60 protein-coding genes (2 of these 60 only partly in view) are annotated in these 57,671 nt (G+C 61.5%); 33 read left to right on the top strand and 27 right to left on the bottom strand.

What is annotated here, in order from left to right; genetic code table 11:
• Together VFO29_02590 and VFO29_02585 are read left to right on the top strand one after the other, a co-directional pair.
• Nucleotides 1-211, top strand: the final stretch of a protein-coding gene (locus VFO29_02590) for a hypothetical protein (GenBank protein ID HET9392403.1). It extends 521 nt beyond the left edge of the window; only the last 211 of its 732 coding nucleotides appear in the window; its start codon lies off the left edge, out of view; it ends in the stop codon at nt 209-211.
• Between the two features lie 67 nt (nt 212-278).
• Nucleotides 279-941, top strand: a complete 663-nt coding sequence (locus tag VFO29_02585) for a hypothetical protein (protein ID HET9392402.1) — start codon at nt 279-281, stop codon at nt 939-941.
• Here the strand turns inward: VFO29_02585 and VFO29_02580 are convergent, their stop codons facing one another.
• The 8 genes from VFO29_02580 to fni are packed head-to-tail and all read right to left on the bottom strand — an operon-like array spanning nt 942 to nt 9,368.
• Nucleotides 942-1,544, bottom strand: a complete 603-nt coding sequence (locus VFO29_02580; protein ID HET9392401.1) for a hypothetical protein — start codon at nt 1,542-1,544, stop codon at nt 942-944.
• Complete coding sequence (locus tag VFO29_02575) at nt 1,528-2,511, bottom strand: NAD-dependent epimerase/dehydratase family protein (protein HET9392400.1); 984 nt, start codon at nt 2,509-2,511, stop codon at nt 1,528-1,530. The genes VFO29_02580 and VFO29_02575 overlap by 17 nt, the downstream gene beginning before the upstream one ends.
• On the bottom strand, nt 2,501-3,508 hold the full coding sequence (gene hpnH / locus VFO29_02570) for an adenosyl-hopene transferase HpnH (protein HET9392399.1): 1,008 nt from the start codon (nt 3,506-3,508) through the stop codon (nt 2,501-2,503). The genes VFO29_02575 and hpnH overlap by 11 nt, the downstream gene beginning before the upstream one ends.
• Nucleotides 3,505-5,481: a squalene--hopene cyclase gene (gene shc / locus VFO29_02565; protein HET9392398.1), complete on the bottom strand. Its 1,977-nt coding sequence runs from the start codon at nt 5,479-5,481 to the stop codon at nt 3,505-3,507. The genes hpnH and shc overlap by 4 nt, the downstream gene beginning before the upstream one ends.
• A complete protein-coding gene (gene hpnE, locus VFO29_02560; GenBank protein ID HET9392397.1) occupies nt 5,376-6,659 on the bottom strand; it encodes a hydroxysqualene dehydroxylase HpnE in 1,284 nt (427 codons plus the stop codon). Before hpnE ends, shc begins: the two co-directional genes overlap by 106 nt.
• Nucleotides 6,641-7,501, bottom strand: coding sequence for a squalene/phytoene synthase family protein (locus tag VFO29_02555; protein ID HET9392396.1), 861 nt, complete (start codon nt 7,499-7,501; stop codon nt 6,641-6,643). Before VFO29_02555 ends, hpnE begins: the two co-directional genes overlap by 19 nt.
• Entirely contained in the window at nt 7,495-8,319 is an 825-nt protein-coding gene (locus VFO29_02550) for a squalene/phytoene synthase family protein (GenBank protein HET9392395.1), read from the bottom strand. The genes VFO29_02555 and VFO29_02550 overlap by 7 nt, the downstream gene beginning before the upstream one ends.
• Nucleotides 8,316-9,368: a type 2 isopentenyl-diphosphate Delta-isomerase gene (fni, locus tag VFO29_02545; GenBank protein HET9392394.1), complete on the bottom strand. Its 1,053-nt coding sequence runs from the start codon at nt 9,366-9,368 to the stop codon at nt 8,316-8,318. The genes VFO29_02550 and fni overlap by 4 nt, the downstream gene beginning before the upstream one ends.
• Before the next feature lie 26 nt (nt 9,369-9,394).
• On the opposite strand from fni, the gene hpnK reads away from it, so the two are divergent.
• Genes hpnK through VFO29_02530 form a run of 3 tightly spaced genes read left to right on the top strand, consistent with a single transcriptional unit; the run spans nt 9,395 to nt 11,613 of the window.
• A complete protein-coding gene (hpnK, locus tag VFO29_02540) occupies nt 9,395-10,282 on the top strand; it encodes a hopanoid biosynthesis-associated protein HpnK (protein HET9392393.1) in 888 nt (295 codons plus the stop codon).
• A complete protein-coding gene (gene hpnI, locus VFO29_02535; GenBank protein ID HET9392392.1) occupies nt 10,272-11,414 on the top strand; it encodes a bacteriohopanetetrol glucosamine biosynthesis glycosyltransferase HpnI in 1,143 nt (380 codons plus the stop codon). Before hpnK ends, hpnI begins: the two co-directional genes overlap by 11 nt.
• A gap of 31 nt (nt 11,415-11,445) precedes the next feature.
• On the top strand, nt 11,446-11,613 hold the full coding sequence (locus tag VFO29_02530; protein ID HET9392391.1) for a hypothetical protein: 168 nt from the start codon (nt 11,446-11,448) through the stop codon (nt 11,611-11,613).
• Nucleotide 11,614: 1 nt separating this feature from the next.
• On the opposite strand, the gene VFO29_02525 is transcribed toward VFO29_02530, so the two are convergent.
• The 4 genes from VFO29_02525 to VFO29_02510 all read right to left on the bottom strand — a co-directional run bounded on the left by VFO29_02525 (nt 11,615) and on the right by VFO29_02510 (nt 14,535).
• Nucleotides 11,615-11,986, bottom strand: a complete 372-nt coding sequence (locus tag VFO29_02525) for a VOC family protein (protein HET9392390.1) — start codon at nt 11,984-11,986, stop codon at nt 11,615-11,617.
• Nucleotides 11,987-11,996: 10 nt separating this feature from the next.
• On the bottom strand, nt 11,997-13,397 hold the full coding sequence (gene fumC, locus VFO29_02520) for a class II fumarate hydratase (protein HET9392389.1): 1,401 nt from the start codon (nt 13,395-13,397) through the stop codon (nt 11,997-11,999).
• A 62-nt stretch (nt 13,398-13,459) separates the two neighbouring features.
• Nucleotides 13,460-13,672 (bottom strand): hypothetical protein, encoded by a 213-nt coding sequence (locus VFO29_02515; GenBank protein ID HET9392388.1) that lies wholly within the window; start codon nt 13,670-13,672, stop codon nt 13,460-13,462.
• A 320-nt stretch (nt 13,673-13,992) separates the two neighbouring features.
• Complete coding sequence (locus tag VFO29_02510; GenBank protein ID HET9392387.1) at nt 13,993-14,535, bottom strand: SprT-like domain-containing protein; 543 nt, start codon at nt 14,533-14,535, stop codon at nt 13,993-13,995.
• Nucleotides 14,536-14,571: 36 nt separating this feature from the next.
• Between VFO29_02510 and VFO29_02505 the strand changes: the two genes are divergently transcribed.
• From VFO29_02505 to VFO29_02485, 5 genes are all read left to right on the top strand, one after another.
• Entirely contained in the window at nt 14,572-15,012 is a 441-nt protein-coding gene (locus VFO29_02505; GenBank protein HET9392386.1) for a tetratricopeptide repeat protein, read from the top strand.
• A complete protein-coding gene (locus VFO29_02500; protein ID HET9392385.1) occupies nt 15,012-15,845 on the top strand; it encodes a M55 family metallopeptidase in 834 nt (277 codons plus the stop codon). The genes VFO29_02505 and VFO29_02500 overlap by 1 nt, the downstream gene beginning before the upstream one ends.
• Nucleotides 15,842-16,666 carry a M55 family metallopeptidase gene (locus VFO29_02495; protein ID HET9392384.1) on the top strand — a complete coding sequence of 275 codons (825 nt, stop codon included), beginning with the start codon at nt 15,842-15,844 and terminating at the stop codon, nt 16,664-16,666. Before VFO29_02500 ends, VFO29_02495 begins: the two co-directional genes overlap by 4 nt.
• 65 nt (nt 16,667-16,731) lie before the next feature.
• Nucleotides 16,732-18,501: a hypothetical protein gene (locus tag VFO29_02490; GenBank protein ID HET9392383.1), complete on the top strand. Its 1,770-nt coding sequence runs from the start codon at nt 16,732-16,734 to the stop codon at nt 18,499-18,501.
• Nucleotides 18,485-19,552, top strand: coding sequence for a CARDB domain-containing protein (locus tag VFO29_02485; protein HET9392382.1), 1,068 nt, complete (start codon nt 18,485-18,487; stop codon nt 19,550-19,552). Before VFO29_02490 ends, VFO29_02485 begins: the two co-directional genes overlap by 17 nt.
• A 12-nt stretch (nt 19,553-19,564) precedes the next feature.
• Here the strand turns inward: VFO29_02485 and VFO29_02480 are convergent, their stop codons facing one another.
• Both VFO29_02480 and VFO29_02475 read right to left on the bottom strand, forming a co-directional pair.
• Nucleotides 19,565-20,962 (bottom strand): hypothetical protein, encoded by a 1,398-nt coding sequence (locus tag VFO29_02480; GenBank protein HET9392381.1) that lies wholly within the window; start codon nt 20,960-20,962, stop codon nt 19,565-19,567.
• 2 nt (nt 20,963-20,964) lie between these two features.
• On the bottom strand, nt 20,965-22,278 hold the full coding sequence (locus tag VFO29_02475) for an NAD(P)/FAD-dependent oxidoreductase (protein HET9392380.1): 1,314 nt from the start codon (nt 22,276-22,278) through the stop codon (nt 20,965-20,967).
• A gap of 57 nt (nt 22,279-22,335) precedes the next feature.
• Between VFO29_02475 and VFO29_02470 the strand changes: the two genes are divergently transcribed.
• Together VFO29_02470 and VFO29_02465 are read left to right on the top strand one after the other, a co-directional pair.
• Nucleotides 22,336-23,247 (top strand): site-2 protease family protein, encoded by a 912-nt coding sequence (locus VFO29_02470; protein ID HET9392379.1) that lies wholly within the window; start codon nt 22,336-22,338, stop codon nt 23,245-23,247.
• Nucleotides 23,244-24,665, top strand: a complete 1,422-nt coding sequence (locus tag VFO29_02465) for a glycosyltransferase family 87 protein (GenBank protein HET9392378.1) — start codon at nt 23,244-23,246, stop codon at nt 24,663-24,665. The genes VFO29_02470 and VFO29_02465 overlap by 4 nt, the downstream gene beginning before the upstream one ends.
• Here the strand turns inward: VFO29_02465 and VFO29_02460 are convergent.
• The 5 genes from VFO29_02460 to VFO29_02440 form a co-directional block, all read right to left on the bottom strand.
• Entirely contained in the window at nt 24,613-26,244 is a 1,632-nt protein-coding gene (locus VFO29_02460; GenBank protein HET9392377.1) for a peptide ABC transporter substrate-binding protein, read from the bottom strand. The two genes, VFO29_02465 and VFO29_02460, sit on opposite strands and share 53 nt — an antisense overlap.
• Before the next feature lie 2 nt (nt 26,245-26,246).
• Nucleotides 26,247-27,932 (bottom strand): peptide ABC transporter substrate-binding protein, encoded by a 1,686-nt coding sequence (locus VFO29_02455; GenBank protein HET9392376.1) that lies wholly within the window; start codon nt 27,930-27,932, stop codon nt 26,247-26,249.
• Nucleotides 27,929-29,053: a hypothetical protein gene (locus VFO29_02450; GenBank protein HET9392375.1), complete on the bottom strand. Its 1,125-nt coding sequence runs from the start codon at nt 29,051-29,053 to the stop codon at nt 27,929-27,931. Before VFO29_02450 ends, VFO29_02455 begins: the two co-directional genes overlap by 4 nt.
• A gap of 95 nt (nt 29,054-29,148) precedes the next feature.
• The gene (locus tag VFO29_02445; protein ID HET9392374.1) at nt 29,149-30,558 is read right to left on the bottom strand and encodes a TolC family protein; all 1,410 of its coding nucleotides are present in this window, start codon (nt 30,556-30,558) and stop codon (nt 29,149-29,151) included.
• A 3-nt stretch (nt 30,559-30,561) separates the two neighbouring features.
• Complete coding sequence (locus tag VFO29_02440) at nt 30,562-31,860, bottom strand: efflux RND transporter periplasmic adaptor subunit (GenBank protein ID HET9392373.1); 1,299 nt, start codon at nt 31,858-31,860, stop codon at nt 30,562-30,564.
• A 204-nt stretch (nt 31,861-32,064) separates the two neighbouring features.
• Here VFO29_02440 and VFO29_02435 point away from each other — a divergent pair, with 204 nt between their 5' ends.
• Nucleotides 32,065-32,400, top strand: a complete 336-nt coding sequence (locus tag VFO29_02435) for a hotdog domain-containing protein (protein HET9392372.1) — start codon at nt 32,065-32,067, stop codon at nt 32,398-32,400.
• A gap of 204 nt (nt 32,401-32,604) precedes the next feature.
• Nucleotides 32,605-33,981 (top strand): copper amine oxidase N-terminal domain-containing protein, encoded by a 1,377-nt coding sequence (locus VFO29_02430; GenBank protein HET9392371.1) that lies wholly within the window; start codon nt 32,605-32,607, stop codon nt 33,979-33,981.
• 69 nt (nt 33,982-34,050) lie between these two features.
• Here VFO29_02430 and VFO29_02425 read toward each other — a convergent pair whose 3' ends face one another.
• On the bottom strand, nt 34,051-34,905 hold the full coding sequence (locus VFO29_02425; protein HET9392370.1) for a hypothetical protein: 855 nt from the start codon (nt 34,903-34,905) through the stop codon (nt 34,051-34,053).
• Nucleotides 34,906-34,921: 16 nt separating this feature from the next.
• Complete coding sequence (locus VFO29_02420; GenBank protein HET9392369.1) at nt 34,922-35,374, bottom strand: hypothetical protein; 453 nt, start codon at nt 35,372-35,374, stop codon at nt 34,922-34,924.
• A 119-nt stretch (nt 35,375-35,493) separates the two neighbouring features.
• On the opposite strand from VFO29_02420, the gene VFO29_02415 reads away from it, so the two are divergent.
• Genes VFO29_02415 through VFO29_02395 form a run of 5 tightly spaced genes read left to right on the top strand, consistent with a single transcriptional unit; the run spans nt 35,494 to nt 42,844 of the window.
• Nucleotides 35,494-36,759, top strand: coding sequence for a carbon-nitrogen hydrolase family protein (locus VFO29_02415; protein ID HET9392368.1), 1,266 nt, complete (start codon nt 35,494-35,496; stop codon nt 36,757-36,759).
• A complete protein-coding gene (locus VFO29_02410; GenBank protein HET9392367.1) occupies nt 36,743-37,960 on the top strand; it encodes a hypothetical protein in 1,218 nt (405 codons plus the stop codon). Before VFO29_02415 ends, VFO29_02410 begins: the two co-directional genes overlap by 17 nt.
• Entirely contained in the window at nt 37,951-40,059 is a 2,109-nt protein-coding gene (locus tag VFO29_02405; protein HET9392366.1) for a phosphodiester glycosidase family protein, read from the top strand. Before VFO29_02410 ends, VFO29_02405 begins: the two co-directional genes overlap by 10 nt.
• A gap of 9 nt (nt 40,060-40,068) precedes the next feature.
• Nucleotides 40,069-41,520 (top strand): TldD/PmbA family protein, encoded by a 1,452-nt coding sequence (locus VFO29_02400; GenBank protein ID HET9392365.1) that lies wholly within the window; start codon nt 40,069-40,071, stop codon nt 41,518-41,520.
• Complete coding sequence (locus VFO29_02395; GenBank protein ID HET9392364.1) at nt 41,513-42,844, top strand: TldD/PmbA family protein; 1,332 nt, start codon at nt 41,513-41,515, stop codon at nt 42,842-42,844. The genes VFO29_02400 and VFO29_02395 overlap by 8 nt, the downstream gene beginning before the upstream one ends.
• Here the strand turns inward: VFO29_02395 and VFO29_02390 are convergent.
• Entirely contained in the window at nt 42,816-43,697 is an 882-nt protein-coding gene (locus VFO29_02390; protein ID HET9392363.1) for a hypothetical protein, read from the bottom strand. The two genes, VFO29_02395 and VFO29_02390, sit on opposite strands and share 29 nt — an antisense overlap.
• Nucleotides 43,694-44,218, bottom strand: coding sequence for a TlpA disulfide reductase family protein (locus VFO29_02385; GenBank protein HET9392362.1), 525 nt, complete (start codon nt 44,216-44,218; stop codon nt 43,694-43,696). Before VFO29_02385 ends, VFO29_02390 begins: the two co-directional genes overlap by 4 nt.
• A gap of 58 nt (nt 44,219-44,276) precedes the next feature.
• Between VFO29_02385 and VFO29_02380 the strand changes: the two genes are divergently transcribed.
• The 8 genes from VFO29_02380 to VFO29_02345 all read left to right on the top strand — a co-directional run bounded on the left by VFO29_02380 (nt 44,277) and on the right by VFO29_02345 (nt 50,092).
• Complete coding sequence (locus VFO29_02380) at nt 44,277-45,116, top strand: bifunctional 5,10-methylenetetrahydrofolate dehydrogenase/5,10-methenyltetrahydrofolate cyclohydrolase (GenBank protein ID HET9392361.1); 840 nt, start codon at nt 44,277-44,279, stop codon at nt 45,114-45,116.
• 9 nt (nt 45,117-45,125) lie between these two features.
• Complete coding sequence (locus VFO29_02375) at nt 45,126-45,671, top strand: class I SAM-dependent methyltransferase (protein ID HET9392360.1); 546 nt, start codon at nt 45,126-45,128, stop codon at nt 45,669-45,671.
• Nucleotides 45,668-46,162, top strand: a complete 495-nt coding sequence (locus VFO29_02370; protein HET9392359.1) for a flavin reductase family protein — start codon at nt 45,668-45,670, stop codon at nt 46,160-46,162. The genes VFO29_02375 and VFO29_02370 overlap by 4 nt, the downstream gene beginning before the upstream one ends.
• On the top strand, nt 46,159-46,794 hold the full coding sequence (locus VFO29_02365; GenBank protein ID HET9392358.1) for an MBL fold metallo-hydrolase: 636 nt from the start codon (nt 46,159-46,161) through the stop codon (nt 46,792-46,794). The genes VFO29_02370 and VFO29_02365 overlap by 4 nt, the downstream gene beginning before the upstream one ends.
• Before the next feature lie 139 nt (nt 46,795-46,933).
• A complete protein-coding gene (thpR, locus tag VFO29_02360) occupies nt 46,934-47,485 on the top strand; it encodes an RNA 2',3'-cyclic phosphodiesterase (GenBank protein HET9392357.1) in 552 nt (183 codons plus the stop codon).
• Complete coding sequence (locus VFO29_02355; GenBank protein ID HET9392356.1) at nt 47,482-48,396, top strand: energy transducer TonB; 915 nt, start codon at nt 47,482-47,484, stop codon at nt 48,394-48,396. The genes thpR and VFO29_02355 overlap by 4 nt, the downstream gene beginning before the upstream one ends.
• A 3-nt stretch (nt 48,397-48,399) precedes the next feature.
• Nucleotides 48,400-49,215: a TonB family protein gene (locus tag VFO29_02350; GenBank protein ID HET9392355.1), complete on the top strand. Its 816-nt coding sequence runs from the start codon at nt 48,400-48,402 to the stop codon at nt 49,213-49,215.
• Between the two features lie 166 nt (nt 49,216-49,381).
• Nucleotides 49,382-50,092, top strand: coding sequence for an energy transducer TonB (locus tag VFO29_02345; GenBank protein ID HET9392354.1), 711 nt, complete (start codon nt 49,382-49,384; stop codon nt 50,090-50,092).
• 13 nt (nt 50,093-50,105) lie between these two features.
• On the opposite strand, the gene VFO29_02340 is transcribed toward VFO29_02345, so the two are convergent.
• Nucleotides 50,106-50,600, bottom strand: a complete 495-nt coding sequence (locus VFO29_02340; protein HET9392353.1) for an iron-sulfur cluster assembly scaffold protein — start codon at nt 50,598-50,600, stop codon at nt 50,106-50,108.
• Nucleotides 50,597-51,223 carry a helix-turn-helix domain-containing protein gene (locus VFO29_02335; GenBank protein ID HET9392352.1) on the bottom strand — a complete coding sequence of 209 codons (627 nt, stop codon included), beginning with the start codon at nt 51,221-51,223 and terminating at the stop codon, nt 50,597-50,599. Before VFO29_02335 ends, VFO29_02340 begins: the two co-directional genes overlap by 4 nt.
• A 132-nt stretch (nt 51,224-51,355) precedes the next feature.
• Here VFO29_02335 and sufC point away from each other — a divergent pair, with 132 nt between their 5' ends.
• The 4 genes from sufC to VFO29_02315 are packed head-to-tail and all read left to right on the top strand — an operon-like array spanning nt 51,356 to nt 54,927.
• Complete coding sequence (gene sufC, locus VFO29_02330; protein HET9392351.1) at nt 51,356-52,126, top strand: Fe-S cluster assembly ATPase SufC; 771 nt, start codon at nt 51,356-51,358, stop codon at nt 52,124-52,126.
• Nucleotides 52,119-53,294, top strand: a complete 1,176-nt coding sequence (gene sufD / locus VFO29_02325; GenBank protein HET9392350.1) for a Fe-S cluster assembly protein SufD — start codon at nt 52,119-52,121, stop codon at nt 53,292-53,294. Before sufC ends, sufD begins: the two co-directional genes overlap by 8 nt.
• Complete coding sequence (locus VFO29_02320) at nt 53,291-54,532, top strand: SufS family cysteine desulfurase (protein ID HET9392349.1); 1,242 nt, start codon at nt 53,291-53,293, stop codon at nt 54,530-54,532. The genes sufD and VFO29_02320 overlap by 4 nt, the downstream gene beginning before the upstream one ends.
• A gap of 2 nt (nt 54,533-54,534) precedes the next feature.
• Nucleotides 54,535-54,927 (top strand): SUF system NifU family Fe-S cluster assembly protein, encoded by a 393-nt coding sequence (locus VFO29_02315; GenBank protein HET9392348.1) that lies wholly within the window; start codon nt 54,535-54,537, stop codon nt 54,925-54,927.
• Here VFO29_02315 and VFO29_02310 read toward each other — a convergent pair whose 3' ends face one another.
• Entirely contained in the window at nt 54,928-55,701 is a 774-nt protein-coding gene (locus VFO29_02310) for a hypothetical protein (GenBank protein ID HET9392347.1), read from the bottom strand.
• Nucleotides 55,702-55,760: 59 nt separating this feature from the next.
• Between VFO29_02310 and VFO29_02305 the strand changes: the two genes are divergently transcribed.
• Nucleotides 55,761-56,096, top strand: coding sequence for a hypothetical protein (locus tag VFO29_02305; GenBank protein HET9392346.1), 336 nt, complete (start codon nt 55,761-55,763; stop codon nt 56,094-56,096).
• Here VFO29_02305 and VFO29_02300 read toward each other — a convergent pair.
• On the bottom strand, nt 56,040-57,323 hold the full coding sequence (locus VFO29_02300) for a glycoside hydrolase family 125 protein (GenBank protein ID HET9392345.1): 1,284 nt from the start codon (nt 57,321-57,323) through the stop codon (nt 56,040-56,042). The two genes, VFO29_02305 and VFO29_02300, sit on opposite strands and share 57 nt — an antisense overlap.
• A gap of 101 nt (nt 57,324-57,424) precedes the next feature.
• Between VFO29_02300 and VFO29_02295 the strand changes: the two genes are divergently transcribed.
• Nucleotides 57,425-57,671 carry the start of a hypothetical protein gene (locus VFO29_02295; protein HET9392344.1) on the top strand. It continues 527 nt past the right edge of the window, so only the first 247 of its 774 coding nucleotides appear in the window; its start codon is at nt 57,425-57,427; its stop codon lies beyond the right edge, outside the window.

The raw sequence follows: 57,671 nt of genomic DNA, 5'->3' as shown, positions 1-57,671 counted from the left end.
AACGGCAACACTCGGCCCGTATGGGCTCAGCGTCCAAGATCTCAAGGCCGTCAGGCGCACGTTCGTGGGTATCTCGAGCGCTTACATTCCGACCCTCGAAATCTTTGACGCGTCGAAGAACCAACGCGGATTCCTTGGGATGTATACCGACGGAACGTCAGGCGCATTTCTAAAGAACGCCTCGGGCACGGCGACTTGGAGTGTGCCCTAGCAAATAGGACTTCCTAGGTTAGCCTTAAAAGCTTCCACAAAACTCTGTCACCAGGAGGCTTTTACTCATGGCCGATCTTTCTGTTTCGCCCGAGATCGCTGCGCGAATCGACAAATTGGAACGCGAAGGCCGCATGCTGCGGCGCGTTTCGCTTGTGACGACGCTTGCGTTGGTTGCCGTTACCGCAATAGGCGCGGCCGCCGTCTCGGGAACGACCACGTCAAAATCGTTCGCAATCGTCGACAGTGCAGGCCACGCGCGCGTGAAACTCGACGCGCTGGGGCTTCACATTTTTGACAGCAAGGGCCGGGAACGGCTGTCCGCCCTCGTCAACACGTCCAATCAGCCGACCTTCAGGTTAGCGGACAAGAACGGTCTCGTTCGTTTCCGGGCGTACATCACGCCCGACAACGATCCGAGCCTCAAATTCGAAGACAGCGCCGGTAAAGACCGGTTCTGGCTCGACCTCAACTCGATGGACTTCTACGACGCCGGCGGACACGATCGGCTCTTCGTTGGAATGGGGACCGGTGATATTCCGTTCATGCGCGTTTACGATCACACGGGCACGGAACGTCTGGTCATCGGTGGAGCGACAGGCGAAAGTCCGGTCCTGAAGATCTTCGACACGAGCCACACCGAGCGCGGATTCTTCGGCATGTACAGCGACGGTTCGAGCGGCGCGCAGTTCTGGGATTCAGCGCACACGTCCACGTGGAGCTCGCCCTAGCTAAAAGGGAAGAGCCTTCGCAATCACTCGGGCGGCGAGCGCCGCGCAGCGCGGCGCCTCGCGTGCCAAAAACGGGAGATCGAACCAAGCATCCGGCCTGAGGAAGACTCGGGCCGGATGTTCCCATGCCGGAGAGAGTTCGCGCGCGGGCGTGTCGAGAATCACTCGAACGCACGCAACGCGCGCAGCGTAGAGCGCGCCCGTCTCCATATCCGCTCCCGCATAGCCTTCGTTCGCCCATCGCGCCCGGTCCGCACCCCGGATGATCCGCGCGGCTGTTACGAGCGGCGCGTCGATGGCCGGCGCGCCCAGCTCGCGCGCCGCTTGTAAGAGATTTTCGACGAGATCCGGATCGCATGCGAGTATCGAGCCGTCGGGGCGGCGCACGCTTCGCGGTACGAGCACCGTGCCGGTGGGCAAATCGTTTCGCAGCCCACCCGCCAGGCCACAGCTGATCGCGATGGAACCAAGATCTGCGTTCAAACGGCGCAAGGCAATGCCGGCTTCGATAACACGCGCGCGACCGCCGAGCTGCGCTCGCGCGGCTCGTGCCTCAAATGCAGTCGCGGTTACGACCGTGACGCGATCAGCTGCAATAGCCATGCGCCCGATACCATTCCACCGCGCGCTCGAGCGCGGCTTTCACGGACCCGGGATGAAAATCCAATTCGCGCGCGGCTTTAGTGCTGTCCGCATACATCAACTCGCGCGAAAGGCGCACGCCCTCAAGCGGAATCAGCGGATCGGCACGAAACAGCCGGCTTCGTACTTCGTCAACAGAAGCAATCGCAATCAATAACGGATAGGGTATGCGGCCACGCGGCAACGGCCGCCCCGTAACGGCACTCAAGAGCTCCCACACACGATCGAACGTCAAATCTTCGCCGCCTAAAATATATCGCTCGCCGGGCCGTCCGCGCTCGAGCGCCGTAACGTGTGCGCGCGCGACGTCCTCAACCGGAACCATGTTCAATCCGCCATGCGGCGGCTTCACGAAGATCCGGCCACACGTAAAATCGAGCACGAGCTTTCCGGTAGGCGTGGGTTTCCAATCGCCCGGCCCGACCGGCGCGCTCGGCAACAGCGCCACCACGGGAACGCGGCCGGCAAAGGCTGCGCGCTCCTGCAATACTTTCGAGCGATGGTATGCGGAATGAGATTCGTGCAGCGTTCCCGTGCTCGACGTCAGCACCACGCGCTCGACTCCGGCAACGCGCGCCGCTTCCATCAAACCCGCAGTCCCGCGCACGTTGGTTTTTTCCATCGCGGCCCGATCGCGCGGCGCGAAAGAGTACAGCGCGGCGCAGTGTACGACGTAACGGCAGCCTTCCAACGATCGCGCAAAATCGCCGACCCGCGTTAAGTCACCCGCCACGATTTCTAGTTTATCGGAGCGCCCTTCGACAAAGCCTGTCCTGAGCTTGACGAAGGGCTCAGGGTCCTTCGATACCTCAGGATGACGATCACGCGCCAAAGCGCGCACCGAATACCCGGCGTTTAAAAGTTCGCGAAGAATGTGCGAGCCGACGAAGCCGCTCGCACCGGTCAGGAAAACGCGGTCAGTGGGCAAGTGCCGCGCGAATGCTCTCCTTCATTGAACCAGTCGTTTTGAGAACGGCGGTCGGTTCGTAACCGCAGTGCGCCATGCAGTTTGCGCACTTTGGATTCTTCCCGCGGCCGTAGAGCGACCAGTCCGTCTCCTCGATGAGTTCTTTGTACGTCTGCGCGTACGGCGCGTCGGACATCAAGTAACACGGACGCTGCCAGCCGAGAATCGAGTACGACGGAATGCCCCACGGCGTGCATTCCATGTCGAATTTGCCCTCGAGGAAATCGAGATAGAGCGGGCTGTGGTTTAGGCGCCACTTCTTGCGCTTGCCGCCGGCGAAGGCTTCCTTGAAGATCGCGCGCGTCCGATCGACGCCCAGGAAGTGTTCCTGGTCGGGCGCCTTCTCGTATGCATAGCCGGGCGAAATCTGCATCGCGTCGACGCCGATTTCGTCGTTCAGATAATCCAGCACGCCGCGGATCGCGGTGGCGTCGTCAGGGTCGAAGAACGTCGTGTTCGTTCCAACGCGAAAACCTTTCGCCTTGGCGACTTTGATGGCGGCGATGGCCTTGTCGAAGGTGCCGTCGCGGCAGACGACTTGATCGTGGCGCTCACGCATGCCGTCCAGGTGGATCATCCACGTAAAGTACGCGGACGGTTTGAACTTGTCGATCTTCTTCTCGAGCAGCAGCGCATTCGTGCAGACGATCACGACCTTCTTGCGGCGCACGAGTTCGGTCACCAGCTCGGGCAAATCTTCATAGACGAGCGGCTCGCCGCCGGCGATCGAAATGACGGGCGCGCCGCACTCGTCGATCGCGGCCAGGCATTGCTCCACACTTAACCGCTTGCGCAACGTCTCGGCCGGATGTTGAATCTTGCCGCAGCCCGCGCACGCGAGATTACACTGATAGAGCGGCTCGAGCTCCATCACGAGCGCGTATTTTTCGACGCCGGCCAGCTTTTTGCTGAGGACGTATTTGGCGATGGCGGCTTTTTGCGCGAAGGGCGTACTCATGAGACGGTTATCTGCTGGCTTTCCGGCGATATTCCCCCCTGCACGGGCCCCTTCGACCGGTCCATGGCCAGGGCCATCATCGGAAAGAGATGGCGGTACATGTGATAGTTCAGATAAAAGTCGCGCGGAAAGCCCGTGCCGCTGAAAGACGGCTCGTCCCAAGTGCCGTCGGGACGCTGACGCTCGCGCAAGAATCGCAGGCCGCCCTGCGCGGCCGGATGCTCTCCCAGGCCCGCCCACTGCAGCGTCATTACCGCCCACGCCGTCTGCGAAGGTGTGCTCGTGCCGACGCCGGCAAACGTCTCGTCGTCGTACGAGTGGCAGCTCTCGCCCCACCCGCCGTCGCTGTTGCTCACCGCGATCGTCCACTCGGTCGCGCGCTCGACCATATCGCGCCCGCTGCCCAGCTGCGCCAGCGCCGACACGACGCACCACGTTCCGTAGATGTGATTGACGCCCCAGCGTCCGAACCAGTGTCCGCGCGGCTTCTGCGTTTCACGCAGATATTTCAGGCCGCCGTAAACGTATGGATCGCGCTCGTTGCGTCCCAGCATCGCGAGCATCTCGAGCACGTGAGCGGTGACGTCCTCGGTCGGCGGATCGATCATGGCGCCGAAATCCGAAAACGGCATTTTGTAGAGAATCTCGCTGGTGTTGTCGCGATCGAAAGCCGCCCAAGCGCCGTTGTTCGATCGCATCGCCAGCGTCCAGCGAACCGCGCGGTCGATCGAAGCCTGCACCGCCGGGCCGGCACCGCCTTCGAGCAGCGAGCACACGATCACCGCCGTGTCGTCGATGTCCGGATAGATATCGTTGTCGAATTCAAAGGCCCAGCCGCCGCACGGCTCGCCTTTGCAGCGCACTTGCCAGTCGCCCCACGCGTTCGCCGGAATTTGCTCGGCCAGCATCCAGTCCACCGCACGGCGCATCGCCGGATGATCGGCGCGGAAACCGGCTTGAAAGAGCGCGCGAATCGCCCATGCGGTATCCCATACGGGCGACATGCACGCTTGGAAGCGCCAACCCGTTTCATCGGCAAAGGCAAATCTTTGCATCCCTTGCAAGCCTTTGCGCATCACCGGATGATCCAAGCCGTAACCCTCGAGGTCCAGCGCGATCAGCGAGTACACCCACGGCGGCTGAATGCCGCCCCAGCTTCCGTCGGCTTCCTGACGCTGCACGACCCAGTCGATCATCTTGGTGCAGGCCGCATTGCGGCCCGGTTTATATGGAAGGCGCTCGTACAGCTTCAAGAGTTGATCCGTCCACCACAACCAGCCCGAGCCGGGCACCGCGTGCATGCGCGTTTCGGTTCCCGGGTTGACGATCTCACGGACGTCCACGCCGAGGTCGCGCCGCGGCCGGCGCGCGATCACTATACACAGCGGCGCCACCGTTCCGCGTGCCCAGCACGAGAACGAGTACAGATTAAACGGAACGGACGGCGGAAGATACACGATCTCCGGCGGCATCGTCGGAATGCCGTCCCACGGATAGATGCCGAAGAGCGCCAACCAAATCTTCGTAAAGACGCGCGCTTCCACTAGTCCGCCGAGCGCGCGAATCGTCGCAAGCGCGCGCTGCATCTCGTCGCGCGAAGGATCGAGGCCGAGCACTTTGAGCGCGACGTAAGCTTCGATCGTCGTGCTGAGATCGGCGGGGCCGTCGAAATAGAGCGCCCACGATCCGTCCTCTCGCTGGTGGTGCAGAATGTGGCGGATTGCGCCGTCGCGGATCGGATCGACCGGAATGCCCAAGAAACGCAGCAGCAGCACGTGCTCCGCCGTCATCGTCACGTTGGTCTCGAGCTCGTCCGTCCACCAGCCCGCCGGAGATTGCCGTTCCAGCAGCCAGTTCACGGACTGAGTTAGCGCCGGGTCTTCCACGCGTTCTGTTCCATCAATAGAGTAGCGGCCGTGATGCCGCTGCGAACCGCCGACTCCATCGTATCCGGCCAGCCCGTCGCAGTCCACGACCCCGCGATCGTTACGTTCTCCCGGCGCGTGCGCGCTCCAGGGCGCACCGTGCCGGGTTTGGCTGAAAACGTTCCCTCAGGATTCCGCGTGGCAGCTCCACGAACCAAGTGCGCTCCCGCGAGCTGCGGAAGCGCCGCCGACACTTCGCCCCATGCGCGCTCGACCATTTCGGCGGTCGGATTGGCGACCAGCGCATCCGCGGCGCTCAAACTGCAGCACAGATACCCGTCAGCTTTCTGAAAGATCCACTGCACCGGCGAATCGAGCAGCGCGCAGAAATCGAAATCCAGCCGTCCGCGATCGTGCCACAAGTGCACGTCCATGATCGCGCTCGCCTCATAACCATCCAAGCTATCTACTCCAAAACCCTCGGCATCGCCGAGCACGCGCTCGAGTGCGCGCGGCGGCAGCGCCAGCACGGCGCCGTCAAAGTTCGCGCTCTCGCCGCTCACGGTGCGCAGCGTCACCGTGCCGTCGTGCGACTCGACTCCCGACACCGCCGTCGAGCGATGGAACGCATTCAGCTTTGCCGCCGCGGCTTCCATGATCCGGGCGAGCGGCACGGTCGAGTACCCAAAGCGCGCCGCGTTGCGATCGTGCAGAAACGCGGTTGAAATCACGAACGCCGCATCGGCGGCGCTCATGCGATCCAGCGGCGCGTTCAGCGCGGGGACCATGAACGGCTCCCAAAAAGCACGCAGCGTCTCCTCTGCCTGTCCGTGCGCGCGCAGCCATGCCGCGAAAGTTCCGGACGGCGCAGCCTGCTCGCGCATCAGCGCGAGAAGCGCGCGCGCCAATTGCATCTTTCCGCGAATGCTTAGGAATTTGTACGACGCCACCGGCGCAAGGAGATGCCAAGGCGCCGGCAAGTTCGCCGCCCGCAGACCGCTGCGGATCCCTTTCGAATAGACCGTGACGTCGAACCGGTCTTGGAGATAGAGCGCGTCCGCCATCCCGGCTCGCTCGACAAAGCGCTCGAACTCGGTGCAGCACGCGAGATAGACGTGCTGGCCGTTATCGACTTCGTGGCCGTCAACTTCAAATGAAGTGGCGCGGCCGCCCAACAGGCGGCTCCGTTCGAAGAGATCGACGCTGCAGCCGGCATCCTGCAATTCCATGGCGGCGGCAAGTCCGGCGAGGCCGCCGCCGGCTACCGCTATCCGGGGCGCAGCCACGAGGAGACGACGACGCGCAGCTTCTCTCCATTCGAAAGCGCCGCGCGTTCGCGCAGCGGCAGGCGCGGATCGCGTTCGATCTTCTCGAGAATGCGCTCGTAGATGCCGGCCATCGTCTGCACGCACGCCGCCGCGCGCCGCGGAATGAAACGCAGCACGCCGTAGCCGCTCTCAAACAGCTCGCGCGTGCGCCGCGTCTCGAACGCGACCAGTTCGTCCCACGATCCGCCCGGCTCGCCGCGCAGCAAATCGTCTTCGGAGACCCCGAAGCGTTGCAAATCTTCTTGCGGCAGGTAGACGCGTCCCATCCCGGCGTCTTCGCGTACGTCGCGCAGAATGTTGGTCATCTGAAGAGCAAGACCCAAATCGTCGGCACGGTCGAGCGCTTCGGGATCGTCAAACCCGAAGATGCGGACGCACATGCGGCCGACGATCGATGCGACGAGCGTGCAGTATTCGCGCAGCTCGGGCCACGTCGCGTAACGCGTGCGCGTGAAGTCCTGTTCGACTCCGTCGATCAGTGCTTGCAGTTCAGCTTGCGGAATGTTGTAGCGCTCGACCGCCCGCGACAAGACGTACATGACGGGATCGGCCTCGGGCGAATGTTCCGCAGCGCTCGCGCGTTCGCGTTGCGCCGACAAGCGTTGCGGAATCAGTTCCGGGCGCGGCGCGCTGTCGACTTCGTCGTCAACCTGGCGGGCAAAATCGTAAAGCGAATAGATCGCAATACGCTGCTCATGCGGCAGCGATATGAATCCCCAGTAAAAATTCTTGGCCTCGCGGCGCGCCATCTCGCGGCAGAAACGCTCGGCCTCCTGCTCGACTGCGAGCGCGTTCAGCACTCTGTCCTGCCGTTGCGCTGGGCCAAAGCAATCGCCGCCCGAATCAAAAGCGCCACCTTCGTCGCCTTCGATACCGACGGCCGCGTTACATCCGTGCGGAACTGGATGCGCTCGATCGCGTCGCAAATCGCCAAGCCTCCCAGGCGATAGAGCGCGAGCTGCAAGCGCAGGGCGCCGCGAGTCATCGCTTCGAGACTCTCGCCCGACGCCAAGAGCGCCCGGGCGCGTTCGACCAGCGCCCGCACCGCCCCATGCACGCCGCTTGTGTCGACGTCTTCTTGCAGCAGGTACGAGCGCCCGATCTTTACATCTCGGCTCACATCTTGCGCGTGGTTAGCCAGCTGCAAACCGATGCAGACGTCGTCGGAGAGTTTTCGCGCCGCGCCGTCGTGCAGACCGAAGATCTTCAAGACCACTCGGCCAACCGGCGCCGCCGACAGCATGCAGTATCCAAGGAGTTCCGGCCACGCCTGATACGAGTGCACGGTTTGGTCCTGCACGTTGGCCGAAATCAAATCCAAAAACGGCTGCGCCTCCAACCCATGACGCGCGATCGTTTCGCGCAACGCTATCAGTACCGGGTGCGCCGGCTCCTTGCCCGCGAATAGCGCTTCGGTCTCTTCGCGCCAACGCGCCAAACCCGCGAGCGCGGACTCCCTTGAGGGGCTTTCGTCTCCGAGATCGTCGGTCGTGCGGCAAAACGCGTAAAAGCGCATGAGATCCAAGCGCAGATCCGACGGCACAAACCACGAAGCCACCGCGAAGTTTTCGTAATGCTTGGTCGCCAGCTCGCGGCAGTACGCGTCGGCGCTCGTCACAGCTCTTCACCTGCTCGCCTCAGCCTCTTCGTCCGGCGCAAGTCGTTCAGCGTACGTTCGCCCAATCCGAACATTGCGATCCGCAGCACCTCGATGTACTCGCGAGCTAAATCGTCAACCGCTTGCGAACCTTTCGCCGCCGCGCGCAAGAATGGCCCGGCGATTCCAACGAGATCGGCGCCAAGCGCTATGGCTTTCACGACGTCGAGCCCGCTGCGAATGCCGCCGCTCGCAATCAGGATCCCCTTCGGCTGCGCCTTGCGAGCTGCGCGCAAGCATTCGGCCGTGGGAATTCCCCAGCCGGCAAACGCGCCCGCGACGCTTGCGCGCCATGGCTCTTCGATGCGGTGCCGCTCGACTTCGCTCCACGAGGTTCCACCGGCGCCCGCTAAGTCCACCGCCGCCACGCCGGCTTTAAAAAGCGCGCGCACTTCTTTGGGCGCGATGCCCCAGCCAACTTCTTTTACGATGACCGGCGCTTTCAACGCGTCGCACAGCTCTTCGATCTTTTCGAGCAATCCGCGAAAGCACGTATCGCCGGCGGGCTGCACGGCTTCCTGAATCGCGTTCAAATGCAACACCAGCGCGTCGGCCCGCAAGAGATCCAGCAAACGCCGGCAGTCGCTGGCTCCGTAGCCTTTGTTGAGTTGCACCGCTCCGAGGTTTGCGAAGAGCAAGACGTCGGGCGCAGCGGATCGCACGTCAAACGTTTCGATGAGCTCCGGCCGTTCCAGCAGTGCGCGCGCCGAACCGAGTCCCATCGCAAGGCCACGTTCCTGCGCGAGCTTTGCGAGAACATGGTTGATGGCCCGGGCTTCTTCCGTCCCGCCGGTCATGCACGAGATAAGAATCGGAGCACCGAGCTTGCGGCCGAACAGGGTGGTCGACGTATCGACCTCGGCGAGATCGATCTCCGGCAGTGCACAATTGACGAAGCGGTACTCGTCGAATCCGCTGCCGACGCCCTTGGCATTGACGTCGCCTTCCAGGTTTATACGCACGTGGTCGGCTTTGCGCGCGACCGTGCCGTCAGCGACCGTCTCCTCCATCTCTGCGGCCTTCCTTCGATGGTCGCGTGAGTTCCTTGGTGAAAGAAGCGGCGATGCGCCGCCTGATTGTGACCGCGGACGACTTCGGATTGGCGATTCCCGTGAACGAGGCCGTCGAGCGGGCGCACCTGCACGGGATCTTGTCGACCGCCAGCCTGATGGTTGCGGCGCCCGAAACGGCCGACGCCGTTGAGCGAGCTCGCCATTTGCCGAAGCTGCGCGTCGGATTGCACGTGGTGCTCGTCAACGGCCGTCCGGCGCTGGCTGCCGAGCGCGTTCCGGACTTGGTGGATTCGCAAGGCCGGTTTGCAGCCAATCTCTTTGCGGCCGGCGTTCGCTACTTTTTCAAACCAGGGGTGCGACGGCAGCTCGAAGATGAGATCCGGGAACAGTTTCGGCTATTTTCGCAAACCGGACTCCAGCTTGACCACGCCAATGCGCAAAATCACATGCATGTCCATCCGACAGTACTCTCGCTGATGATGAAAGTCGGGCGCGAGTTCGGGTTGCGCGCGATTCGCATTCCGAACGAACCGTTCGGGCCTGCCTGGCGCGCTACAGGTACACATTTCGGCTCGCGTTGCGCGCAGAGCATCTTCTTGTCACCGTGGCTGGCCCTGATGAAAAGCCGCGTGCGCGCAAACGGCTTTGCAGCCAACGACTATGTTTTTGGCATGATCGATTCCGGCCACATGGACGCGCAGCAGCTCCGCGGATTTATCGCTCAGCTGCCATCGGGAGTCTCGGAGATCTATTCGCACCCGGCGACCGCAGGATGGGCGCAGGCCGATCCGCCCGATGCCGACTACGCCGGCGAATTCGCTGCGCTGATCGACCGATCGGTGATCGCCGACCTGCAAACATCGAACATAACGCCGGCCAGCTTCAGCGATTTGGCGCACGATGGCGTTTAAACTGCGCGACGTCGCCGCTGCGACCGCTCTTGCCCTAACCGCCGCGGGGCTGGCGTATTCCGTTGCCGAGATTGCCGGCATGCGTCGCTTTCGGCGGCGCTCTCCGCCTGCGCCGCCGGCTTCACTCCCGCCGATCACGATTCTCAAGCCGCTGCATGGCGGCGAGCCGCAGCTTTATGAGAACCTGCGCTCGTTTTGCGAGCAGACCTATCCGCAATACCAGGTAATTTTCGGCGCGCGGGATCCGCTCGACCCGGCACTCGACGTGGCTCGCCGGCTCGTTCAGGAGTTTCCCGAGCGCGATCTGTGCGTTGTCGCGAGTTCCGGCGTAAGGACGCCGAACCCAAAGATCGGGAACCTGCTCGGCATGATCGGTAGCGCCAAACATGATGTGCTGGTCATCGCCGACAGCGACATTCGCGTCGGAACGGAATACTTGAGGGCCGTGGCTTCGGCTTTCCGCGACCCGTGCGTCGGCGCCGCAACGTGTTTATATGGCGGGGTGCCGCTGGACGGAATCGCGCCGCAGCTCGGCGCGACGATCGTCAACGAGCATTTTATGGCGTCAGTGTTGGTGGCTCTGATGATCGAGCCGCTGGCCTACACATTCGGGGCCACAATGGCGGTGCGCCGCGAAGCGCTCGAGCGGATCGGCGGGCTCGCGGCGCTGGGCGGATTTATCGGCGACGACTTCATGCTGGGCAAACTCGTCTCCGAGGCCGGTTACGAGATTGCGCTCTGCCCGTACGTCGTGCGCATGACGGTCGCCGACCCGGATGTTCGAACGCTCTGGCTCCACCATCTTCGCTGGCAACGGACCGTCCGCGCGTCGCGTCCCCGAGGATTCGCCGGTTCGCTCGTAACCTACGTGCTGCCGCTGGCGTGCATTTCAGCGCTGCTCAACCGCTCGCCGATCCTCGCGGGGGCGACGCTTGCGGGCGCGGTGACGCTGCGAGTCATCGTCCATGACGAGGCTCGCAAGACGTTCGCTCCCGAGACGCATCTCGCGCCCTGGCTGATTCCGGCCGCCGATGCACTCGTCTTTGCAACGTGGATTGCCGCCTTCTTCGGCTCGGACGTCACATGGCGCGGCGACCGGTACGAGATTCAGGACGGCGGCCACTTAATGTAAACTCTTAGCGCGATCTGCCGATGTTGGGGGTATGGAACCGGGTCGCGAGGTCATGGCCCTTGAGGCCGATCGCCTGTACTACAAGAACTGGGCGTTGGATCTGCTCAGCTCGGAACGGCGCGCCGGCGGAGCGTGGGACGAAGTCGATTGGCGAACCACCTTTGCCGCCTGCACGATCGTCCTGCTAAGCAACAACTAGACTAGCTCCGGATCTCCTGGCCAAAAACGATGCGGTGGCCGTCCGGAGTCACTACGCCGAATTCGCGTAATCCCCAAGGCTTGTCTTCGATCGGCGACAATATTTTGGCGCCGCGTTCGATCAGCTCGCGATAGACGTCGACTACGTTGTCGACAATAACGTGGGCATAATATGAATGGTCGCCGGTGTCGCGTGCGAGCATTTCGTCCGCACATTCGCCGAGCATGACTTTAAAATCACCGAATGAGAGAAACTCCCAGCCCGGCACCGTAAAGTCCCGATCGAAACCGAGCTTTTCGACGTAATAGTCCGCTTCCGTGCGAAGATCTTTACCGCGAGCACGTGTCGCGTTCGGAGGACCTTTCGGGCTGATTTTGTTTCCGTCATGACGGCTTCGTCATTTCGTGCGGGACGACGTACTTATCAAAATCCTCAGCCGTGACGTGCCCCAGATTCACCGCTGCTTCTTTTAAAGTCGTCTTGTGGTGATGCGCGTGCTTGGCGATCTCCGCCGCCTTGTCGTAGCCGATCTTCGGCGAGAGCGCCGTCACGGTCATCAATGACTCGCGCAGGTATTTCGCGATCGTCTCCTCGTTGGCGCTCAACCCTTCGACCGCGTGCTCGCGGAACATCGTGCACGCATCGCGCAAGAGTCTGCACGAGTGCAAGAAGTTGTAAATCATGACCGGATTGAAGACGTTGAGTTCGAAGTTGCCCTGCGATGCGCCGAAGCTGATCGCAAGATCGTTGCCGTACACCTGCGCCACGACCATTGTCATCGCTTCCGACTGCGTCGGGTTGACTTTCCCCGGCATGATCGACGAGCCCGGCTCGTTTTCGGGCAGCGTCAGCTCGCCGATGCCGGCGCGCGGCCCGGAAGCCAGCCAGCGTATATCGTTGGCGATCTTCATTAAAGCTGCACCAAGCATCTTCAGCGCACCCGAAGCGAAGACGAAGTCGTCGTGCGAGGCCAGCGCTGTAAACTTGTTCGGATGGGACCGGAACGGCAGCCCTGTAAGCTCGGCGATCTTCTTGGCAACGCGCTCGCCGAATTCGGGATGCGCGTTCATGCCGGTGCCGACGGCAGTTCCGCCAATGGCGAGGTCGTACAGCGGGTCCAGTGCCGTCTTGCATGCAGCCATGGCGCGATCGAGCTGGGTGACGTAGCCGGAGAACTCCTGACCCAGCGTCAGCGGCGTCGCATCCTGCAGATGCGTGCGTCCGACCTTGACGATCCTCGCCCATTGTTTGGACTTTGCATCGAGAGCGTCGCGCAGTTTCTTGACTGCCGGCAGCATGTCGACCATCGCTTCGGCCGCGGCCATATGCATGGCGGTCGGAAACGTATCGTTCGAGGATTGCGACATGTTGACGTCATCGTTGGGATGGATGGGCTTCTTACTGCCCATCTCGCCGCCCGCAATCTCGATCGCCCGGTTCGAGATCACTTCGTTGACGTTCATGTTGGTCTGCGTGCCCGAACCCGTCTGCCAAACGCGCAGCGGAAAGTGCGCGTAGAGGTTGCCGGCGATCACCTCATCGGCGGCCGCCGAAATCAGCTTCGCCTTCTCATCACTCAGTTTGCCGAGCTCGCGGTTCACCGACGCAGCGGCCTTCTTTAGGGTCGCCATCGCGCGAATGACCTGCCGCGGCATCACGTCGCGCGGCGACTCACCGTCGCCGATATCAAAATGAATAAGGGATCGGGCGGATTGCGCCCCATAATATTTGTCGGCGGGGACCTGAATTTGCCCCATGGAGTCGGACTCGATGCGTGTTTTCACGCCCCTATCTTCTCGCTTGGGGGCCGGGTTCTGCCTCTATAAAGGTCGGAGCCGCGTTCTTTTTAGCCGTGCGGGACGAAGCGCTGCACGAGCGGCAACAGAATGGAAACAATCACGAGCCCTATCACCCAAAGAAACTTCTGGTCCATCGCGGCAAAGCGCTGGTCGATTCGTGTTTCAAGAGAAGCCAAGCGGGAATCGATGCCGTTCAGGCGCAGGTCGATGCCGTTCAGCCGCTGGCTGACTTGCTCGTAGGCTCCCTCCAGGTGGGCCATTCTAATATCCATGGGCTGCGCGCTCAAGATCCATCCTCCCGCATAGTCTATCACGCGTTCCGGTGATTTTCACTAGGCCTCGTCACGGCCATGCGCGACGGCAGGTTCTATTTTCTGAATGTAACGCCTGGCCTTACGACACTTTCCGTGAGCCGATCCGGGTGCTCATCAATGTGCATGAAAGGCACACTCAAAGCGAACGAAACAGTCGACCTATCGGTACGATTCTTTAAGACGAGAGGCTTGCAATACCCGGGCTCGCCGGCTTATCGCTGCCTGCCCCTGCACGTGAGCGCTCGCAGCGCTGTGGAAGACTCGTTCTAGGGCTGAGACTTAAATGCGGCGCGCGGAACGGTTACGCCGAGCTCGCGCGTTTCGGTAACTTCCAGCAACGTTAAGGGAAAGCGCGGATCGTAGCCCTGCTTGCTGCAGCGGCCGCAACTCATGGCCGCGCGCGGCAACCGGCGACGAAGAATCTCGAGCGCGCACTGCTCGCAGCGTAGGATATATCGCTTGGCGGATTCGTTGAACGGCTTCATGTTGCCGAGGTCGTGATAGATCGAAGTCAAGCCGCACTCGGCCATCTTCTTGCGAAACTCCGAGCCGTGGCCGGTGTCGCCCGTCCGATCGTAAAGCCAGGCGTGAATCATCTCGTGCAGCAGCGTTTCACGCAAAGCCTCCGGGTGCTCGCGGAAGTGCTTGGTTGAGAGCTCGATCAGGACCGGCCTGGTGCTATAGGTGATGCGTCCGGCCGAGTTCGAGAAGCGCGAGTTGTAGCGAATCCGGCAGACGGGCACCTCTCCGTTGAAATAATAGTTGTTCAACTCGGCGAACAGCAGCTGCAGATCGGTTTCGCTCGGCACGAAGAGTTTGTTCGACCTTCGTCCAACGTTTTCTTGGTGGTCGACACTCCCAAGCGCGGCTTACCGCCGCGCGTCTATGTTCCCATCGTTATCGTTGTTGGCGCGCTCTTTTTGGGCATCATCGGCTATCTTGTAAAAATCGGCTTCTCTACGGGCGGATCCGTTTTCGGGACCGGCACCGGCGCGAACCGGCAAGCAAGTGCCTCGGGCGCCGCGACCGCCGGGCCCGCGTCGGTCAATGTCCAGGGAGGACCGCCCGCCGGCGTTCGCGTGCAGCTGCAAGAGTTGCGCGACCGGATCGCGCGAAGCCCTAAAGACGACGTAGCGCTGACGCAACTTGGCGATCTCTACCTTGCGGTTGGAAAGTACAGCGAAGCAATCCCTTACTACACGCGCGCACTGGCCACAAATCCTCACAACGTGGCCGCGCACGAAGGTTTGACCGAAGCGCGCGCCGATCTGAAAGATTCTCCCTAGTGCGGTTATACGTTTCATGCGATATGGAAGGCACGGCCGGCGTCTGCAGCTGGCTGCAATGCGATCCATCGAACGCGCACGAGTATCCGATCTACCGCCGCTATATGACGCAGGAAGTGCGCGCCGCGATCGACGGCGCCCGCAAGGGCGGTGCGACCGATGTCGTCGTGAACGACTCGCACTGGGATATGCGCAATCTTCTCTGGGACGAACTGCCCGCCGACGTGCGCGTGATTTCAGGCGCGCGCAAACCCTTTTCGATGACCCAAGGGATGGACGAACGTTTCAACGGCGCGATTTTCACCGGATATCACGCGCGCGCGGGCGACGAGAACGGTGTGCTCGCTCACACATACACCGGCGAGACGATTTACAACGTCCGGGTCAACGGCGTGGCATGCAGCGAGGCGCTGCTGAATGCGGCGATGGCGGGCCACTACGGCATTCCGCTGCTCATGGTTACGGGCGATCGCGTGGTTGTAGAGCACGTCGCCGAGCATATGCCGTGGGTAACCGGCGTCATCGTGAAAGACGGCATCGGTCACTACGCCGCAAATTCGCTGACCCCCAAAGCGGCGCAAGCGGCGATTCGCGAGGCGGCCACGCGGGCGGTACGCGACGCATCCAACGCTAAATTGTTTACGTTCGAACCACCGCTCGCACTCGAAATCGACACCGTTCACGCCGAACAAGCTGACTTCATCGAGTTGATGCCCGGCTATCAGCGAATCGCCGGACGGACGGTGCGTTTCGAAGCCGGCGACTACCCTTCGATCTTCCGCGCCTTCGCCGCCGCCTTCCGCCTAGGCGGAGCCGCTAACGTGCGCGCATGAAGGTCTATATTTCGGCCGACATGGAAGGCACGGCCGGCGTCTGCAGCTGGGATCAAGTCGATGCGCGCAGCTACACTGCCGATTACTTCATTTACCAAAAAATCATGACCGCCGAGGTGTGTGCCGCCATCGATGGCGGCCGTAAAGGCGGCGCGCGCGAGTTCCTGGTCAACGATTCGCATGGGCCGATGCGCAATCTGCTTCTCGACGAACTGCCCGATGACGCGCGGATCATTTTTGGAAACCGCAAGCCCTTCTCGATGGTCCAGGACCTGGACGGCACGTTCGGCGGCGTCTTCTTCACCGGTTACCACGGCGCTATCGGTGAACCCAACGCGACGCTCTGTCACACGTACACGCCGTCCGTAATCTACGACGTGCGAATCAACGGCGTGCGCTGCAGCGAAGCCACGCTCAATGCGGCGCTGGCGGGCCATCATGGCGTTCCGGTTTTGCTGATTACCGGCGACCGTGCGACCATCGAGACCGCCAAAGCGCAAATGCCGTGGATAACGGGCGTGATCGTCAAGGAAAGTATCGGCAACTTCGCCGTGGATTCGATGTCGCCGCAAGCTGCGCAGGATGCCATCCGCGAAGGAGCCGCGCGGGCAGCCCGCTCGGCGAAGGATGCGCAGCCCTTCCGGTTCGAGCCGCCGGTTACAATGGAGATCGATCTAGCGAAGGTCGAGCAAGCGGATTGGATCGCGGTGATCCCAGGCTTCGAACGCAGCGGAGACCGCACTGTACGCTTCACGAGCACAGATTATCCGACGGTGTTTAAGGCTTTCGTGGCGGCTTTCCGGTTGGGCGGCATCGCATAGTCCAAATGACCTAGCCGCCTCGCGCTTCTCTTGCGGGAAGATACACCCGACGCTATTCTGAAGTCGTGCGTGCTTGGGTCCTCGTATCGGCGGCCCTCGTTCTTGCGTTGAGCTCGGCCGACGCTGCGAGTTCGATCGTAACGGTGTACGTCACCACAAAAACGCCCGCCGCCAACCAGCCGATTTCAGTTGAAGTCGGCGTAACGGCGGACGACGCCGGCGGCTGGGCTGCGACCGATTACGCATTTACGCTGCGGCTTCGCTCGTCCGACGGATCGATCGCCGCCGAGAGCCCCGCGATTCCCGGAACACAACCGGTGCAGCCGGGACACGTCACGCTTTCGATCGCGCGGTGGACGCTACCGGCGGGTCTTTCGGGGTATTACAAGCTGGAAGTCACGTTGCTGCACGGAGGCACCGTGCTCGCAACGTCTTCCCCAATTGCGGTGATCGTTGCGCAGGCGAGTCAACCGCCTGCGCCGAGCTGCGTTCACGGATCCACGAACAGTACAGACAACTTCGGACAACAACAGAGCGAAACGATCTTGTTTTCGTTCAATGGATGTCTGCCGGGGAACGGCAGCTACTCGCTGACCGAAGGTTTCTCGTCGGCTCCGAGCTCGGTTCAACCCGTGCTCGAACTGGATACATCGGATAGCCGTTTTCGTGGCGGCGCGCTTACCCCGCAGATCGATCCGTTGGCATTGAACAACGTCAGCGGCTATGGCGCGTCTTTCCAGCAGAATTGGGGAACCCAGCATTCCTTGGAGGCCACATGGCTTCGCGAGCAAGGCACGCCGGCCGGTCCGTCGGTCGCAGCTTTGCAATACACCGTGCGATCACCAACTCTGGTCGCGGGACTCAATGCCGGGCACATACGCTCCCCATCCGTGCCCGATTACGGCGGTCTGTCGAATTGGGGCGACGGTAACTTTGCAACACTCTCGCTCACCTGGCAGCCGCCGCCGCAGCGGCAATCGTTTGGGTTCCGCTTTGGTCTGGTCAACTATATGGATGCCGACGGCCTGACCCGTCGCGTCGATCGCGCATATGAGGCGCTCGCTACACTTTCAATCGGCGCCACGCAATGGACGCTCGATGAGTTCAGGACCGGCCCGTTCTACGTTGCGCCCGGTGCGCCGGGGATCATCGCAGATCGCGACGCGCAAAGGCTTGCCGGATCATTTCCGCTGGGACAAGCGGCGGTGACCCTGTCGGTGGAAGGCTACCACGACGATCTGCCGGGCGCGGATCTTTCGGTAAGAACGAACAACTGGACCGAGAACGCTACGTTTTCAATTCCGGTACGCAACGATGTTGCAACGCTGACGTTCACCGGCGGATCGCAGCAGCAATCAGGAGACTTTCCTTCAACCTATGCGACCAACGGAGTGGCGGCGGTCTATCTGTTGCGGCGTGGCGCGCAAAGCGTTCAGTTGAGCTACGGTGTGGTAGGCGCGACCTCGGGGCCGGATCAACAGCAGACCCAAGTGCAGTCGGGCATTACAGTTTCGCGAGTCGTTGCTGAAGGGTTGAGCGTGACGCTGGGAACGAATCTGGCCGGAGTGCGGGCGAGCAGTATGGACAGTGCCTCTTTTAACCGCACGAATTTCGTGACGTTCTCTTACTCGCGCAATCCTTGGACGCTTTCGACGTCGCTGTCGAATTCAGCAATGCAGCCGGGAACCGGCGATGCGCCACCACAAACACTATCGCTGAATGAGGGAATCCAGTTCAATCTGCCGAGCCACCTGGCATTGAAGTTTTCGATGACGAAAATTAACGGACAGTTTCCGGCATCGACGGGGAATATTGCGCTTGGAACACAGTTCTAAGTTCGTACAGCGGGCAGTCCTTGTCGCAGCGATGCTCGCGGCGTGCACCGCCAATGCCGTTGCGCAAGTCAGGCCAACGCCGACTCCCTCGCCAACGCCAATTCCTACTCCGACGCCGTCGCCGCGCCCGTTGCCGCGCGGCATCGCTCCACCTTCACCGATCTATCCGATTATGGCCGGACTGCAGGCAAATCCGCCGTTCAGCTTTCTGTGGACGCCGGTAAACGGTGCGACGCGTTACGAGCTGCAGATTTCGGATCGCTTCGACGTTCGTTCGCACGTGCTCGTGGACGTCGTTGTTCCGGGCATTGCCTACGGGTTTTCGAATCTCAACGTTCCCGGTTCCGGCTTCACCGCGTTGCAACCGGCCGGAGTCCCGCTGCCGGGCGGTCCGTATCACTGGCGCGTTCGCGCGATAAACGGCGGCACCGCAACGATATTTTCGCCCATCGCGAATTTCACGCTTGGAACGGTTTCCGGGGGAATGCCGATTCACGATCTCGCGGTTGCGTCAATCAGCGTGGACGGCGACCCTGTCGCGGGAATACCTTCGGCTATTCTCGTGCGCATCGAGAACCGCGGATCGTTTCCGGCTACCGGAGCGAACGTGATGGTCACCGCCGGAGGACAAACGATAGCATCGGAGCGGGTGAAGCCGCTCATCCCCGGGGACAGCGATACGGTCGCGCTTTCGTGGACGCCGCCGACTTCCGGATTTGCGAACATCGTCGCGAAGCTCGACTATGCGGACGACATCCCGGCCCACAAAAACGGTTCGTTCACTTTCTCCGTCCAGCCGCAAAAAACGGTTCAGGCCTCGTTTCTCGGCGTCATCGGCGGAATGTGCGGTTCGTACGTCTTGCAGGATGCGCAAGGAAACACAATCGCGCAGTTGCTACTTCCGCACGGCGTGTTACCGACGCCCTCACTCTACGGCCAAACGGTATTAGTCACCGGCAACTTTTCGATCGGCGCGCAGGGTCCGCAGATCGCGGCTACTTCAGTTCGGCTTGCGGCCGCCGCGAATTCCGGGCGCAATCCCTGCCAGTGACGCTCTAATGGCTCAGTGGGCTACAGGCGAGGCCTGGGCGAGCGCGGTCGCAATCTCAACCACGTCCGATTCGTCCAGCGAAAGTTCTCCCATCGCCTTCTCATAGGCCGCTATCGTTTCTTCGCTCTTGCTGCTGGCGGCGCGCTCTTCGCGCAACCGCTTGATCTCCTCGGTGACGCGCTGCGCCAGCCCGGGAGTAGGCTCGACTCCGCGCTTCGCCAGTTCGGCGGCATGCTTGCGCAGCGTATCTTCCACTAGCGCAACGCCCGAATGCTTTCCAAAGATCCACGAGATCTCGCCGCCGACCAAGTTCGCGGGCACAGCCTCGTACATGCGCCGGTCGATCAGCATCGCATGTGTGTGGATCCCGGACTCGTGCGCGAAGACTTTGGAGCCGACGATCGGTTCGTGCTGCTGCATCGGCACGCCGCTCATGCGCTCCATGAAGCGAGCGAGGTCGCGCAGCTTGTCGTATTTGAAGCCCGGGATTTCGACCCCGTACAGGACGTTGAGCGCGGTGACGAATTCGTGCAGTTTTACATTACCGGCACGTTCGCCGTAACCGTTGGCAGTTACCGAAACCACTTTGAAGCCGCATCCGACTGCGGTGATCGCGTTGATCGTGCCCAATCCGTAATCGTTGTGAAAATGACAAACCATCGGCAAACCTGCCGGCATCGCCGCGACGATGCGCGAGCAGTACCAGCGCGCCGCTTCAGGCGTTAGACAGCCGACGGTGTCGGGCCATGCCGGGCGGTCACCGCCCGCTTCGAGGCTGCGCTTGAAATACCGGATGAAGTAGTCAACATCGCCCCGGCTGCCGTCCTCCGCGCCAAACTCGATGCTGGTGACGCCGCGGCTGCGCGCATATTTGATGGCATCGCACTGCAGTTTGATGTTCGCTTCGCGGTAGAATTCGAGCGGCAAATCCAGCCACTCGCTTTCATCGCGCCCTTCAAGCCGGAGCAACGTCTTGCCGATCTTGTACTTCAGATGGAGATCGCTGCCGCTCGTAAAGATAAAGAATGTTACATCCGAAGGCGAAATGCCGACGTCTTCCAGCGTCTTGGCGGTAACGTCGATGTCCTTGGGATTGCTACGGCACATGACGACGATCTCGACGTTGCCCAATTCACCGCGCCGTTTGGATTCCATCACGAGTTGCAGCGTCTTGCGGTCACCTTCGGAGGCCGCCGGGAACCCGACGCTCATGATGTGGACGCCGATGTCCGCCAAGTGCTTGGCGATCTCGCGTTTCTGTTCGGGCGTATAGCAGACGCCCGGCATCTGCTCGCCATCGCGCAGCGTCTCGTCGTAAATCCGGATCTCGGACGGATTCGGGAACGTCAGCTGCTTCGTAAACTCGCGCGGGTCGCGAATCAGCTGCCCGATCGGCTCCTTCAGTTCCACGCTCACAGATTCTCGTCGCGCGCTATAAGCCCCGCGTCCGCCGCCGCGCTGGACTGAGCGCGCCGGGTGTAGACGCGCAGTTCGGAGATGTCGCGCGGAAAGAGCAGTTCAAGCGTCCAGTCGAACGCCACGCGCAACTTGCGGTCCAAGCCGGGCAAGCGCGCCAAATAGTACGTGCGCCACAAGAACCACGCCAGAAAGCCCGTCAGCACGTGATTTCCAGGCAGCTGCGCGACCGCTTTGCGCGCGCCCAGTGAGGCCATCATGCCCAGTGACGCGTAATGAAATGGTCGCGTTGGCCGCCCGTGCATTGCCGCGACCAGGTTGTCGGCAAGCAAAGGGCCTTCACGAATAGCGTGCTGGGCCGTCGGCGGGAAAAATCCGCCGCTGCCATCCGGAATCGCAGCGCAGTCGCCGCAAGCCCAAATTCCGCGATGATCGGGAACACTCATGTCCGCTGCGGTGAGGATCGCGCCGCTTTTCGCGCGCGCCAGGCGTTCGCTGCCGGCGAGCACGCGCGGCTTGATGCCCGCGCTCCACACGATCGTACGCGTTTCGATGCGCTTGCCGCCAGCAAGCTCGATGCCGTCGTCATCCGCGCCGCGTACGCCGTCGCCCGTCAAGACTTCTACCCCGCGGCTGCGCAGAAAGCTTTCCGCGTACGATCCCATGCGCGCGGGCAGACCCGGCAGCAGCGTCTTGCCGCCTTCGACCAGCACGATGCGCACGTCGCTGCGCCGCACGTTCGGATAGAACCGCTCAACGTTGCGAAATAATTCGACCATCTCGCCCGCGGTCTCGACGCCCGTAAATCCGCCACCGACAACCACGAGCGTCAGCAGCTTCTTGCGCTCTTCTTCCGGGGCGTCATCGGCAAGCTCGAGCAGCCACATGAAGCGGTTGCGCAGGATCGCGGCGTCTTCCAACGTCTTGAGTGCGAAGACTCGCTCCGCAACCCCGGGCAAGCCGAATGTCGAGGTCGAGGCTCCCGTCGTAATCACGAGTTGATCGTAGCGTAGCCGTTCCGCAACGCCGGTCAAGGTGTGCGTGTACAGTACCTCGCGCGAGTTCATGTCGAGCCCGGTCACGTCCGCCAGAATGAAATGCGTCTTGCGTAGCTGCGCGCGAATAGGCGTCACGATGTGACGCGTGTCGAGTGCGCCCGAACTCACTTCGGGCAGCATCGGCGTAAACAGCGAAAAATTCTCGCGGCTGATCAGCGTCACTTCGGCTTCGCCAGGCCGCAAGATGCGCTCCAATCGTTGGGCAACGCCGACGGCGGCAAAGCCTCCGCCCAGAATAACGATCCGCGTCACGTGCAATGTGTTCCGCTAACAAGATGCATTTGCCCTACGGTTTCAGAAGGACCGGGCGTGAGCGACGATCGGAAAGAGCCGCCCAAGAACCCGTGGGCCTCCGGCTTTAGCGCCGAACGTCCGGAGAACCGGGCATACGACGTTCACGAGGGCGAATATCTTCCGCCCGACGCCAAAAAAGAACGCGCCAAAAAAACGGCCGAAGGCATCGGGGCGGCAGGGCTCGGCATCGGCGCGCTACTCTTAAAATTCAAATCTCTGCTGCTCGTGCTTTTCAACTTTAAGGCACTGTTCATACTTTTGAAGTTCGGCGGATCGCTTTTTGTCTCGCTCTGGTTTTACGCGCTTTTCTGGGGCTGGAAGTTCGCCCTTGTTTTTATATTGATGCTCGCGGTGCACGAGTTCGGGCATTACGTGACCATCCGCGGGTACGGTCTACCGGCACGATTGCCCATGTTCGTTCCCTTTTTCGGCGCCTATACGGTCGGCGGCGTACCGGACAACCTCGAACACGATGCTTATATCGCGCTGGCGGGTCCGCTCACGGGCTTGGGCGCCGCCGCAGTCTGCTTCGGCTTCGGATACGAGTTTCATAGCTCGTTTTGGTACATGGCCGCGTACGTCGGCGCGTTCCTCAATCTCTTCAACATGATTCCCGTGCTGCCGTTCGACGGAGGCCGCATCGCCGGCGCGCTCTCGCCGCTCTTGTGGATTGGCGGATTTGTCGTATTCATCGTGCTCGCGATTACGCTGCACATATCCTTATTCTTCGTCATTATTTTCGGACTGCTCGCGATTCCGAGCGCGATCTCCGCCTGGCGCGGTCACGTGGATCCTCGCTTCGCCGCTATGACGTCCGCGGCGCGCGTGCGCGTAGCGCTTTGGTACCTGGCCACACTGTTCGCGCTCTTCTATCTCATGACGCTGTCGCATAGCATTCTCGGAGCGAACCCGGCCTTTCGCGCGTGAGGCGCGTAATCGTCGTAGCTGCGGCGCTGGCGATCCTGACCGCATTTACCGTCGCGCGTCCGCAGCACGGCTTTGGGCCGTCGCTGCGGGACTTTGAAGCTTACTATTCCGCGGGGGCAACATGGGCGCACGGCGATGACGCGTACAGCGTCGCGATTTGGCAGACCGAAGAAGCTCTGCCGGGTGTGAACGCGGAACGATTTGAGGTTCTGCCCTTCGTTGGACCGCCCGCGACGCTTCCACTGTGGGCAGCATTCTCGTTCATGCCGTACACGATCGCCGCAAATCTTTGGCGCGTTTTGCTTTTCGTTTCGCTGGCGGGGCTGCTTTGGATCCTGGCGCGGCTTGCCGGACTCGAGCGAACGCCGCTCGTTCTATTCGGGCTGGCGGTGGCAGCCCTCGGCTTCGGCCCGATAACGGCCGATCTCGCGCTCGGACAACTCGCGTTACCTGTCACCCTTGCCGTTCTCTGCACATTCGCGGCGAACGGAGCACTCGCACGGGGCTGCGCGGCGGTGCTCGCATTCGCACAACCAAATCTTGCGCTAGCGCTCACCGGAGGGTTGCGCGCGAAAAAGACCGCCCTGCCCATAGCGATCGGTGCAGCCGCATTTGTAACCGTGTGTTTCGTCGTGGTTAGAGGAACCGGAATAGTCAACTATATTCGGGTGCTGTACGAACACGGTGACGCCGAGCGTTTCTCCGCTGTGCAACTAACGCCGGCCGCCATCGCGTACGGATTCGGCGCGAGCGAGAACGCCGCACTGTACGTCGGCGTCTTCATCGCCTTAGTCGCCGTCATCGTGTGGCTGTCGTGCGCGCGTACCGTGCGCGATCCGTTAATGCTCTTCTGTGCGACCTCCGCACTCGTGCCGTTCGTGGTGACGTTCTTTCACGAGCACGATCTCGTCATCGTCTTCGCACCGGCGCTGATTCTAGCGGCGCGAACGTCCGGCAAAACCTCGCGAGTAGCGCTGGGCGGCGCACTGCTGTGCGCGCCTAACTGGCTCGGCCTCGCGCAAAATCCCGACAGCATGCTGCAAACGCTTCTGCTGGTCGTGGCATTTGCAGCCGTGCTGGTCGCGCTGAGGCAAGATTTTAGCTTTCGCACACTTCAGATTCCGGCTGCCGTCCTCATACTTATTGGCATCGCAGGCCTCGCGGCGCGGGCGCACGTTCTGCCGGTGTGGCCCGACGCAATGGCGGCGCTCCCCGGCGGCATGGAGCATGCAAAGATCGCAGCTGTCTGGCATGCAGAACAGACCGCCACGGGACTCTTCGCGCGCGACTCGCTGTGGGCGATGTTGCGATGCGCTTCCCTGGCCGGCTGCGGTCTGTTAGCTTACGCCGCGGTGCTCGACTCTGTCAGTTCGAGATCGCCTGTGGATTCCAGAACATACTCTGCGGCCCGGGGTTGATGCCGGTGAAGTCATCGTTGAACGTGACGTGATCGGTGCGCTGGCTCAAAACGATGAAAGGTACGTCTCGCGCAAGCAGCTCTTGCATGAGAATGTAATCGGCGCGCCGCCGTGCGGGTTCGTAGTGTACCAGTGCATCGGCGAGCGCGCGGTCGACCTCGCGGTCGCAATAGGCCATGTAGTTTTGGCCCGCCGGCGAGATGCGCGAGCATGCGACGAGGTTAGTGAGGTCGGGGTCCGGGGCGACGGTCCACGCATACGAGGCCAAATCGTAGCGGCGCGTCGCGACGACGCCGCCGGCCGCGTATGAAGCAAAGAGTTTGTTCGTCGCATACCGCGTGTAGTCCAAGCCGACACCAATCGTCTTGAACCATTGCTGGATCATCAGGACGCGCGAATCCAGTCCCGGATTGCCGGTATTGCCCGCGAAGTCAAAACGCAGCGTCGCGCCGTTCTTGTGCCGCAGGCCGTCGTCACCGAGTTTCCAGCCGTCGCGTTCGAGTTGCGCCGCCGCCGCCTTCAAATCGAACGTGTAACACGAGGCTTGCGGATCGTAGGCCCAACTCAAGTGCGAGATGGGTGTGCACGCCAGGTACCCGGCGCCGTGGTCGATCTTCTTCCACATTAAATGCACGTCAATGGCACGGGCCAGTGCCTCTCGCACCTGCGGGTCGGCCAGCATCGGATTCCGCAAATTGAAGTCGATGTGCCCGTACGACGTGACGTCGTGTGCGATCGTCCGTGTATCAGGAATTCTTTGAACTTGCTGAAACTGGAAGGTCGGCACGCGGATATAGGCGTCGATGCCGTGCGACTGCAGCGCGACGCCGACCGAGTTTGAGTCCGGAATGATCTTGAAGATCACGCGTTTGAGCTTCGGCGGGCCGCCCCACCAGCGCGGAAATGCCTCCATGACGACTTCGCTGCCGCGCGCCCAGCGCACGTAGCGGAACGGGCCGAGGCCGACCGGCAAGCCGTTGTACGGCGCGCGGTTGATCTCGCGCCCTTCGAGCAGATGTTTCGGCAAGATCGCCGGGTTTCCGACCGGCGTGAAATAGTGGTTTATGAAGGCCGCATACGGTTTCTTCAAGTGAAAGACGACGGTGTATTTGTCCGGCGTGTCGACCCGCGTGATGAGGTCCCAGCCCTCGCGCGTCAGCACGTTGGTATGCGGATCGAGAATAGTTTTTACGGTGAACGCGACATCGGCCGACGTGAACGGCGCACCGTCGTGCCACACAACGCCGCGACGCAGTTTGAACGTGAGCGATTTGCCGTCCGCCGAGATCAGCCCGTTCGCCTTTGTCGGAACTTGTAAGCAAAGCGATGGAATCGCATCACCCTTGTCGTTGAAGACAAAGAAATACCCCATCGTAAACGAGGACAGATCGTTGACGAGCGTTTCGGTCGAGAGGAGCGGATTGAGGTTGTCTATGTCCTCGCCGTCCGCCCAGCGGAACGTGCCGGGAATCGTCCACGGGTGCAGGCGGTGCGTCCCCGCCGGTTGCGGTCCGTGATTCGCGGAGCAGCAAACGAGCGCGGCGCCCAAAAAGAGCGCCGCGCAAACCCGGAGGGTCACGGTTAAATGTCGACGTTCATGAAGTCGTCGAACGGCGAAACCGCGTTGGGATGGAAATTGTGGAGGTCTTTGTTCACGACGTAGATGTCCTCGCGCCCCGTAGTAACGACTGTTGGCACATCGGCCACGATCGCTTCTTGCACGATAGCGTCGTCTTTGTTGCGTTCGGCTTGCTCGTAGTGTCCGTATAAGGCCGTCATAGCGTTGTTGGCCTTTTGGTTGCACCAGCGGACGTCATTTTGACCGTTCGGTGGAATCGAGCCGCACCCGTAGATGCTCGAGAAATCTCCCAGAGGATCGAGTCCCCATGAGAAAAAGATCACGTCCCACTTCCCGCCATAGACGATTCCTCCGTCCTGAACGGGCGCGAATAGCAACTCTGCCGGATAGACTTTCAGCGAAAGCGAGACGCCAATCTGCTTCCACCAGCTGCGGATCAGCTCGATCTGCAGATTCGTATCCGGGGTGCCCGTGGAGCTTACGACTTGAAGCGCGAGCTTCGTTCCGTTCTTGGCGCGAATTCCGTCCGGCCCGCGCACCCATCCCGCTTTGTCGAGCATCGCGTTGGCCTGCGCGATGTCAAAGGGCACCAACTTGATCGTCGGATCCCAGTACGGGGCTGTATGCGCCGCGGGTTCTTCCTGCAGATACCCGATGTTGTGAGCGACTTTGTGATAGATCGTCTGGCGGTCGATTGCAAACCGCAGCGCTTGGCGGACGACCGGATCGCTTAGCCCGGGCCGTGATGTGTTGAAATCGAGATGGTTAAAGTAATAGCTCGGAAGCCTCACAATGGTGAAACCTGGAATACTGTTCGCGCGGGCGTAATAATTTCCAGGAACCGGGTACCACATGTCGAGGTCCCGGGCTTGCAGCTGCGTTAGAACAGTGTTCCGGTCCGGAATGATGACGAACTCAATTCGCTGCAGCTTGGGTATTCCGCGGAAATAGAGCGGGTTGGCAACCATGACCACGCGCGAAGCGCGATCCCAGCGCAGATACTTGAATGGACCGATGCCGACCGGCAGAGAATTGTACGGCGCCCGATTGATGTTCGGCAATCCGCCTAGAATATGTTTTGGAAGGACACACGGGTTCGCACCGGCACTCGAAAAAAACGTTTGAACGAACGGCGAATACGGTTTCTTCAGGTGATAGATCACGGTGTATTTGTCCGGTTCGTCGATCTTCACGATGCGGTCCCAACCTAGACGGCCGACCTCGTTGTTGGCCGGATTGAGCACGACGCGCGTGGAGAAGACGACGTCGTCGGCATTAAAGGGCGCGCCATCCGACCATTTCACGCCCTTGCGGATGTGATACGTGATCGTCAAGCCGTTCTTGCTGACGCCGCCGTTCTCAGGTGTGGGGACCTCGGTCGCGAGCTCCGGTATTGGATTGTTGTGGACGTCCCACTTGATGAGCCACGCCATCGTCAGCGACGACAATAGGCCGACTTCGGTCTGCTGAGCGAGATGCGGATTGAGCGACGAAATATCAGACGCCGTAGAGTAGCGCAAAACGTGGGGTATCGTGAATTTGTTCACGCGAGCGGTAACCTCACCCATCACAGTGTGATCGGTGCCGTTGCTCGCGACAAGGGTCGGGCTCGCCGTTTGGTTAGCAGTCTGCGTGCATCCGGCTAAAGCGAAGACGGTGGCGATCGCAGCGGCAAGAATACGTTTCATCGAGGTTCCTCTTTCATCGCGTCGGGATCCAGACCGTGCTCTATGCAAAACTCGCGGTAGGCCAGCGGTGATATTTCGGAAGGCTTGATTTCGCTGCGACCTCCCCAGAAGACATTCGTATACCCGAAGTCGATGCCGGCTTCCCGCAGGTGGGCGTCGATGGCCGCCTTATGCGCCAGCACCACGTCTTTGTCCAGGCCGTGCGCGACTGCCATGACGTTAACGTTCCGGAACTCGTCCCCGCCCTCGCGCCAGTAAGCGTGGGTGATGATGTGGTGGCGGCCGACCTCGCGCCCCGCGTCGATCTCGCGCCCCGGAGACACGGCCCAGTGAAAGAGCGCGTTGTAACGCGTAACCCGCTCGTTTCCCGCCGTCGCTTTTACATGTTCGAGAAAAGTCGAGAACCTGCCGATCACGCCGAGTGCGTTGAGCTCGCGCGCCGTTTCGAAGAATTCGTTCAAAGCGACGTTTGCTTCGGCAGCGCGTGCCCGCCAAAGATCGCGTACCAGCTCTTCCGGTTTAAACTCGCGCTTCAGCGCCGTGAGCACGCGCCATTGCCGCTCGTCGAGCGAGACGAGCGTCGTGTCGATCGGTTCGGCCGGAACGTCCGCGCGGCTGCCGATCTCGATCCCGCGGCGGCGGACGTGACCCACTCCAAGCGCAAAGAGCTTCTTTGCCGGCATCAACCGGAAATGATCCGCTTGAACTCGCTCGCGCAAAAATTCCGCGTGTTTTTGGAGCGAGTACCCTTGCGGAACTTTGAGCGTCGTCCACAAACGGTAGGCAGCTCCCGGCGTCGCCGGATCCGCCGTGCGAATGACGACGTGTCCCGAAAACGGATCGTCACGAAACATGTAGTCGAACGCGGCGTCGAGCTTGTCCGGGCTTACACGCCAGGCGACTAAGGCGCCTTGCGCGAGGCTCGTTGCAAGCAGCGTCTGGCGAACGCGGCGGATGGTACCGGCGCGCAGCATTGCAACAGTCCGTTCGATGACGATCTCAACCGGAACGCCGCTGCGCGCTGCGATCTCGCCAAACGGATCTTGCTGAAAACCAGGCAGCCGATCTTCGGAGATCGCGAGAATCTGCGCGTTAAGCGGATCGCTGACCGCCGCCGGCACCGACGCAGTCTTAGTCACGTCGAAGACTAGTGCCGGCCGAGCGATTAACCCTGCCCAAAAGCGAGGACGGCACTAGTCGAGAGCTGCTAGACGAGTCAGGGGACGGTCGAGGTCGCCGCTAACTGGTTCTCGCCGAGTGCAAAGAGATAGGCTTGCTCGGCTTGGCGCAAACCGTAGACGGCGTTGAGCTGGTCGGTCTCCGCTTGGGTCAACCCAACCTGCGCGTTCAAAAGCAGCGGCAGCGTCGTTACACCGGCGCGATACTGGGCTTGCGTCGCATTCAAGATCTCTTGCGCCTTCGCAAGTTCTGCCTGCGCTTGCCCGAGCGCCGCTTCGGCCGAAACCAGGCCGATCAGCGCTTGGCGTACGTTCAACTCAACGTTCAATTTCGTTTCGTCGAGCTGGCTGTTGGCGATATCCAACTGGGTCTGCGCCTGCGCAATTTGCACGCGGGTAACGCCTTGATCGAAGAACGGAATGTTCAGTGCAACCCCAAGACTCCCGCTCGTACGGTAGTCGGTGCCCGTTGCCGTTGTGGAGTTCGTTCCGTAGGTTGCGGTGCCGTTCAGCGACGGCAACAGACCGGCGCGCTGCGCGCGCAGGTTATATCCGGCCGCATCAGCGGCGTGCTGTGCGGCCAAAAAGTCCGGCCTCTCCAAAAGTGCGCGTGCCACGGCGGTATCGTAATCGTGCAGTTCCGCCGGCAAGAGCGATGCTGTCGGATTCAGGGGCGTATCGTTGAGCGGAGTCACCAACGCACTCGCATCCAGGCCGAGCTGGTTTGCGAATGCGGCCATTGCCGAGAGCTCATTTCCTTGCGCCTTGACCAGCGCCACGCGCGCCTGGGCTGTCGGCAGCTGCGCGGTCGCAAGATCGACGCGCGACGCCGTGCCGGCCCGCAGCTGAGCCGTTACGAGATTCTCTTGCACTTGATTCTGCTGCACGACTTGCGCAGCCAATTGCGTCGCCGCGTGAGCCTGGAGCGCAGTGTAGTATGCTTGCGCGACGTTAAAGGCGAGCGACTGCAACGAGCGTTCGTACGTCCCGGCGCCGGCCAGTTGATTGGATTCGGCTTGCCGGATCTCTCCCATGACTTTGCCGCCGTCCAAAATGAATTGCTTCAGCGTTGCGTTCAGGCCGTTGCTGGTTGTGCCGTTGCCGAACGTACCGGAGCCCGAACCGCCGGTGCCGGCGCGTGTTCCATAGTTGCGCTGAGTGCTGGCGACCGCGCTTAGGTTCGGATAATATTCCGTCCGCGCCAGATCCGTGGAAAGCTGCGTGAGCCGGTAATCGGAGCGCGCGATCGCCAGAACGGGCGAACGTGCAGCCGCGATCGCAATCGCTTGCGGAAGTGAAATGCTCACCGGAACACCCGCCAGCGGATGTTGTACGGAGACGCCCGGCGCCGGAGTGCCGTATGCCGGATACGGCATCGTTTGCGGCGTGGACGCGGGGATGGGTGTGGGCGTCGCTAACACGGCGGCCGCGAGAATAACTGCGTGCATCGGCTACTGCGGCTTGCGGCGCGGAGCGTGAGAGGCGGCCGGTTTTGCACCGCCCGGGTTGGGGGCCGCAGGGTTGGCGGCTCCGCCACTGGGTCCGTACGCGACCAAACTGCCGTCTTGCAATGCATCCGGACGCGTCACGATGACGACGGTGCCGGCTCGCACGCGCGGACTGATAACTTCGCTCAGCGTATCGGTCTGCAGGCCGACCTTCACGGGAACCTGCTGCGCTTTCTTGTCGGCGCCGACCACGAAGACGGCATTCCCTGTATCCGATTGGGCAACGGCTTGCCGCGGTACGACGATCGCGTTGTCATGGCGAGCTTGCTGAATGACGACGCTGACTAGCATGCCGCCGCGTAAGACGTCGCCCGGATTCGTCTGCCGGATGCGCGCTTGGTACGATAGCGTTCCTTGCGTCGGAACCGCGTTGACCGCAAAGATGCGCGCGGCGAAGCGGCGGCTACTCGTGCTCGTCGTAAACGTCACGGGCGTGTCGGCATGAACGTAGGCCAGATCTTCATCGGGCACGTTCACGTTCACCCAAACCGTATCCAATTTATCCACGCGCAGCACCGCGGTTCCCGGACTGGCCATCGCGCCGGGATCCATGAGCCGCGCCGTAACCACGCCGTCGAACGGCGCGTACAGCGCCGTCTGGCCGATCATCGTGCGCAGCGTATTGGCTTGCGCCTGCGCCGATTGAACTGCCGCGCGATCGGCGGCTGCGCTCGACGTGGAGACTTGCGTTGACTTTTGATTGCTGACCGCTGTTTGGTATTGCGATTGCGCGGCGATGTATTGCGAACGCGCCTGCACGAGCTGCGATTGCGAGACATAGCCCTGCTTGTAGAGTTGCAAATCCTGGTTGTACGCGAGTTGCGCGTTATCCAAAGCTGCTTTTGCCGAGAGCACTGCTTGCGACGTCTGCGAAGAAACGATCGGTACGTTTAACGCAGACATCTGCGCGCGCGCCGACGCTTGCGATATGAGCGCTACGTCCTGCGCGAGTTGCGCTTGCAGCGTCGAGGCGTCAATCCGCGCAAGAAGTTGACCCGCGCCGACGCGATCGCCCTGATTTACGTAGATCGCCGTAATCGGCCCCGACTGCTGAAACGAGAGTGTCGATTCTTCCAGCGGAGAGACTTGACCATCGAGGGTCAAGTACGTGGCAATCGTCCGGCGTTGGGCTTGCGCCACGTCGACGTCGAGGGCTGTCGGACCGCGCTTCTGCTGACCCTGGCCGCAACCGGCCAACAGGACGACGGCAATAGCGAAAACGGTAATGCTGCGTGTCTTCATTCTTCTTCTATACGGAGCTCTGTGCAGTTTGATTCAAAGTACTACCAACCGAACCTTAAAACCGTCTGTCCCAGCAGAGTTTGCTCCCAAGCGGGCGCCGGGGACCGGGGAGCCGGAGCCTTAGCGCCGTACTTCACTCTCCCGATGCGTGCGAAACTCGAGGCGGGCCGCACTTACAGTAGGCAGACCCGCGTCGAAGAGTGGATGACCGCAGAAAAGGCCGGCAATAAGGGCGTCGACGCCCTTTCTACGCCCATGCTCGTGCAGCTGGTCGAGGACGCCGCGATGGCCTGCATCGCCCCCACCTTAGCCGAGGACCAGGTCAGCCTGGCCACCCACGTGGACCTGGAGCACCGCCGCCCCGTCCCGGTCGGGTTCATCCTGCGGACCGAGGTGGAGGTCGTCCTCGTGGACGGTCCCCGGGTCAGTTTTACCGTACAGGTGTTCGATGAGCAGGACTCCGTGGCCGAAGGGACCCACGAGCGCTACGTGATGGACCGAACAAAATTTCGCTTAAAGCTTGAAGAGAAGCTCAGTTAACGCTACCTTTATAAACGACGGGAAACCGGGCAGGGTCCTCGCTTACACTGAAGGGGGGGCAACCCGATTCCCGAAACGATTAGCTTTGCTTACTCCTGGGTAACCCCGCAACGATACCCACGCTTGGTTCGTCTGCAGGGGAGGCGCGGAACACGTTGCCACGCCCAGGCAAGCCGAGCTCCTCATTCTAGCTAGGAGGAAAACTTGAAACGACTGAGCACCGGAGTCCTCGCCGCGTTGTTAACGGCCGGCTTGGGACTTAGCGCGGTTGCAGCTCCGTCGCAGCCTGGATCACATGGAAACCTAGGAACCAATGTGGTCGCACAGGCTAGCCCGGCTCCGCCCGCGATGAACTTCGGTTCCCCGCCGTCCGGACAAATCCCGATCCTTTACAACGATCACCATGTTTACGCAAAGCCGGACAAGCTCAAACAGGGCCGCGTCTTGGCTGCGCTTGTACGCGGGGGAACGATCCTTATTCCATTACGTTCGATGTTCGAGCAGATGGGCGCCACGGTCGCATACGATCCGGCGTCCAAGACGGTTGACGTCACCAAGCCCGGCAGCGACGTAAAAGTTACCGTTGGCAAACCTGAGGTTGTGATCAACGGCGAAACGCGTCCCTTGGACGTGCCGCCCGAAATCTACCTCGGACAAGTTGTTGTCCCGGTTCGCGTCATATCGGAAGGTATGGGCGCGTACGTACAGTGGGTTCCCGAGAAGCGCCTGGTTGTAGTCCGCTACATTCCGCCGGCGCCTCCGAGCACGCCCGCTCCGACGCCGGTTCCAACACCAGTGCCGGTTCCAACACCGACACCGGTACCGCCGCCCTTTATGGACCACTTCATCGCCGGCGACTACATCATTTCGCCGAAGGTGTACAACGAGTTCAGCCCGGGCAACACCGGCAACAACACGAACGGTGGTTTCTCATACCGTATCCACGGCGCGTGGGAGTTTAATCTCTTCAACCTGCCCTGGATGGTCGAAGGCGACTACCGTCAATTCAATTATCCGCACAATCAAGGCGTTGTAACGACTGCTGCCAATAACGGCCAGTTCTGCGACGGCCGCGGCGGCCACGCGCTCTCGGGCGACACTGGTTGCGTCACCGCGATTGGCGGAAACTTCCAGACCTTCGTTCCGGCGTTCATCGCTCGCGACTATCAAGGCGATGCACGTTTGGGCCTGAAGGTTCTCGATCCGCGCATCTACATCGGCGTCGGTTACCTGTGGAGGTCGTCAAACTACGGCTATCCCAAACTGGGTAACTGGGGCCTCGGCGTAGAGAAACTGCCGGATCTCAATCAGGGCTTCACGTGGTATGGCAGCTTCTACTACTATCCGAACGTGCAAGGCAGCGGAACCGCTTGCCTCGTGCTCGGATGCCTCACACCGGTGCCATACACCCTGTCGTATAACATCATGCGCTACGATCTGGGCGGCGCGTTTACATTCGGTCCGAATGTGCCTGTTTATGTCGAGTTCGGGTTCCTGGGGAACTACAACCGCAATAAACAGAACGCTCCCTCCAACGAGAGCTTCAACGGTGCATACGCAGGCCTTGGCCTGAAGTTCTAAACTCGTAAGAGTACGAGAACAAGAAAGAGCCCCGGTTTCGACCGGGGCTCTTTTACATTACCGCTTCTGTTACCGCGGCGAGCGGGTTGGCGCGGGTGATGGCGTTAGTGACGGTGTCGGTGTTAGCGCGCCCGAAGGCAGCGGCACCGGCGAGCCGAGCGCACTTGGCACCACACTCGGTACGATCGATGGAACCGGCGTCGGAGACGGCGTCGGCGGAATCGGCGTATAGCACGGTACCGGCAAGATCTCTACCGCGGGCTGTCCAGGTGCGGGCGATGGTGTTGCAGTCGGTTCCGGAGTCGGCGAAGGCGACGGACTTGGCGTTGGCGGGCGGCGACGGCTGCCGGGTGACGGAGATTCCGTCGGCGCTTGCGTCGGACACGGCTGCGGTTCCATGAAATAGTGCTCCGTGAATCCGACCAGATCTTTTTGCACGAGCTTTCCAAAATAGCTCTTCGGCCAGCGCGCCGCGATGATGTGCAGGTACTGCCACGCTTTCGTTTGACCGGGCAGCGTCCAAGTCTTGTGGTACATCGCGTACGCGAGAAAATATGCCCGCGGAAGCTGCGGGTCTTTGGGATAGCGCTGGTACCATTGCCGCAACGCTTCCTCAGCGAAGTCTACCTGCGAAATGATGTGCGAGTCGGTCGTATAGGCGCCCGCACGAATCGACTCGTCGTGAAAAGTGTTCTCGATCCCGAGGTAGCTCATTTTGAGACGGCCGAAATACTCGTCTCCGGGCGCCGAGATCTTCATCATGTCGAGCTGGTGCTGCCGGAATTTCGAAACCGCCGGCGAGCTCGGCTTCTTGGGAGCCGGTTTCGACGGCGGCTTCGACGTTGGCGCCGCTGCGACAGATCCGAGAATGCAGGCCGCGGCTGCGGCGGCCAAGACGGATGTCGTGGTGGAGCGAATTTTCATCACCCCGCCTGTTCGCCTACTTCAGTACGCTTCCCACCTCGGTTTGGGCGACCGTGCAGAATGGCGAGGTGCGGTAACGGGTGGTCAGCCAGTGCAGCGCGTTCACGGCTTTGACGTGCGCGTCAGAGGTGTGAATGCGAGCATAAAGGTGCGTCAGTTGGTAAACACTGCGAGCGAGCCAGGGATCGGCCGGGTACTTGGCTTCCCAGTCATGGATCGCGTTTTCGACGAAAAGAGCCGATCCAAGAATATCCGCGCCCTTGTCGGGCTGGTAGGTCAGCCGCTGATCGAGATCGCGCAATTCGTTGCGGATGCCGAGAATGCTCATCTTCAAGCGGCCGAAGTATTCGTCCGCCGGTGCGACTCGCGACATCATTGCGACGTGCGTTGCTGAAAATGCCGGTTGCGGCGTGGCTAACGCCAACAACGGCAGTACTGTAAGTACAAGAAACAAACGATGTAAGCGCAAGGCGCTGCTCCTTTTCTCTCCCATTGGAGCCATCGGCATGGCCCGGCGCGGCTGTTAGCCGCTTACGTCGCTGTCCAGGCGAACAGGAAGGGTGGCCACGGCTGCTAACCTGTGCACAAATGCCTCGCCGCGTCGCCGCTGCCGCGATCCAACTCTTAGCTCACGACCGCGCTTCACTCGGGCGCGCGTGGCCCAACATTGCGCAGCAGATTCGAATGGCCGCATCAGGCGGCGCGAAGCTCGTCGTGCTGCCCGAAGGCACGCTGCCCGCCTACGTACTGGGTCCGGAGCGGTTTGAAGCGAGCGAGATCGCGGAGGCAATCGAGGCCTGCGCGCAACTCGCGCGCGAGTTGCAGATCGTGCTGGTCGCGGGCGCCGCTCGAGCGGAAGGCGATCGCGTTTTTAACAGCGCGTTGGTCTTTGACACCAACGGATCGCTAGCAGGGAGTGCAGACAAGCACTTCTTGTGGCACTTCGACCGGCAGTGGTTCGCGCGCGGCGAGCGCCTTCAGCCAATACACACGTCGCTCGGCGTGCTCGGCGTCTTGATCTGCGCCGACGGGCGTATTCCGACAATCGCTCGAGCGCTTGTCGATAAAGGCGCGGAGGTGCTCGTCATGCCGACGGCCTGGGTTACCAGCGGCCGTGATGCGGCGCACTTGGAAAACATTCAGGCCGATCTGCTGGCCCGTGTACGCGCACGCGAGAACGGCGTGCCGTTTATCGCCGCCAACAAATGCGGCGTCGAACTGCGGTCCGTCGCGTATTGCGGCAAGAGCCAGATCATCCAAGCCGACGGTTCGATTACGGCCATCGCCTCCGAAACCAATCCCGAGATCATCGCCGACGAGATCGAACTCGGAAGCCGGCAGCCGCTGCGCAGCCGCGCCACGTTGCCCGAACCGAACTCAAGCGGCAACGGCGCGGCGCAGCCGCTTCGCATCGCCATCACGGCTCACGAAGGGCATGCGCGGGACGAGGATCTCATGCGCATCCTGGAAGCGGACGTGCTCATCGCCCCGGAGATTGCCCGTTCTGATTCGCAAACGTTCGCCGACGACGTCGTCTTCGATCCGGGTGGACTTGCCGCGCACCGGCTGGCCGGAATGGACGTCGCGACCTGGCGCACCGCGCAAGACGACGGATGGCAGGTCTTGTTCGCGCGCGCCCGCGCCGTCGAGCTGCGCATCTACGTGATCGTTCTCGACATCAAAGGACGGCGCGCCTATGCCGTCGATCCCGACGGCGCAATCGTTTGTGGAACATACGATGGTTATGAGATCGCGCATTTCACCTACGATCCGGCCCGGACGCGCCAAACGTACGTGGCACCCGGTACCGACGTGCGCGAAGGCCTCGAACGAGCTCATGCTGACGCGCGCTAGCGCGCTTTCGCTCTTGCTTCTCCTAGGCTCAGCGCCGCACCACGCGCCGCAGCGCACGGGCTCGTTTCAACTATCGGTCCCTGCCGGATCGTACTTTTCGGAAAGCCGCATTCGCATTGGCGCAACCGGAGTGGCAGGATCGTATACGCTCTCGGTCTTAGGGCCGGGAAAGATTGCGGGCGACACCTTTATTGCCGCGCGCGTCGACCGGCCGACGTGGTCGACGCTTATCGGCGCTTCGAACGGAGCGGTTGCCTATGGATCCGTACGCACGGTTCCACCGCCTCCGCCGGCGGGTCATCTTATTGCCGTTACGACGTACCGTAGCGGAATTGCACTGCACGACGCACGTACGTTTGCGGCGCTGGGTAACGCATCAATCGCCGGCGCTCCGGCGGATGCCATATTCTTGCCGGATGGATCGATCGTTACCGCAGATACCGACGGCGATACGCTGACGCGGATCTCGCGATCGCCTTGGAGCGTACATGAAACCGCCGGCGTGCCCGAAGCGAACGAGGTTGCCGTCGATCCGTCCACGGGGAACATTTTTGCAAGCGATCGCGACATACAGGGACAAGGCGCTCTAACGCGCGTCACGCCCGATGGCAGCGTCATGCACGTCGTGACCGGAGTCACGGCCGAAGGCATCGCGCTCGATTCAAAACGCCAGATCGCCTATGTGAGTAATGTAAACGACAACACGGTCGCGGCGGTGGACATGCGGACGATGCGCGTCCTGCAAAAAATTCCGGCTGTGGAGCGTCCCTTCGGCGTGGCCTTGGATGCGCGCGGTGGCCGGCTGTTCGTCGTCTCGAATATGAGCCCGTCCATGCGTCCGGGCGGCGGCTATGTTGCCGCGATCGGTGTGAACGCCGCGACTCCGCGCATCGTTACGCGCAGCTCGCGCTTGCGTTTTCCCCTCGGTGTCGCCTTCGACGCACGATCCGCGCGAGTCTTCGTTACGGACGAAGCTGCAAATGTGGTTTATGTTCTCAACTCAACCACGCTGCGCGAAGCACACGCGCCGCTCGTCACCTGTGCGACGCCGTGGCGTCCGCGCGTCGCGGGCGATCGACTCTACGTCCCGTGTGCGCGCGAGGATCGCGTCGACGTCTTTGCATTAAAGACACTGCGGCGCGTAAAGGGAGCGCCCTTTCCGACCGGCGGCTATCCGCTGAGCGTTTCGGTATGGCCCTAATTGCCGCGATCGCGCTGGCCGGACTCTTGCCGCTGGCGCCGCAGCCCGCCGCGCCGTTTCCGCGTATCACCACCGATGCTGTCACGCTAACCGAAGTCGCGCCCGGAGTCGGCTACGGCGACTACGAGATGGTGACGGCGGATGGCCCGCTTTCGATTCACGTTCTGGCGATCGACCTGCGTGAACCCACGGTGCGATTGGGCGCGGTTCTTGCACAAGACCGGCTCATTTCGCAAGGTGAAGCCGTCTCGTCGATGGCGCAGCGCAGCGGCGCGGTTGCCGGAATCAACGGCGACTACTTCGACATCAACCAAACGAATCAACCGTTGAACATTCTTATTCAAAACGGACGCCTGGAGCGAATGCCGATGCAGCGGTGGGCAATCGCGTTGGATAGCCGAAACGGGGCGCAATTCGCCGAGTTTTCGATCGCGGTTTCGGCTCAAATCGGCACGGCGAGCGTACCGGTGCGAACGATCAATGCCTGGCCGCCCGGAAACGGCGTTGTACTGGTTACGCCCGACTTCGGCCCGATTCGCGCGGCGCCCAACGTCACCGAGCTTCAGCTCCAGCCCACGGACGGCACGCCTCCCTTCGCGACGTATCGCGTCACGGGCATCGCCGATAACTCGAGCGCGCAACCCGCCGGATATTATCTGGCGATAGGCCCGACAGCCTACGGCACGTTTCCACTTCCAAACAGCGGTGACGCAATCACAATCGCGGGCAATGCTCAACCATCGCTTGCCGAACTGCAGACTGCCATCGGCGGCGGCCCGCTGCTCGTGAAGAACGGCGCGTGGTTCGCGGATCCGGATGGTCCTTCGGGCGGCGAGCTGGCGACGCGCACGCCTGAATCCGGCGTTGCCGCAACCGGCGACGGCCGGCTTCTCTTCTTCGAGATCGACGGACGGCAGCCGGCGCTCTCAATCGGTTTGCTGCAGCCCCAACTCGCTGCGCTGATGATCGCCTTCGGCGCAACGACCGGAATGCAGTTCGACGGCGGCGGAAGTTCCACGTTCGTCGCGCGCATGCCCGGCGACACAAACGCGTCCGTACAAAATTCCCCGTCCGACGGCACGGAGCGGCCGGTCGCGGACGGGTTGTTCGTTTACAGCGATGCAGCTCGCGGCGCGCCCGCGCGCATTATCTCCTGGCCGCAAACGATTCGCGCATTCCCCGGCGCGGGCGTTCCGCTGCGACTCGCGACGATCGATGCGGGGGACCATCCGGCCGGCGACACGATCCCGACGCGAGTCACGGTTGAGCCGGCCGCGCTCGGCAGTTACCGTGCCGGCGCATTCGTCGCCGGATCCCAGACCGGCGATGGGCTCTTGCGCGTACGCCACGGCGCCTTGCGCTTGAACGTGCCGGTTTCCGTAACGACCGCCATCGCACGCACGCAGATCGTGCCGCAGGCGCCGGTGGTCTCACCAGGCGCAGCGCTGCACCTCTCGGTTCGCGCCTTCGATCGCAAAGGATATCCTATCGCCCTGCCGGCGATGTTGCCATGGCAGACCCAGGGCGGCACGATCGATCGCGCGGGCAACTTCCGGGCGGATAAAAATAACGCGCTCGTCACGCTTCGCTTAGGCACCGTTCTCGTGCAGCAGCAAATCGTCGTCGGCGAACACAATCAGGATCTCGGATTTAGCGCCGCCGCATCGTTCGCCACGGCGCCGCGCGGCGGCCCCGGCGTCCTCACGAGCGGCGCGACATGTAGCGATTGCCTCACGCTGACCTACGATTTTACCGGCAGCGAGCGCGCGGCGTACGCTAATGCATCGCTCGCGCTTCCGCAGCGCGCGCTGGGCATCAGTGCGGACGTATTCGGTGACGGAAGCGGCGAGACACTGCGCGTTGCGATCACGAACGCGATTAACGAACGCTTCATGTATACGATCGCGCACGTGACCTGGCACGGCTGGCATCACGTCGAGTTTCGCTTTCCAGCCGAGCTGGCGCAGCCGCTTACGCTCAAAGCACTCTACGTCATCAACCGCGTCGGATCGGAGCCTCCGGTCGCAACCGCGGGCTCGGTCGGGCTTCGCAACGTTCAGGTGATACTTGCAGGCGGCTCCGATAATGTTCCCAAATAGCGCGAACGCATGAGTTTTGACGATCTGGCCGCACGCGCGCTCGACACGGCGGGCACGCGAGGAGCGGAGTATGCCGACGTGCGCTTCGAGGTGGTGAGGTCGGAACGGATCGAGACTCGCAACGGCGTCGTCACTACGCTCTCCGACGCTACCAGCCGCGGCTACGGCATGCGCGCCCTCTACGGGGGCGCCTGGGGCTTTGCCGCCGGCTCCGATCTCACCCAGGCCGGAATCGATCGCACGGCGGCGCGAGCTGTTGAGATCGCCAAAGCCGGCGCCGCGATTGCGCGCCATCGCTTCGGCGCGGCGCCTCTGCGCGCGTACGTGGATTCGTTCGCAACGCCGATGGAGCGCGATCCCGAGGATGTGCCGCTGGGCGAACGCGTGGCCTTGCTGCTTCGAGCCGAAAAAGCACTGCACGTTTCGCCGAAGATCAGCGTCGGCCGCGCCTGGATCGACCTTTGGCGTACAGACAAGACACTTTACAGCACGCTCGGTTCGCGCATCGAGCAATCCATTCGCCAAACCGGCAGCGGCATCGAAGCGTTGGCGGTCGGTGATGGCGAGGTACAGACACGCACGTTTCCCGGCGACATCGGCCTGTACAAATCCGGCGGATGGGAGATTATCGAAGAGGCGAATCTCGCTGAAAACGCCCAGCGTATCGGCGAGGAGGCCGAATCGCTGCTGACCGCCGAGCAGTGTCCGAGCGGTACGCGCGACATCATTTTGGGCGGCTCGCAGGTGTCGCTGCAGATTCACGAATCGTGCGGCCATCCGGCCGAACTCGATCGCGTCATGGGCTGGGAAGCCAATTTTTCAGGCGTGAGTTTCCTGGAGATCGCGCAACTCGGGAAGCTGCGTTACGGCTCGGACATCGTCACCATCTGCATCGACAACACTCTACCGCAAGGTATGGCAACGGTCGGCTACGACGACGAAGGCACGAAGAGCGTCACCTCCGACATCATTCGCGACGGGATGCTCGTCGGCTACGAGATGAGCAACGACACCGCCCGCACCATCGGCCGGGAAAGTAACGCGTGCGTCCGGGCGCAGAGTTGGGAATTCGTTCCGATGATCCGGATGTGCAATTTGAATCTGCTTCCCGGGAACGTTCCCTTCGACGGACTCTTCGACGGCGTCAAAGACGGCATCTATATGGAGAGCAACCGCTCGTGGTCGATCGACGATCACCGCCTGAACTTCCAGTTCGGCTGCGAGATCGCATGGGAGATCAAGAACGGCAAGCGTGGCAAGCTGCTCAAGAATCCGACGTACGCCGGCATGACGCCGCAATTTTGGAACTCGTGCGATGCGATCGCGGACGAAAAGTCGTGGGTCGCTTGGGGAACGCCCAACTGCGGCAAAGGCGAGCCGATGCAGACCGGCCGTACCGCGCAGTGCGCCTCGCCGGCGCGGTTCCGCAACGTGCAAGTCGGAGTGGGTTACGATGGATAGCAAGGCGCGCGAAGCGCTGGCCGAGCGCGCCCTGTCGCTCTCGACTGCCGATCACACCGAAGTAACCGTCGCCACCGAAGACGCCGATCTCACGCGCTTCACACACGAAGAGATCCATCAAAACGTCGCGCGTTCGGATGCCGGTCTGAGCGTACGCGCGATCCTTGGCAAGCGCACGGGAACCGCCAGCACGAACGTCCTCGATGAAGAGTCGCTGCGCGCAACGGTCGATCGGGCGATCGCTATCGCGACGCTAGCTCCCGAAGATCCGGATCTCGCGCCCCTCCCGTCGGGCGGCCCGACAACCACGCCGCAAGGCGCGTTCGTAAAAGCCACCGCCGATGCGTCGCCGCAACTGCGCGCCGGCATGGCCGATGCGATCTTCAAGGTGGCGGAGTCGCACAAATTTTGGTGCGCGGGGTTCGTGCGGACACAGAGCGCCGGATACACGATCGCCAACTCCAGCGGCGCGCGCGCCTCGTTCGACGGCACCGACAGCGGCATCAACGTCAAGATGACCGCCGCCGATTCGACCGGCTACGGGCAAGAATACTCGCCGGACGCCACGACGCTGGATGCGCATGCTGTTGCGAGCACCGCGGCCGGCAAAGCAAAAAACTCCGCGCAACCGCGCGCAGTCGATCCCGGCGAGTGGACCGTCATCATGGAACCCGCCGCATTCGGCGAGTTTTTTGCATATTTAGCTCAGCATTTCTCGGCGCAATCGTATGACGAGGGCTCGTCGTTCTTGAGCGACGGACTCGACAAGAATTATTTCGGCGAGCATGTCAGCATTACGGACGATTACTCAAATCCGCTCGCGCCGTCCATGCCGTTCGATTTCGAGGGACAACCCAAACAGCGAGTAAAGCTGGTCGAAGCCGGCGTTGCGAAGTCGATCGTCACGGACAGCTATTGGGCGAAGAAACTGGGGCGCGAAAACACCGGCCACGCGCTGCCCGCGCCGAACCCGTACGGTCCCCAAGCGATCGACCTTGTCGTCTCGCCGGGATCGAAGTCAACCGCGCAGCTGATTGCCGAAACCAAACGCGGGCTCTTGATCAGCCGCTTCTGGTACATTCGCACCGTCGATCAAAAGAAGGCCATCGTTACCGGCATGACGCGCGACGGCACGTTCTTGATCGAAAACGGCAAGGTTACATCAGGCGTCCGCAACATGCGTTTCAATCAGAGCATTATCACGGCGCTGGGCAAGTGCGAGTTCTCAAACACGCAGCAGCGCACGGGTGACTATTGGTTTTCGCTCGTCGTGCCGGCCGCCAAGATTGAGAGCTTTACGTTCTCGAGCGGAACGCAGTTCTAGCCGCGCCGGCCAAGAGAAGCACACCGCCCGCAATCAGTACAGGAAGATACGGCGCGGAGGTTACGACGACTGCGGGAAAGTAGCCGACCTCACCACGCAAACGTAAACCGCCGATAGCTTTCTGGGAACCGGACGCAACGATGCCGATTCCTCCGGGCACCGGGCGGTCCGACCGATCGGCAACCGCGAAAAGCACCGCCGGCGTTCCCGCGGGTGGCGCTTGAGGGCCCAAACGCGCAGCTTGGGCGGCGGTGAAGAGCACGGCCCGGACCGTTCGCCGAAGCGCCGGCACCGCAAACGTGTCGTAGCGTACGTTCACACCGGCGATCGTCGTCGTTTGCTGCATCGAAAGCACAGGCGACAGGAACGAACCGTTGGACGGCTGCGTGATCGTCAACCGGTTGCCGGCCGGATCAGCCGCGCTAACCCACACCGCAACGCGCGGCGTCTGCCAAAGAACGAGGCCTCCGGAATATCTGCGCCCACTGCCGATCGAGACGAGCGAGGAACCGTTCTGCAGCGCGACGGCAATCGTTTGCGGATCGTCGCGCGGCTGCGCGAGCGGAAAAACAAACGACGACCCGATCTGATCGTCGGCGACGGTTGCACCGGGCGAACCCACGACGGTGTGCGTGTCGGGGCCCATCAGTCCCGAAGCAACCCCCGCCAACACGATCATCGCCGCGCCGCCGAGAGCGATGAGATCCTTGCGCGGCCGATAGGCTGCCACGATCAAGATCGCGGCGTCGAGCACGTTGTACCAACCCTTGTGAAAGAGCGGATTCCCGGGAAAGGCATCCTGCGCCGCGGTCATTGCGACCGCCGCCGCGATCAGTAGCCAGAAAACGATCACCGCGGTGCGCGAACGAGCGGTGCTATTGCGGCCTTCATCTGGGCGTAGGTGAGCGGCCCGTCAAAACCCGGTGGCACAGCCACGCCCGATCGATTGATGATCACTGTCGTCGGCAAGCCTAAGGCGATATACGTGCGACCGTATTGCTGCTGATCGTCCAGCCAAATCGGATAACGGATACGTAACGATTGAGCGAAGGCGGCGGCGCGTTGACGCGACTCGCCCTGGTTGATGCCGATCACGACGAGCCCGCGTGAACGGTATGTTTCGTAGAGGCGTTCGAGATCGGGCATCTCGGCGCGGCACGGCGGACACCACGTCGCCCACAGATTCATCACGACAACGCGCCCGCGATACCCAGCCAAAGTCTGGCGTTTTCCATCGATCGACGGGACGGCGAAGCTCGGCGCCGGCTTCCCGGCGATCGCAATCTGCGTCGTCTGAGCGTTACCGGCCGGAAAATATTGCTTGAGAACGATCGCGACGACCACGGCGCCGCCCACGGCGAGAAGCCATTTCACGAATGCCTTCGTGCTCCTATCCAAGGGGAGGTTCCTCCCGCGAACGAATGCGCGAGCCGTGCCGGCACGCATTCTGGACGGTCGCGCGGTTGCAGACGAACTGCGCGCCGAGTTAGTCGCCCAAAGCAATCAGCTGCGCGAGCGCGGAGTTCATCCAAGGCTCGACATCGTGCTCGTCGGCGAAAATGACGCGTCGGTGGCGTACGTGCGCAATTTGGTCAAAGTTGGCGAACGCGCCGGCATCGCCGTGCATGTGGACGAGCTTGCCGAAAACGCAACGGCCGCGACCGTGCGCGAACGGCTCGAACGGTTGAAAGACGATCCGAAAGTGCATGGCGTTTTGTTGCAGCAGCCGCTGCCGGCGCATCTTTCAATCCGCTCGGTTGCGGATTCGATTCCAATTCACAAAGACGTGGACGGAACGCATCCCGGCTCCGAGTTCGTGCCTGCTACGCCGGCGGCTGTGATGCTCTTGCTCGAACACAGTCCGCATTGGCCGTTGCGAGGGTATAATGTTGCGGTTCTCGGGCGTTCGGTTGTTGTCGGCATTCCGGCGGCGATGCTCGCGCTTTCGCATAACGCAACCGTAACGATCTTGCATAGCAAGTCCGCCGGTTTGCAGCCGTACCTGCGCATGGCCGACGTCGTCATCGCCGCAACCGGCAAACCCGGCTTAGTCCGCGGCGACGACATAAAACCGGGCGCAACCGTCATCGACGTCGGCACCACGCTTGTAGACGGCAAGTTAAAAGGCGATGTGGATTTCGACTCCGCCGTGCAAGTCGCGGGCGCGATCACGCCGGTTCCGGGCGGTGTCGGGCCGGTAACCAATATCGCGTTGCTTCGCAACGTCATGAAAGCGGCAGCCGGTGCGGGGAAGAGCCGCTCGCGCGACTAAGCGATGATAATGGCTGAGGATCTTCTTCTCGAGATCGAACGACGGGCCAATCAGGACGGAATCGCGACAGTTCCGCCGGACGTCGGACGGCTGCTCTCCGTGTTGACGCACGCGATGCAAGCGAATCGCATTCTGGAAATCGGAACCGGGTACGGTTATGCGACCCTGCAAATGGCGCTGGCGCAACCGCCTGCCGGCAAAATCTGGACGTTCGATCCGTTTATCGAACGCACCGAGGTCGCGCGCGAGTATTTCGACCGCGCAGGCGTCGGCGACCGAGTTGAGATCGTCAATCAACCCGCACTCGAAGTACTTCACATATTTCCGTTGCGCAACCTAGACATCGCATTCATCGATGCACCCCGCAGCGATTACGCCGAGTATTTGAAGCAGTGCCTGCACGTGCTCAAACTTTCGGGCTTGGTTATTCTGAACGGGCTAAGCGCAGACGACGAAACCGATGCGTTCAATAAAACATTCTTGCATCACCCGCAGCTCGACGCTGCTATTCTTCCGCTCGGCTCGGGACTGGGCATCGGCGCGCGCAAAAAATGAATCCCACGCCCGCAACGCCGGAAGCGTTCAAAGCCGCTATGCGGCACTTCCCAACCGGCGTAACGGTCGTGACCAGTCTGCGTGAGGGTGAACCGCGTGGCGTCACTGTGAGCGCGTTCTCGAGCGTTTCAGTCGAACCGCCGCTGGTGCTGATCTGCATCAACCGCGAGGCGCGCAGCTACCTCGTCATCTCCGAGTCCAAAGTGTTTTGCGTGAACATCCTGGCCGGCGATCAGCAGCGTCTCGCCGAGCGATTTGCCAGCAAAATTCGCGAAAACCAATTCGAAGGCGTGCCGTACGACGTCGACGCGACCGGCGCGGCGATCATTCGCGGCGCGGTGGCGTACTTGGATTGCGAGGTGGCTGAAGAGCATCACGCCGGCTCGCACAGCGTCTTCATCGGACGCGTGCTCTCGTGCGCATCACGCCCGGGCTCGCCGCTGGGTTATTACAACGGCGCGTTTCACGATTTCGGAATTCGCATCGATTGACCGTCGAGACGTTTCCGGTCGGGCCGCTCGGCTGCAACTGCACGATTCTTAGCGACGACCAGCGGCACGAAGCAATCGTTGTGGACGGCGGAGACGGTGTCCCCCAGGTCGTCAAACGCTTGGAGCGCCTCGGTACGCGCGCCAAGTATTTGGTGCACACCCACGCGCACATCGATCACATCGGCGATCTCGGTGCGCTTCGCGACCGCACGGGCGGCCAGGGGTTACTGCATCCGGCCGATCTGCCGCTCTACCACAGCCTCGGCGTGCAAGCCGGATGGATTGGCATGTATGATGCACCGCGCATCGTCGATCTCGACGGCGAACTGCAAGACGGCGGCGTCGTGCGTGCCGGCGACATTGAAGTCAACGTGCTGCACACGCCGGGCCATACGCCGGGCAGCGTGTGCTTTTCATTCGAGGGAGAGGGTGGCGCGACCATACTTTCGGGCGACACGCTGTTCGCCGGCTCCATCGGCCGCTGGGATCTCGGCGGCACTTCTATGGAAGACATCGTCGCCAGCATCGAGCGCAAACTGTTGCCGTTCGGCGACGAGACGCGCGTGATTCCCGGCCACGGCCCATTCACGACGATTGGCGAGGAACGGAACACGAATCCCTACCTGCAATAATGCGCGACGGAGAACGCGATATTAGTGCTGCAGAAGCGCGCCAAATGTGTCATGGTAAGCATATCTGGGTGTCATCCTGAGCGGCGTTCGCCGAAGGTGAACGCGCTGTCGAAGGGCGGCCGAGCTTGTCGAGGCCAGCGTGAAGCGACTTAAACTATTCACGGGCATCGCTCTAAGCGATTCCGTGCGCGCGGCGTGCACCGACGTCGCAAACCGCTTGCGCGATTCTAGATTCGACGCGCGCTTCGAAGCGCCGGAGAAGCTGCACATTACGCTCGCGTTCCTCGGTTGGGCCGATCCTGAAAGCATAGAACCGACCCGCGACGCACTAAACGCCGTCGCGCAAACCATCGCACCGTTCGATCTTACGCTAGACAAGCTCGGCGCGTTCCCACACGAGCGTAAACCTCGCGTCGTATGGATCGGAGCGCGCGAACAAGGCGACGCATTTCGAACCCTGGCGCGGTCTGTCCGAGCTTCCTACGAAGCGCTCGGCTTCTCTTTCAACAAGGAACCTGTCGCTCACGTAACGATCGCGCGTGTCAAAGGCGGGAACGCACACTTGCCGGTACTCGATATAAAGCCGATGAAACTCGCGGTTCGCGATCTCACGCTCTTTGAATCGATCCCAGCCGATCGAACTACGCGTTACGAGGTCCGCGCTTGCTACCCGCTGAAGGCCCAGCAATGAAACGGGTGGTTGCCGGTTTCGCGTTAGTATTTGGCCTTGTGGCTTTTGCCTCTGAACGCGCCCAAGCGCTCACGGAAATATGTCCCGCGCAACTTGAGGTAGCCGCTGTTTCATCGACAGATCAGACGACTCGGGGGCCGGCCGCGCTGTTTGGATTCGCTCTTACGGCGATGGGACCACGAACGGTGTCGGGAAAACTCGCATTCGATACGACGGCCGGCTGGTTTACGGTCGACGTCCCGCCGGTTGCTCTAGCGGAAAAAGACCGGCACTATAACGAGATCTTCGGGCGCTTAACGATTCCGGACTGGGTTTCGCGGATCATGTACGTGCGATTCCCGACGAATGTCACGCTGAACCACAGCTGGCTATACTCGGCGACGGCAAGAAGCGACGGCGACTTCGGATGGGAAAAATCAGGAACGTTTATCTGCCCGCCGCCTCCGGGTACGCAAAAAGCGAACGGCGTGAAAACCATATCTATCGCCACGTCCAACACCGCCGGCGCTCGGCGAACATTTGAAAAGCCCCTTGTCGATCCCAAAGACGTCGACACACTCAGCGCTTCGCCGCCGCCGGATGCGCTCCAAATCGCCGCAGCCGCGAGCAAAGCGCTCGAAACGGCAAACTGCGCCAAACCCTTTCAGGACGGATCGGTCACCTTGCTCGTGGATCCGGGCTATCCGAGTGTCTTACAAACGACCGGCGCATCAGGAATTATTGGAGTTGGTCTGGCGCTCAACCCGGACGGCACCCTGGCCGACTCTTGGGTCTGGGCGCCGACGGGATTGGCCGCCTTCGATCAGGCTGCGATCGCCGCAGTGCAACGTTCGAAGTACGTGAATGCAGTAGCCTACTGCCGGCCGGTACCCGCAATCTATAACGCATATATTATGTTTAACTCGAGGTAGCGCATGAAGTTTTTCCTACTCGCAATTTTCCTCGGTTCATTTATGTTGTCTGCCGCGCGGGACGCGAAAGCCGCCGATGAATTTTGCGCCTCGTGGCTCTATCTGAAGCCGGTAGGCGTTACTGGCTCCCCTTACACGGGCACCCTTTACGGATTCACACTCAATGCCGGTGCGCCAAAAACCGTTTCCGCGGTACTAGCATTCGAAACGGAACTCGGTTGGTACAGCGTAGCGATTCCACCTGTAGCGATCGCTTCTACGACGCACCATGTGATCGAACCGAATGGAAAGCACCGTGCTGTGCCCGCATGGACGTCGTCCGCCATGTATTTGCAGTTCTCTCATCCAGTCTCACTAATGAACGCTTTTGTATTAGGTGCAAATGGGCAAGCATGCCCGCCACAACCGCGGTGGGCTCTGATGCCAAAGAGTCGCGGCCCGGCGACTATAGGGGATCCCCAGTATCCGGATAAGACGACTCTCGCGCCGGAGCCCGGAGATCTGGTGCTCCCGCCAAAACCTGCAAAGCTTTCGTACAACACAAATTGCGCGGAGCCGTTCCATGACGCCGGAGTGAAAACGCTCGTGTCACCGGATTATCCGGAGCCTCTGCGCCACGGCAATCAAGGGACGGCGCAAATACTCGTGACGATTAATCCAGGCGGCAGCCTGGCTGATGCGACACTCTTTCAGTCGTCTCAAGACATAAACTTTGATAATGCGGCGGTGAGAGCAGCTCGCGAAAGCACGTATCAAAGCGCAATGGCGTACTGCCAACCAATCCCGGGCAGCTACCTCTTCAAGGTTACGTTCCAGTAGCGGCGGCGAGCTAATTGGGGTGAGGAAATGGCTCGTACTGTTAGCGGCAACATCAGTATTCGTTCTTATAGGATTCATTGCGCGGGCCGAGGCGCGCGTAGAGTTTTGTCCTGCTTCATTAAGGATCGAGGCAGTTGGTGAAGGTCCGGCAAAACGGGCTGCGGCGATGTATGGGTTTGAGCTCGTTGCCCTCGGGCCGCGAACGGTAGACGCGACGATTACCTTCGACACAGATGCCGGCTGGTTCAAAATCCTCGTTCCTCCAATCACGCTAACTGAACGCGACCGTCACTATAATGGCCCGTCAAACGGTTTCGTCGACCCGGAGTGGGTTTCGCCGGCTACCTACGTGCGATTTCCAAAGCCGGTCCGCGTAAATCACGCATGGATCTCGAGTGCGCTCTCCGTTGGGGACAGCTTCGGGTGGAGCGCACAAGGGCCCGTGGATTGCTCTCCAGATCCGAACGGTGACGTCAGGGCTGGGCTGCGCGGCGATGACTACATCAAACTCTACGAGGAAGACCGTCTCAACGCTCAGCCGGCGCGCGAATCTGTAGTCATTGATGCACAACAAGCGGTCGCGGTGCCACACCCAGAGTGCGCGCACCCGTTTTCGGATGCGACCGTAACGCACGAGGTGGGGCCGACATATACGGGCATCCTGGCGGCCGAAGGTGCGGGCGGCGACACCGGCATTATCGTCGCAATTGGCGCGGACGGACTTCTAAAAGACGCCTGGGTTTGGGCGCCATCCGGTCAAAAGCAATTCGACGACGCCACCCTGACGGCTGCGAAAAAATCTACCTACAAAGCCGGTACGGCCTACTGTAAACCGGTACCAGGCATATATCTTTTTTGGGCTACGTTCGGGGATTAAGCGCTCATCGCGCTTAGTGCAGTTTGATTAGGAGCTTGCCGTCGTCGGACGGTTTGGCCGGCGTCGGCACCGTTTCCGCAACGGGCTGAACCGGACGCTCGGGCGCGGGCATCGCGCCGTAATCGGGAACAGCTCCTGAGGCGACCTTCGCCTTGTAGTCGTCAATCGCAACGTGCAGCGCTTCAAGCGCGCGTTGCGGGTAGTCTTTCTTCTTCTCCGGATAGCCGTCAAGGGCGCGTTCGACGTCGGCTTCCTTTAATGCAGCGGCTTCCTCGATCGTCTTGCCTTTGGCAAGATCGACGACGATGCTGCAGGTGGCCGTACCAAAACCGCATCCGGTCGTGAAGTACGACATGTCCTCGATCACCGCACCCGGGCCGACCTTCAGAAAGAAATTGTACATGTCGCCGCAGGAGTCACTGAAGTACTCACCGCTGGCGGTGGGGTTCTCCATCGTGCGGAATCCGGTGCGCTCTTCGACCAGCTGCTGAAATTTTGGAAAATTCATGCCTTCAGCTCAAACTTACATTCGCTGCCGCCGGTTGCAAGGGACTCGGTCTGGACGTGCGTCCCGCCGATCGTTTGCTCGAGCACCTGGTGAATCACCGAGCAGACCTCCGGATTGTCCTTGGCGACGGCCGAGTACGGGCAATTGTGCTCGTGCAGTTCGAATCCGCCGTCGATCAGATTGTAGTCCGCGACCACGCCGCCTTCGCGCAGAACCTCAGTCAGTTGGCCGAGTTTGCCCTCGGTGTCGCTAGCCGTCACGCGCGCACGCGCTTTGGCGACCGTACGCTTGGAGATGCCGTCAAAGACCGCCGCCACGCCGCTCTCGCCATATTGGGCGCGCACCTCGCGTAAAACCGCGCCGAGCATCTTGTCGTAGTGATGCGGGAAAAGTTTTTCGCCTTCAGGGGTCAGTGAAAACTCGTGCGTCGGCTTGGTCGGGCCGCGCCGCACGGATTGCTCGACGACCAGGCCGTCGCGTTCGAGCACGACCAGCTGCTGCCGGATCGCATTGGGCGACAGTCCGAAGACTTTGGCCAAATCGACGGCAGAGGCGGATTTGCTCCGGCGCAGTTCTTCAACGATGCGCCCGCGAGGGGTCTGAAAGAAGCGGTCGGCCTGCATATTCTGCCTCGAATGCTAGCACGAAATACGCAGATAGTCCAGGTTTTCCTTGACTTTCCCTACCTCGGCCCGTAGGATTGTAAAGGCGGCATTTGGGCCGCATTTCCGGATTTACTACATAAGGAGCCGAGCGTGTCCGAGCGGGGCCTACGTATTCACCAGCTGCGCGCCAGTGCGGGCGGCACAAACATTCTCAAAGGCATCGACCTGACGGTCGAACCCGGCCGCGTGCACGCGCTCATGGGTCCGAATGGCAGCGGCAAGTCAACGCTCGCCTTCTCGCTGACCGGCCACCCAGGCTTTAAAGTTGAAAGCGGTTCCGTCACGCTGGACGGCACTGACATGCTGGCGCTCCCGCCCGACAAACGCGCCAAAGCCGGCCTCTTTCTTTCGTTCCAATATCCGGCCGCGATCCCAGGCGTGAAGGTCGCAAACTTTTTGTTCGCGGCGCGACAGGCGCTGCATCCGGGCGATCTCCCGCCCGCCAAATTCCGCGCATTGCTGCTGGAAAAAATGGATCTGCTCGACATGGATCCGAGTTTTATGGGCCGCTACCTGAACGACGGTTTTTCCGGCGGTGAGAAAAAGCGCCTCGAGATGCTGCAGCTCGCGATGCTTTCGCCCAAATATGCGGTCCTGGATGAAACCGATTCCGGACTCGACGTGGACGCGCTGCGCGCGGTCGGCGAGTCGGTGAACGCCATGCGCGCCAGCGAGCAAAGCAAGGACATGGGTTTTCTCATCATCACGCACTATCCGCGCATCTTGCAATACGTCAAAGCCGACGTCGTGCACATTATGATCGACGGCCGCATCGTCAAGGAAGGCGACGCGGAACTGGCGCAGCGCATCGAGCGCGAAGGCTACGACACCATTCGCGAGGAGATCGCGCAGATTGCCTAGCACGCTCGAGCGCCTCGCGGTGCCGAAGAACCTCGACGAATCGATTTTAAGTCACGCCCGCCGGCAAGAGCTGCTGGATCGGGCTTTCGAACTGCGCTCCGGGCGCGAGCGTCCGGGACAATTCTGGAAGATCGATCTCGACGCGCTGGATTTCTCAGCGCAGGCCATCGCGGCGCCGTCCAGCCCGCGCATTAGCGACCCCGGAAAGCCCGGCGTCATCGCCTGCGATCTCGCGACTGCGGCGCAAAAACATCCGCAGCTCTTTTCGCGCGCTTTTGGAAGCGCGGTAGGCGCGTTGAACTCCAAGTTTGCAGCGCTGGCTGCCGCGCTGTGCAATGCCGGCGCCTTCATTTATATTCCGGCCGATCTCGCCGTTGACGAGCCCATCGAAGTCACGTACGCAACCCAAGACGGTGCGCTCTTTCCGTGTACGCTCGTGCTGCTCGAACGCGGCTCGCACTGCACCATCATCGAACGGATCGAAGGCCAGGAGCGCGCAGCCGTCTGCGGCATTGCCGAGATCGTGTGCGCGGAGAACGCTTCGGTCACGTATGCCGCCGAGCAGACGCTGCCGCCGGACGCACAATCCATCTTCACGCGAGTTGCAGCGCCGGGCAAAGATGCATCCGTAACCTGGTGCGTGGCCGAGCTCGGCTCGGCGCTTGCCGTTACATCGGTGGACGTGCTGATCGACAACCCCGGCGTCCAAGCGCAATTCAACGGTTTCTTCTTCCCCAGCGGCGACCAGCACGTCGATCTCGTTTCGACGATCCGGCATAACGTCGGCGAATCGCAATCCGAGACGCTGATTAAATCGGCCGCCACGGGCCGCGGGCAAGGACGTTACGTCGGCAACATTCGCATCGCGCCGCACGCTCAGGGCACCGCGGCTTCGCTGCGCGACGACGCGCTGCTGCTCTCCCGCAAAGCGCACATCGACTCCGTGCCGGCGCTCGAGATCGGCGCCAACGACGTCAAAGCATTTCACGGTGCCACGATCGGCGCGCTCGACGAGAACGTGATCTTCTATATGGAAAGCCGCGGCATCGCCCGCGATGCGGCCGAAAAGATGGTTGCGCTCGGATTCTTCGAGCCCGTGCTGGAGCGCTTCCCGACGACTGCGCTGCGCGATCGCTTGCGCGCTGCGTTGGAAGCGAAGATCGCATGATCGCCGCCGATCCCAAAGTCGATCGCATCATTGCCGACTTCCCGATCCTGCAGCGCCCCACGTCGCGCGGCAAACGGCTGGTCTACCTTGACTCGGCCGCGACCTCGCAGAAGCCGCAAGTCGTCATCGATGCGCTGGTCGAGTACTACTCGCAATACAACGCCAACATTCACCGCGGCGTCTACGAAATTGCCGAACGGGCGACCGCGGAGTTCGAGAAGGCGCGCGAGACCGTCGCTTCATTCTTCAACGCGCGAACGCAAGAGATTATCTGGACCCGCAACACGACCGAAGCCATCAATCTCGTGTCGCACTCTTGGGGACTCACCAATATCAAGCGCGGCGACGCGATTCTGGTGACGCAACTCGAACATCATTCGAACCTCGTGCCGTGGCAGCTCCTCGCGGAAAAAACCGGAGCCGAGTTGCGGTTCATTCCGGTCGACGACCGCGGCCTGCACGTGCTCGACGATCTCGACGCGCTGCTCGACGGCTGCAAACTCGTCGCCCTTTCGCAGGTCAGCAATTCGCTCGGTACGATCGCCCCGCTGGACATCATCATTCCGCGCGCGCATGCCGCCGGAGCACTCGTGATGGTTGACGGCGCGCAGGCTGCGCCGAACATGCCCGTCGACTTCAAAGCGCTTGATGCTGACTTCTACGCCTTAAGCGCACACAAGATGTGCGGGCCGACAGGCATCGGCGTGCTCTACGGCAAGCGCGAGGTGCTCGAAGCCATGCCGCCGTTTTTGACCGGCGGCGACATGATTCGCAAAGTCGAGTATGCCAAGTCAACGTTCAACGATCTGCCATGGAAGTTCGAAGCCGGTACGAGCAACGTCGCGGACGCGATCGCTTTTGCGGCGGCCCTCGGCTATCTCAAAGGCATCGGTATGGACTGGGTGCGCGACCACGAGCGCGGCCTGGTCGCCTACGCTTTGGATCGCCTGCACACGCTCGAGTCACGCGGCTTGACGATCTACGGCCCGCAGGATCCCGATCGCATCGGCGATGTCATCTCGTTCAATTTCGGCGACGTGCATCCGCACGATCTCGCCTCGATCCTCGATACCGAGGGCGTCGCCATCCGCGCCGGACACCACTGCACGATGCCGCTCATGGAAAAGATGGGCTGGCCGGCGACGGCGCGCGCCTCGTTCTACATCTACAACACCGAGGCGGATGTCGACGCATTGGTCGCCGGCATCGAAAAAGCCGCCAACGTCTTCAAGATTTAATCTTGGACGACTTCTACCGCGACTATATCCTCGACCACTACCGGAATCCGCGCAATTTCGGCAAGCTCGATCGCGTGGACGCATCGGCCGAAGATCTCAACCCGCTCTGCGGCGATCAAATCCGCATGGAACTCAAACTGAACAACCGCGGCCTGGTGGACGACGTAAAGTTCTCGGGCAAGGGCTGCGCGATCAGCCAAGCCTCAGCGTCCATGCTGACCGAATCCATCAAAGGCAAATCGTTGTCGGAGATCGCCAAGCTTCCAAAGGAAGCCGTGCTGGAAAATGTCGGCATCGGCATCAGCCCGACGCGCATGAAGTGTGCGATGTTGGGATTGAAGGTCTTAAAGAGTGCCGCGATTGGCGAATTGGCCGCCTGGCCGGACGAAAACTAACTACAGCTTCGTAACGCTCTTCTGTAGAATCTTATAGCCGTCGGCGGTCGATGAGACGTTGAACGTTTCCTGATACGTTCCGCGCGTCGTCTGCATCTGAACCGCGACCACATAGCTTCCGTCGGCTTCGCGCGCCGAGTTCATGCTCAAAATGCGCGTATTCGCATCGATAAAGCCTTCGTCCGGCGCACCGTTCCCCAAATAAGACGCCGCGGTCTGCGGATCGCCGCTGCGCAGCGCTTCGATGTAGGAGCGCACGGCGACTTCGGCCGCATTTGATGGCGCGCGGACCGGAGGCGGCGAGGCCGTTCGTACCGGCGTCGGCTCGGGGCGCCGAATAACCGGTATCGTGCGCCGCGGCGGCGTCGGCGCGACGGTCGGGCGAATCGCGGGCGTAATCGTAGCGCGCGGTTTTGGCGAAGTCGTCGGACGCGGTGACGGCGACGACGTCGGGGATGGCGATGCGGACGGCGTAGCTTTCGCTGTCGCCGTAGCTTTTGGTTTTGGTGTGGCGCTCGGTGAGCTTGTGGGCGACGGCGCCGGTGTGGGCGCTTGCGTCGGTGATGCCGTCGGCGACGCCGCGACTTGCCCCGCGGGATTCTGTTTCTTTGGCGCGTTGGCGAATCGCGCCAGCGCCATGCCTAAAAACCAGCCGGCGATAACGACGACGATCGCCGCGACGATCGTAATCAGCCAGCCGTTGCCGCCGCCCGACGAACGCCGCGAATCAGACGGAGTCAGCCGCCGACGCCGGCCGAGATCGTCGCCATTCACACTAAAATGATTATCCTCCGAAGCAGGCAGGTCCTCGGAACTGCGTGAAGATTATGCGCGTGATTACGGTGCGCGTGCCCGTCGATCTCCACGCAGTCGCTCGCAGCGGCTGCAGCGCGTTTGCTACCGCCACTCCGTTGCGTTTGTACCACCTGCTCTCGCTCGCCGTCAGAGAAGTGCTCGGCGCGCGCGTACCCGCCGAACATTTCTCGCGCAGTTTGCGCGCGACGCTGGCGGGCTTGCGTGCAGGACGTTTTACGGTTGATGTGGACGGACGAACGTTTGAAGACCCCGACGAAGTCGTCGTGTGCCGCGCAACCGCGCGCGTGCGGTTCTTCTTAACGCGCGAGCGACTCGAGTACAGCCGGCAGACGGCCCTGGCGCGAGAGCATTAGCTGCGCGAAGAGCGCATTCGGCCAAGCAAAGTCATCTCGCGTATACGATTCCGGCCAGTCGGCATTGAACGACTCGTGCAAGCGGTGATCCCCCGTATCTGAAGCCGCAATATAGCCCATCACGCGATCGATCTCGGTGCGATCGGTAGAGGTAATCGCCTCCATCACCAGCGACAAGGGCCAGATGTACCCGTGGGGTGTATGCGGGCTGCCGATTCCGGCTGCATATTTGCCGCTGAAGTAATACGGGTTGCGCGACGAAAGGACGAACTTGCGCGTGGCCTGGTAAACCGGGTCGTGGGCGCTCACATAGCCGAAATACGGCGCCGAAAGCAGTGAGGGGACGTTCGCGTCATCCATGAGGTTCGCGTGGCCGAATCCGTCGATCTCGTATGCATAGATCCGCCCGAACCCCGGCTGGTTGATCAGCGCATAGTGCTCGATGCCCAGACGAATCTGCACGGCCAGACCCCAGGCCTCTTGCGCCATCATGTTGTCGTGGTAGACGTTCTTTTCGATATCGGTCAACTGCCGCAGCACGACCACCGCGAACATGTTGTCGGGAATGTTGTATTGATACCGCGCGGCATCGTCGGACGGACGGAACGCGGTCCAGACCAGACCCGTGTAGGCGACGCGCGTGCCGAGGCCGCCGTTGGCCAGCTCTTGGTGCCGGTAGTGAGACCGCGCCGTGTGATGCTGCTCCAGCCGGAGGGTGCGCACGGCTCTGGTGATCGCGCGCTGCAGCTCGGGCGTGAAGATCGAACGGTCGCCGGTCGTTTTCCAGTAAGCGTACGCCAGACGAATCGGATAGAGGAGCGAGTCCATCTCGAACTTGCGCTCGCCGATTTGGTAGTCTCGCGTGAAGGCGTTCGCGTAGGGATCGATCAGGATGTACTTCGCTTGCCGGGCAATCGCGCCGCGCAGCATGCTGCGAACGTACGAATCTGTACCAGCCAGCCCAATGTACGGCGTCATCACGGCGCTCGAATCACGCAGCCATTCCCCGTCGATGTCGCCCGTCGAAACAAACGTCGTGCCGTCGGACTCCATCGTCGCGTGTCGGCTGTACGCTTCGTCGTAGGCGCGTTGATAGATCCGCTGGAGCGTCACCGCAACCGCCGCCGATGCGTTAGGTATTTCAACAGTGGGAGACGCGCTTGCCCGTCCCTGCGGCGCCAAGCCGAGGATTAAAGCCCAGGCCGCAGCAACGCAAGCGCCTTTCACGTACTGGAGCTTACCCAAAAACCCACCTTCAGACGTTTTAATTTCACGTCTTTATTGGCATAATAAGTTCAGCGAATTGCCCCAAACTCCCTAGAACGACCATGAAAGCGAGTTCGCCCATCACCCGTCACTACCGCAGCGTCGGTCTCGGCCTGGCAGTGGCGCTCGTGATTGCTCTGCCGGCCAACGCAGATCAGCGCTACGCGGTCACCGGAAACGACCGCTACCGGATTGGCTCCGCGGACCTTCAGACCCACATCTCCTATATCGGCACGCAGCAGCTGACGGTTAGACGCGCAGGGAGCCGGACGCAGTTCAAGGCCGATGCCAAGTACGTCCGCGTCGACG

The sequence above is a fragment of the Candidatus Rubrimentiphilum sp. genome (assembly GCA_035710515.1).
GTDB lineage: Bacteria > Vulcanimicrobiota > Vulcanimicrobiia > Vulcanimicrobiales > Vulcanimicrobiaceae > Rubrimentiphilum.
This window is presented reverse-complemented; position numbering and strand designations above follow the sequence as displayed.

Coding starts and splice junctions, on each gene's coding strand:
- VFO29_02585 (HET9392402.1), top strand. CDS start 279: ATGGCCGATCTTTCTGTTTCGCCCGAGATCGCTGCGCGAATCGACAAA.
- VFO29_02580 (HET9392401.1), bottom strand. CDS start 1,544: ATGGCTATTGCAGCTGATCGCGTCACGGTCGTAACCGCGACTGCATTT.
- hpnH (HET9392399.1), bottom strand. CDS start 3,508: ATGAGTACGCCCTTCGCGCAAAAAGCCGCCATCGCCAAATACGTCCTC.
- fni (HET9392394.1), bottom strand. CDS start 9,368: ATGGAGGAGACGGTCGCTGACGGCACGGTCGCGCGCAAAGCCGACCAC.
- hpnI (HET9392392.1), top strand. CDS start 10,272: ATGGCGTTTAAACTGCGCGACGTCGCCGCTGCGACCGCTCTTGCCCTA.
- VFO29_02530 (HET9392391.1), top strand. CDS start 11,446: ATGGAACCGGGTCGCGAGGTCATGGCCCTTGAGGCCGATCGCCTGTAC.
- VFO29_02515 (HET9392388.1), bottom strand. CDS start 13,672: ATGGCCCACCTGGAGGGAGCCTACGAGCAAGTCAGCCAGCGGCTGAAC.
- VFO29_02495 (HET9392384.1), top strand. CDS start 15,842: ATGAAGGTCTATATTTCGGCCGACATGGAAGGCACGGCCGGCGTCTGC.
- VFO29_02455 (HET9392376.1), bottom strand. CDS start 27,932: ATGAAACGTATTCTTGCCGCTGCGATCGCCACCGTCTTCGCTTTAGCC.
- VFO29_02445 (HET9392374.1), bottom strand. CDS start 30,558: ATGCACGCAGTTATTCTCGCGGCCGCCGTGTTAGCGACGCCCACACCC.
- VFO29_02440 (HET9392373.1), bottom strand. CDS start 31,860: ATGAAGACACGCAGCATTACCGTTTTCGCTATTGCCGTCGTCCTGTTG.
- VFO29_02435 (HET9392372.1), top strand. CDS start 32,065: ATGACCGCAGAAAAGGCCGGCAATAAGGGCGTCGACGCCCTTTCTACG.
- VFO29_02425 (HET9392370.1), bottom strand. CDS start 34,905: ATGAAAATTCGCTCCACCACGACATCCGTCTTGGCCGCCGCAGCCGCG.
- VFO29_02415 (HET9392368.1), top strand. CDS start 35,494: ATGCCTCGCCGCGTCGCCGCTGCCGCGATCCAACTCTTAGCTCACGAC.
- VFO29_02410 (HET9392367.1), top strand. CDS start 36,743: ATGCTGACGCGCGCTAGCGCGCTTTCGCTCTTGCTTCTCCTAGGCTCA.
- VFO29_02405 (HET9392366.1), top strand. CDS start 37,951: ATGGCCCTAATTGCCGCGATCGCGCTGGCCGGACTCTTGCCGCTGGCG.
- VFO29_02400 (HET9392365.1), top strand. CDS start 40,069: ATGAGTTTTGACGATCTGGCCGCACGCGCGCTCGACACGGCGGGCACG.
- VFO29_02395 (HET9392364.1), top strand. CDS start 41,513: ATGGATAGCAAGGCGCGCGAAGCGCTGGCCGAGCGCGCCCTGTCGCTC.
- VFO29_02375 (HET9392360.1), top strand. CDS start 45,126: ATGGCTGAGGATCTTCTTCTCGAGATCGAACGACGGGCCAATCAGGAC.
- VFO29_02370 (HET9392359.1), top strand. CDS start 45,668: ATGAATCCCACGCCCGCAACGCCGGAAGCGTTCAAAGCCGCTATGCGG.
- VFO29_02355 (HET9392356.1), top strand. CDS start 47,482: ATGAAACGGGTGGTTGCCGGTTTCGCGTTAGTATTTGGCCTTGTGGCT.
- VFO29_02350 (HET9392355.1), top strand. CDS start 48,400: ATGAAGTTTTTCCTACTCGCAATTTTCCTCGGTTCATTTATGTTGTCT.
- VFO29_02345 (HET9392354.1), top strand. CDS start 49,382: ATGTATGGGTTTGAGCTCGTTGCCCTCGGGCCGCGAACGGTAGACGCG.
- VFO29_02340 (HET9392353.1), bottom strand. CDS start 50,600: ATGAATTTTCCAAAATTTCAGCAGCTGGTCGAAGAGCGCACCGGATTC.
- VFO29_02335 (HET9392352.1), bottom strand. CDS start 51,223: ATGCAGGCCGACCGCTTCTTTCAGACCCCTCGCGGGCGCATCGTTGAA.
- VFO29_02320 (HET9392349.1), top strand. CDS start 53,291: ATGATCGCCGCCGATCCCAAAGTCGATCGCATCATTGCCGACTTCCCG.